Source organism: Rhizobium sp. 11_C7_N12_5 (assembly GCF_051811145.1).
Lineage (GTDB): Bacteria > Pseudomonadota > Alphaproteobacteria > Rhizobiales > Rhizobiaceae > Rhizobium > Rhizobium lusitanum.
In genome coordinates, this window is the sequence record NZ_JBPWPY010000001.1 from 1,743,038 (window position 1) to 1,800,708 (window position 57,671).

General features: G+C 59.6%; 51 protein-coding genes and 1 tRNA gene (2 of these 52 running past the window's edge). 24 read left to right on the plus strand and 28 right to left on the minus strand.

Going from position 1 to position 57,671, the window contains the following annotated elements; all coding sequences use genetic code 11:
* From cobD to AB8B29_RS08695, 5 genes are all read right to left on the minus strand, one after another.
* Positions 1–161: the start of a threonine-phosphate decarboxylase CobD gene (gene cobD / locus AB8B29_RS08675; RefSeq protein ID WP_439006407.1), read on the minus strand. The gene continues 838 nt to the left of window position 1, outside the view; the window shows 161 of its 999 coding nt (coding positions 1–161); it begins with the start codon at positions 159–161; the stop codon falls past the left edge of the window.
* Positions 158–1,465, minus strand: a complete 1,308-nt coding sequence (locus AB8B29_RS08680) for a cobyrinate a,c-diamide synthase (RefSeq protein WP_113119310.1) — start codon at positions 1,463–1,465, stop codon at positions 158–160. Before AB8B29_RS08680 ends, cobD begins: the two co-directional genes overlap by 4 nt.
* Positions 1,462–2,310: a uroporphyrinogen-III C-methyltransferase gene (cobA, locus tag AB8B29_RS08685; RefSeq protein WP_113119311.1), complete on the minus strand. Its 849-nt coding sequence runs from the start codon at positions 2,308–2,310 to the stop codon at positions 1,462–1,464. Before cobA ends, AB8B29_RS08680 begins: the two co-directional genes overlap by 4 nt.
* A gap of 299 nt (positions 2,311–2,609) precedes the next feature.
* Complete coding sequence (locus AB8B29_RS08690; protein ID WP_047556462.1) at positions 2,610–3,569, minus strand: nucleoside hydrolase; 960 nt, start codon at positions 3,567–3,569, stop codon at positions 2,610–2,612.
* Positions 3,570–3,729: 160 nt separating this feature from the next.
* Positions 3,730–4,134: a cobalamin biosynthesis protein gene (locus AB8B29_RS08695; protein WP_051964415.1), complete on the minus strand. Its 405-nt coding sequence runs from the start codon at positions 4,132–4,134 to the stop codon at positions 3,730–3,732.
* A 159-nt stretch (positions 4,135–4,293) separates the two neighbouring features.
* On the opposite strand from AB8B29_RS08695, the gene AB8B29_RS08700 reads away from it, so the two are divergent.
* The 3 genes from AB8B29_RS08700 to AB8B29_RS08710 all read left to right on the plus strand — a co-directional run bounded on the left by AB8B29_RS08700 (position 4,294) and on the right by AB8B29_RS08710 (position 6,338).
* Positions 4,294–5,070 carry a TSUP family transporter gene (locus AB8B29_RS08700; protein WP_112441306.1) on the plus strand — a complete coding sequence of 259 codons (777 nt, stop codon included), beginning with the start codon at positions 4,294–4,296 and terminating at the stop codon, positions 5,068–5,070.
* Positions 5,071–5,172: 102 nt separating this feature from the next.
* Positions 5,173–5,538, plus strand: coding sequence for a nuclear transport factor 2 family protein (locus tag AB8B29_RS08705; RefSeq protein ID WP_113119312.1), 366 nt, complete (start codon positions 5,173–5,175; stop codon positions 5,536–5,538).
* The gene (locus AB8B29_RS08710) at positions 5,535–6,338 is read left to right on the plus strand and encodes a helix-turn-helix domain-containing protein (RefSeq protein ID WP_092573900.1); all 804 of its coding nucleotides are present in this window, start codon (positions 5,535–5,537) and stop codon (positions 6,336–6,338) included. Before AB8B29_RS08705 ends, AB8B29_RS08710 begins: the two co-directional genes overlap by 4 nt.
* Positions 6,339–6,356: 18 nt before the next feature.
* On the opposite strand, the gene cobO is transcribed toward AB8B29_RS08710, so the two are convergent.
* Genes cobO through cobU form a run of 5 tightly spaced genes read right to left on the minus strand, consistent with a single transcriptional unit; the run spans position 6,357 to position 13,139 of the window.
* Positions 6,357–7,001, minus strand: a complete 645-nt coding sequence (gene cobO / locus AB8B29_RS08715) for a cob(I)yrinic acid a,c-diamide adenosyltransferase (protein ID WP_113119313.1) — start codon at positions 6,999–7,001, stop codon at positions 6,357–6,359.
* Entirely contained in the window at positions 6,998–7,597 is a 600-nt protein-coding gene (locus AB8B29_RS08720) for a dimethylsulfonioproprionate lyase family protein (RefSeq protein ID WP_113119314.1), read from the minus strand. The genes cobO and AB8B29_RS08720 overlap by 4 nt, the downstream gene beginning before the upstream one ends.
* Positions 7,594–11,550 carry a cobaltochelatase subunit CobN gene (cobN, locus tag AB8B29_RS08725; RefSeq protein WP_439006412.1) on the minus strand — a complete coding sequence of 1,319 codons (3,957 nt, stop codon included), beginning with the start codon at positions 11,548–11,550 and terminating at the stop codon, positions 7,594–7,596. The genes AB8B29_RS08720 and cobN overlap by 4 nt, the downstream gene beginning before the upstream one ends.
* A gap of 9 nt (positions 11,551–11,559) precedes the next feature.
* Positions 11,560–12,609, minus strand: a complete 1,050-nt coding sequence (gene cobW / locus AB8B29_RS08730) for a cobalamin biosynthesis protein CobW (protein ID WP_092573906.1) — start codon at positions 12,607–12,609, stop codon at positions 11,560–11,562.
* 5 nt (positions 12,610–12,614) lie between these two features.
* Positions 12,615–13,139, minus strand: a complete 525-nt coding sequence (gene cobU / locus AB8B29_RS08735) for a bifunctional adenosylcobinamide kinase/adenosylcobinamide-phosphate guanylyltransferase (protein ID WP_047639827.1) — start codon at positions 13,137–13,139, stop codon at positions 12,615–12,617.
* Between the two features lie 719 nt (positions 13,140–13,858).
* Here cobU and AB8B29_RS08740 point away from each other — a divergent pair.
* Entirely contained in the window at positions 13,859–15,655 is a 1,797-nt protein-coding gene (locus tag AB8B29_RS08740) for a chloride channel protein (RefSeq protein WP_037202573.1), read from the plus strand.
* A gap of 98 nt (positions 15,656–15,753) precedes the next feature.
* Here the strand turns inward: AB8B29_RS08740 and AB8B29_RS08745 are convergent, their stop codons facing one another.
* Positions 15,754–17,208 carry a cobyric acid synthase gene (locus AB8B29_RS08745; protein ID WP_113119316.1) on the minus strand — a complete coding sequence of 485 codons (1,455 nt, stop codon included), beginning with the start codon at positions 17,206–17,208 and terminating at the stop codon, positions 15,754–15,756.
* A 236-nt stretch (positions 17,209–17,444) separates the two neighbouring features.
* Here AB8B29_RS08745 and AB8B29_RS08750 point away from each other — a divergent pair, with 236 nt between their 5' ends.
* The 5 genes from AB8B29_RS08750 (at position 17,445) to bmt (ending at position 22,791) form a co-directional block, all read left to right on the plus strand.
* Positions 17,445–17,588, plus strand: coding sequence for a hypothetical protein (locus tag AB8B29_RS08750; protein WP_092573908.1), 144 nt, complete (start codon positions 17,445–17,447; stop codon positions 17,586–17,588).
* Between the two features lie 830 nt (positions 17,589–18,418).
* Entirely contained in the window at positions 18,419–19,417 is a 999-nt protein-coding gene (locus AB8B29_RS08755; RefSeq protein ID WP_037202576.1) for an ABC transporter substrate-binding protein, read from the plus strand.
* A 243-nt stretch (positions 19,418–19,660) separates the two neighbouring features.
* Positions 19,661–20,572, plus strand: a complete 912-nt coding sequence (locus tag AB8B29_RS08760; protein ID WP_037202577.1) for an ABC transporter permease — start codon at positions 19,661–19,663, stop codon at positions 20,570–20,572.
* Positions 20,565–21,617: a quaternary amine ABC transporter ATP-binding protein gene (locus AB8B29_RS08765; protein ID WP_037202578.1), complete on the plus strand. Its 1,053-nt coding sequence runs from the start codon at positions 20,565–20,567 to the stop codon at positions 21,615–21,617. The genes AB8B29_RS08760 and AB8B29_RS08765 overlap by 8 nt, the downstream gene beginning before the upstream one ends.
* Positions 21,618–21,777: 160 nt before the next feature.
* A complete protein-coding gene (gene bmt / locus AB8B29_RS08770; RefSeq protein ID WP_047639828.1) occupies positions 21,778–22,791 on the plus strand; it encodes a betaine--homocysteine S-methyltransferase in 1,014 nt (337 codons plus the stop codon).
* An 85-nt stretch (positions 22,792–22,876) separates the two neighbouring features.
* Here bmt and glf read toward each other — a convergent pair whose 3' ends face one another.
* Complete coding sequence (gene glf / locus AB8B29_RS08775; protein ID WP_173410917.1) at positions 22,877–24,052, minus strand: UDP-galactopyranose mutase; 1,176 nt, start codon at positions 24,050–24,052, stop codon at positions 22,877–22,879.
* A gap of 146 nt (positions 24,053–24,198) precedes the next feature.
* A complete protein-coding gene (locus tag AB8B29_RS08780; RefSeq protein WP_052212357.1) occupies positions 24,199–25,338 on the minus strand; it encodes a DUF707 domain-containing protein in 1,140 nt (379 codons plus the stop codon).
* 352 nt (positions 25,339–25,690) lie between these two features.
* On the opposite strand from AB8B29_RS08780, the gene AB8B29_RS08785 reads away from it, so the two are divergent.
* A complete protein-coding gene (locus tag AB8B29_RS08785; RefSeq protein WP_052224315.1) occupies positions 25,691–27,574 on the plus strand; it encodes a glycosyltransferase in 1,884 nt (627 codons plus the stop codon).
* Positions 27,575–27,667: 93 nt separating this feature from the next.
* On the opposite strand, the gene AB8B29_RS08790 is transcribed toward AB8B29_RS08785, so the two are convergent.
* The gene (locus tag AB8B29_RS08790) at positions 27,668–28,657 is read right to left on the minus strand and encodes a glycosyltransferase family 2 protein (RefSeq protein ID WP_047639829.1); all 990 of its coding nucleotides are present in this window, start codon (positions 28,655–28,657) and stop codon (positions 27,668–27,670) included.
* 293 nt (positions 28,658–28,950) lie between these two features.
* On the opposite strand from AB8B29_RS08790, the gene AB8B29_RS08795 reads away from it, so the two are divergent.
* On the plus strand, positions 28,951–30,165 hold the full coding sequence (locus tag AB8B29_RS08795) for a glycosyltransferase family 2 protein (RefSeq protein ID WP_113119317.1): 1,215 nt from the start codon (positions 28,951–28,953) through the stop codon (positions 30,163–30,165).
* Between the two features lie 91 nt (positions 30,166–30,256).
* On the opposite strand, the gene AB8B29_RS08800 is transcribed toward AB8B29_RS08795, so the two are convergent.
* From AB8B29_RS08800 to AB8B29_RS08810, 3 genes are all read right to left on the minus strand, one after another.
* The gene (locus tag AB8B29_RS08800) at positions 30,257–30,985 is read right to left on the minus strand and encodes a phosphodiester glycosidase family protein (RefSeq protein WP_186453443.1); all 729 of its coding nucleotides are present in this window, start codon (positions 30,983–30,985) and stop codon (positions 30,257–30,259) included.
* Between the two features lie 40 nt (positions 30,986–31,025).
* Complete coding sequence (locus AB8B29_RS08805; RefSeq protein ID WP_047639832.1) at positions 31,026–31,718, minus strand: 4Fe-4S dicluster domain-containing protein; 693 nt, start codon at positions 31,716–31,718, stop codon at positions 31,026–31,028.
* 101 nt (positions 31,719–31,819) lie between these two features.
* The gene (locus AB8B29_RS08810; protein ID WP_037202588.1) at positions 31,820–33,400 is read right to left on the minus strand and encodes a trimethylamine methyltransferase family protein; all 1,581 of its coding nucleotides are present in this window, start codon (positions 33,398–33,400) and stop codon (positions 31,820–31,822) included.
* A 262-nt stretch (positions 33,401–33,662) separates the two neighbouring features.
* Between AB8B29_RS08810 and AB8B29_RS08815 the strand changes: the two genes are divergently transcribed.
* Positions 33,663–34,364 (plus strand): corrinoid protein, encoded by a 702-nt coding sequence (locus tag AB8B29_RS08815; protein ID WP_037202864.1) that lies wholly within the window; start codon positions 33,663–33,665, stop codon positions 34,362–34,364.
* 66 nt (positions 34,365–34,430) lie between these two features.
* On the opposite strand, the gene AB8B29_RS08820 is transcribed toward AB8B29_RS08815, so the two are convergent.
* A complete protein-coding gene (locus tag AB8B29_RS08820; protein WP_037202590.1) occupies positions 34,431–34,589 on the minus strand; it encodes an entericidin A/B family lipoprotein in 159 nt (52 codons plus the stop codon).
* 70 nt (positions 34,590–34,659) lie between these two features.
* Between AB8B29_RS08820 and AB8B29_RS08825 the strand changes: the two genes are divergently transcribed.
* From AB8B29_RS08825 to AB8B29_RS08855, 7 genes are all read left to right on the plus strand, one after another.
* Entirely contained in the window at positions 34,660–35,247 is a 588-nt protein-coding gene (locus AB8B29_RS08825) for a DUF1638 domain-containing protein (protein WP_047557953.1), read from the plus strand.
* A gap of 239 nt (positions 35,248–35,486) precedes the next feature.
* Positions 35,487–35,789, plus strand: coding sequence for a virulence factor (locus AB8B29_RS08830; protein ID WP_047639833.1), 303 nt, complete (start codon positions 35,487–35,489; stop codon positions 35,787–35,789).
* Positions 35,782–36,360: a methylenetetrahydrofolate reductase C-terminal domain-containing protein gene (locus tag AB8B29_RS08835; RefSeq protein WP_034504422.1), complete on the plus strand. Its 579-nt coding sequence runs from the start codon at positions 35,782–35,784 to the stop codon at positions 36,358–36,360. Before AB8B29_RS08830 ends, AB8B29_RS08835 begins: the two co-directional genes overlap by 8 nt.
* A 3-nt stretch (positions 36,361–36,363) precedes the next feature.
* The gene (locus AB8B29_RS08840) at positions 36,364–37,470 is read left to right on the plus strand and encodes a methylenetetrahydrofolate reductase (RefSeq protein WP_037202596.1); all 1,107 of its coding nucleotides are present in this window, start codon (positions 36,364–36,366) and stop codon (positions 37,468–37,470) included.
* Between the two features lie 95 nt (positions 37,471–37,565).
* Positions 37,566–38,534, plus strand: coding sequence for a methyltetrahydrofolate cobalamin methyltransferase (locus AB8B29_RS08845; RefSeq protein ID WP_037202598.1), 969 nt, complete (start codon positions 37,566–37,568; stop codon positions 38,532–38,534).
* Positions 38,535–38,536: 2 nt separating this feature from the next.
* Complete coding sequence (locus AB8B29_RS08850; protein WP_047639835.1) at positions 38,537–38,881, plus strand: hypothetical protein; 345 nt, start codon at positions 38,537–38,539, stop codon at positions 38,879–38,881.
* Between the two features lie 45 nt (positions 38,882–38,926).
* The gene (locus AB8B29_RS08855) at positions 38,927–40,930 is read left to right on the plus strand and encodes an ASKHA domain-containing protein (protein WP_162740653.1); all 2,004 of its coding nucleotides are present in this window, start codon (positions 38,927–38,929) and stop codon (positions 40,928–40,930) included.
* 18 nt (positions 40,931–40,948) lie between these two features.
* Here the strand turns inward: AB8B29_RS08855 and AB8B29_RS08860 are convergent, their stop codons facing one another.
* Together AB8B29_RS08860 and AB8B29_RS08865 are read right to left on the minus strand one after the other, a co-directional pair.
* Complete coding sequence (locus AB8B29_RS08860) at positions 40,949–41,890, minus strand: LysR family transcriptional regulator (RefSeq protein WP_173410923.1); 942 nt, start codon at positions 41,888–41,890, stop codon at positions 40,949–40,951.
* A gap of 16 nt (positions 41,891–41,906) precedes the next feature.
* Entirely contained in the window at positions 41,907–42,233 is a 327-nt protein-coding gene (locus AB8B29_RS08865) for a hypothetical protein (RefSeq protein WP_156151540.1), read from the minus strand.
* A 56-nt stretch (positions 42,234–42,289) separates the two neighbouring features.
* On the opposite strand from AB8B29_RS08865, the gene AB8B29_RS08870 reads away from it, so the two are divergent.
* Entirely contained in the window at positions 42,290–42,496 is a 207-nt protein-coding gene (locus AB8B29_RS08870) for a hypothetical protein (RefSeq protein ID WP_037202606.1), read from the plus strand.
* A gap of 302 nt (positions 42,497–42,798) precedes the next feature.
* Positions 42,799–43,818 (plus strand): GlxA family transcriptional regulator, encoded by a 1,020-nt coding sequence (locus AB8B29_RS08875; protein ID WP_348644881.1) that lies wholly within the window; start codon positions 42,799–42,801, stop codon positions 43,816–43,818.
* Positions 43,819–43,857: 39 nt separating this feature from the next.
* Here the strand turns inward: AB8B29_RS08875 and AB8B29_RS08880 are convergent, their stop codons facing one another.
* The 5 genes from AB8B29_RS08880 to AB8B29_RS08900 all read right to left on the minus strand — a co-directional run bounded on the left by AB8B29_RS08880 (position 43,858) and on the right by AB8B29_RS08900 (position 51,909).
* Entirely contained in the window at positions 43,858–45,189 is a 1,332-nt protein-coding gene (locus AB8B29_RS08880; protein WP_037202608.1) for a diguanylate cyclase, read from the minus strand.
* Positions 45,190–45,377: 188 nt separating this feature from the next.
* Entirely contained in the window at positions 45,378–46,208 is an 831-nt protein-coding gene (locus AB8B29_RS08885; protein ID WP_037202609.1) for a response regulator, read from the minus strand.
* A gap of 292 nt (positions 46,209–46,500) precedes the next feature.
* Positions 46,501–49,095, minus strand: a complete 2,595-nt coding sequence (locus tag AB8B29_RS08890) for a mechanosensitive ion channel family protein (protein WP_113119319.1) — start codon at positions 49,093–49,095, stop codon at positions 46,501–46,503.
* Between the two features lie 417 nt (positions 49,096–49,512).
* Positions 49,513–50,928 (minus strand): FAD/NAD(P)-binding protein, encoded by a 1,416-nt coding sequence (locus tag AB8B29_RS08895; RefSeq protein WP_047639838.1) that lies wholly within the window; start codon positions 50,926–50,928, stop codon positions 49,513–49,515.
* Positions 50,929–51,309: 381 nt separating this feature from the next.
* The gene (locus AB8B29_RS08900) at positions 51,310–51,909 is read right to left on the minus strand and encodes an RBBP9/YdeN family alpha/beta hydrolase (protein WP_113119320.1); all 600 of its coding nucleotides are present in this window, start codon (positions 51,907–51,909) and stop codon (positions 51,310–51,312) included.
* Positions 51,910–52,103: 194 nt separating this feature from the next.
* Here AB8B29_RS08900 and AB8B29_RS08905 point away from each other — a divergent pair, with 194 nt between their 5' ends.
* Positions 52,104–53,300, plus strand: a complete 1,197-nt coding sequence (locus tag AB8B29_RS08905; protein WP_047639839.1) for an SfnB family sulfur acquisition oxidoreductase — start codon at positions 52,104–52,106, stop codon at positions 53,298–53,300.
* Between the two features lie 45 nt (positions 53,301–53,345).
* Here the strand turns inward: AB8B29_RS08905 and AB8B29_RS08910 are convergent, their stop codons facing one another.
* Both AB8B29_RS08910 and AB8B29_RS08915 read right to left on the minus strand, forming a co-directional pair.
* Positions 53,346–53,813 (minus strand): RrF2 family transcriptional regulator, encoded by a 468-nt coding sequence (locus AB8B29_RS08910; protein WP_047639840.1) that lies wholly within the window; start codon positions 53,811–53,813, stop codon positions 53,346–53,348.
* Positions 53,814–54,018: 205 nt separating this feature from the next.
* Positions 54,019–55,479, minus strand: coding sequence for an FAD/NAD(P)-binding protein (locus AB8B29_RS08915; RefSeq protein ID WP_113119321.1), 1,461 nt, complete (start codon positions 55,477–55,479; stop codon positions 54,019–54,021).
* A gap of 1,136 nt (positions 55,480–56,615) precedes the next feature.
* Between AB8B29_RS08915 and AB8B29_RS08920 the strand changes: the two genes are divergently transcribed.
* Both AB8B29_RS08920 and AB8B29_RS08925 read left to right on the plus strand, forming a co-directional pair.
* A complete protein-coding gene (locus AB8B29_RS08920) occupies positions 56,616–56,879 on the plus strand; it encodes a PilZ domain-containing protein (RefSeq protein WP_037202620.1) in 264 nt (87 codons plus the stop codon).
* A gap of 338 nt (positions 56,880–57,217) precedes the next feature.
* Positions 57,218–57,547, plus strand: coding sequence for a DUF982 domain-containing protein (locus tag AB8B29_RS08925; RefSeq protein ID WP_081938899.1), 330 nt, complete (start codon positions 57,218–57,220; stop codon positions 57,545–57,547).
* 83 nt (positions 57,548–57,630) lie between these two features.
* Here the strand turns inward: AB8B29_RS08925 and AB8B29_RS08930 are convergent.
* Positions 57,631–57,671 (minus strand) — tRNA-Lys (locus AB8B29_RS08930) (it continues 35 nt past the right edge of the window).

Below are 57,671 nucleotides of genomic sequence, written 5' to 3' on the forward strand. Positions count from 1 at the left end.
TGCTGGTCCGGCAGCCGGTGCCAGGCCGAAACGGGCACCTCCGGCAGGGCGACAGGGTTGGGGTTGATGCCGGTCGAGAGGTCAAGCCAGTCTTCTGGGCGTCCGCCATACTGGCGAGCCGCCGCGGTGATGCCGCCGCCGTGGACGATCCTGCTTGTCATGCCGCGTCCCCGGCAAGATCGATCAGGTGCATATAGGAACCCGCGACATTGGCGCGCTGAAGACCGGCCGCGCCTAGATCGGCGCCAAGCGCATCCCTGACCGCAAACAAACGATCCGCCTCGCCTTCCGAAACGATGGTCGAATAATGAAACTCATGCGCCGTCATCGGCATTTCGAAGAAGGAGCCGGCAAGCGGCGTTACGCGCCGGTAGCCCAGATGGCGCTGTCGCTTTTCGTAGCTGGTCACCACGGGCAGGAGACCGAGCATCTCGTGGCGAGCCCCGGCCGCATCCACCAATCCGTCGCCAAGCACCATGTAGCCGCCGCACTCGCCGTAGATTCGCGCCCCGCGCGCCGCTGCATCCCTCACGCCGGACTGGAAATGATAGGCGTTCGCAAGCTTTTCCGCATGCAGTTCGGGATAGCCGCCGGGCAGATAGACGGCGTCAGCGTCAGCCGCCGGCCCCTCGTCCGCCAAGGGAGAGAAGAAGGAGATCTCCGCGCCGCGCCGCCGCCAACCGAGCAGCATATGCTCGTAGCAGAAGGCGAATGCGATATCGCGTGCCACCGCGATGCGCTGCCCGAACGGCATCAGTCGCGCGATGTTGGCTGTCGATGGACGCACGACATTCTGTTGCGCGGCGCGCAGCAACAGCTCGAAATCGCACGCCTTGGACACGATGCCGGCCGCAGCCTCGATAAAATGCTCCAATGCGGCATGCTCCCCGGCCTGCACCAGCCCGAGATGCCTTTCCGGCAGAGCGAGGCTCGCCTCGTTGCCGATGACGGCGAGAACCGGCATCCGCACCGCGTCCAGCGCCCGGCGCAGCATCGACTCATGCCTTTCGCTGGCAACACGATTGAGCACGACGCCGGCGATGCGGATATCGGCACGGAAATTGGCAAAGCCGCTGACAAGAGCCGCGACCGATTGCGACATGCGCGAGGCATCGACAACAAGCACTACGGAAAGACCGAGGAAGGCCGCAAGATCGGCTGGCGTGCCGGAGCCGTCAGCGGCACCATCGAACAGACCCATCATGCCTTCGATCACGAGCATCCGCGCACCGGCCCTGTGAAGTGCCGAATTGGCGGATATGAGTTCGGCGCGCATGGCCCAGGGGTCAAAATTGAGACAATGCGAACCCGCTGCCGCAGCATGAAAGGCAGGATCGATGTAGTCGGGGCCGGCCTTGCCCGATGCGACTGCGATACCCCTCTGCCGCAACGCTCTCAATAGGCCAAGCGTGAATGTGGTCTTGCCGGAGCCGGATGCCGGTGCGGCAATCAGGAGGCCGCTCATGCCGACACCTTATGTCCGTTTCCAGCCCGCACCTCCGCGACAGGCACGAGCTTGCGTCCTGAGAGAGCGCCGAGCCAATCGAGCGAGGGCCGCAATCTCACCACGTCGCCGACGACGACGATCGCAGGAGGTTCCAGACCGGAGGCTTCGATATCGGCAGGCGCGCGTCCGAGCGTCGTTTCCAACACCTGCTGGGAGGAGGTGGCGGCATTGCAGACGAAAGCAACCGGCTCATCCACCGAACGGCCGGCCGCGATGAGATTCGCGCTGATCTGGGCAATATGTTTCATCGCCATATACATGACGATAACAGGCGATCCCTTGCCGATCGCCTCCCAGTTGATGGCGTCAGGCACGACTCCGGAAGAATCATGGCCGGTCAGGAAGGTAACGGCGTGGTTGATGTCGCGATGGGTGACGGGAATTCCCGCATAGGCAAGCCCACCGATGCCGGCCGTGATGCCGGGCACGATACGGAAGGGAATACCATGTTCCACAAGCACCAGCGCTTCCTCGCCGCCACGCCCGAAAACGAATGGATCGCCGCCCTTCAGGCGCAAAACGCGCTTGCCCGCGCGCGCCAGCTCCACGAGACGCAGCGAAATGTCTCGCTGCTTGGCCGACGGTTTGCCGCCGCGCTTGCCTGCATATTCCAACACCGCCCCCGGGCGGGCGAGCTTCAGGCAGTCTTCATTCACGAGCGCGTCATGCACGACGATATCCGCCTCGGCTAGCCCCTTGGCCGCCAGCAGGGTCAACAGCCCTGCATCTCCCGGCCCAGCGCCGACAAGCCAGACGGAGCCCGGCTCAAGCGCCGGCAGATTCGAAAATGCGGTATCGTTCATCCCATTTGTCCTATGCCCGGATCGCCGAAATTGCAATGTTGAGAACGGGATAAGACGGCGGCCGCCGACGTCGTTTCCATCGCTAATACTAGGGGACCGAAACCCTCCGCATGGGTGACGGCGCGCTATGGGCTTTTCTAGCGGCGACAGGAAACGGAAAAAACACCTCGATCGAAGGCATGGTTTCCGGACTCAATCTGTCCGGAAACTCAAATAACCATATGATAAGCTGATGGAACGGCTGTTCCGCAGAAAAAGGGATAGCGAAGGGGGCTCGCGATCGCCCCTTCGCGTAAGGCTCAGTGTTTCCCCTCGTCCAGGATCACGTCACGGATCAGATCGACAACCTGCTGCGACCGAATGCCCGTGCAGACGATCTGACTCGGCAGACTGTCCCAATCGCCCGGCGGGAAGTGACGGCCGTTCGGCTTGATAATCGTTTGGCCATCGGCAATGCCGCCGCAGACGACGCGCACCGACCCCTCGATCGTGTCGAACAATTCGGGAGCCACGACATAGACGCAGGCGCAGCTGTCGTGGACCATCATGCCGTCTTCGACCAAATGGCTGTAGAAATCGATATAGGATTGCGACAGGTCAGAGAGCAGCTGCACGGACGGCCCGCCCGCCTTTGCCATGTCGGCCAGATAGCTGCGGCCCATGGTCGTCGCACCAGTCACATCGAGACCTACAACGACTACCTTCCAGGATGCCGTCATGATCAGATCGGCAGCTTCCGGATCGCCATGGATATTGGCCTCAGCCACGGGTGACACATTGCCGGGCACATAGAAATTGCCGCCCATGATCACGACGCCCTTTACGAGCGAGGCGATTTCCGGATCGTGTTTCAGGGCCAAAGCAAGATTGGTCATGCGGCCGACAGCAACCAGCGTCACCTCGCCCGGATTGGCGCGAACGGTATCGATGATGAACTGATAAGCCGGCCGCGGATCGGTCGGCAGATCGATGGTCTCGGGTACGGCGATATTACCGAGACCATTGTGGCCATGAACGATGGTCGGCCACGGCCGCTCCTGCCGCGAGGGATCGAAGGTGATGCTGGCGCCGCGGGCGACCGGGCATGGAATATTCCACTCGCGCTTGAGGAACAGCGCGTTGCGGGTCGTCGTATCAACCGAGGCGTTGCCGAAGACCGTCGTGACGCCGAGAAGGTCGATACCCGGGTGACGGTGCAGGAAGAGAAGCGCCATGGCGTCGTCGACGCCCGGATCCGTATCGTATATGACCTTATGCATGAGTTTTCCTTGATAACATACTGATGAAACCTGATCTTTAAGCAATACCGCTACATCCGAGATCATGCTTGTGTTACCGGCATACACGAGAACCGAAGTGGGTGAAATACGGCCACGATATCGCACATACCGTTTGCACGCTGTGAGCAGCGGCTAGCCTTCAGCCGATCCTAGCGATCGCAGCCGTGGCAAACGCTGACTTGATCTTGGGAAGCACGAGCTCGGCATCGGCGCCGGCAGCCGCCAACGCCGCCGCCTCGGCAACGCCATGACAACCGACATGAGCAAAAACCAGCTCGGACGGGTTCTTCAGGCGGGGCGTCTCCCGCTCCAGCGCGGCCACATTGAAAAAACGCACCGGCAGACGAAAATGCGTGGCGACCTCGAGGATGGCAGGCTCATCGATGCGCGTATCGATCGAGACGACCGCCAGCAACTGCTCGCTTCCGATTCCAACCTCGTGCAACGCTCGTTCAGCAAGCATGCGCACGTCATTCCAGTCCGTGCCGCGCTCGCAGCCCAGACCAAGAACATAGCGGCGGGGGGAACCGGCATATGTCGTCATACTCAATCCTCAAGCGGCTGCAATCGACATCACACATCTACCCACCCGTCCCCGACCCGTCAATTTCGCCTGGTGTGTCTCGCAGGCAATTGCCTTGGCGCGACCGGAGTGCAAGAAGGCGCCTTGATTTCATGCCCTAGAGTCCCTGCCTTGCAAGACATGACATTTCAACTGCTGCTCCTGCTCTTTGCCGCCGCCTTCTTCGCCGGTTTCGTCGATTCCATCGCCGGCGGCGGTGGGCTGGTCACCGTGCCCGCCATGTTGCTGGCCGGCATTCCACCGCTGCAGACGCTCGGCACCAACAAGGTGCAGTCGATCTGCGGCGCGGCCTCGGCGACCATCGCCTATGCCCGGCAGGGACATGTGCAGCTTCGCGAACAGCTGCCGATGGCGCTGATGGCCGTGATCGGCGGCATGCTCGGCGCGATGCTGGCGACCATCATGCCAAGCGACGTGCTGCGCATCACCCTGCCCTTCCTTTTGATCGCCATCGCACTTTACTTCGCCGTCAAGCCCAACCTCGGCGATGTCGAGAAGCATCGCCGCATGAGCGCGGGGCTATTCGGCGTAACCCTCGTGCCGCTGATCGGCTTCTATGACGGCGCATTCGGGCCCGGCACCGGTTCATTCCTGATGCTGGCCTTCGTGACCCTCGCGGGTTTTGGCCTGCTGAAGGCAACGGCGCATACGAAGCTGCTCAATTTCGGCTCGAATCTCGGCAGCATGATCGTCTTCATCTTTTCCGGCGTCATTCTGTGGAAGGTGGGCCTCATCATGGGGCTTGGCCAATTTCTCGGCGCGCAAGCGGGTTCGCGGCTGGCCATGCGCATCGGCGCCAGGCTGATCAAGCCATTGCTCGTCGTCGTCTGCATCGCCTTCGCGGTCAAGCTTCTTGCAGACCCGACCCATCCCGTGCGGATCTGGCTCGGGCTGTAACAATCGGCATCTTTGATTACCTCCGACGTAATTGATAGTGGTTTGGAGCTCGCCCATGATCGCCCTGCCTGAACGGTTCAGGCGATCCAAAGGAGTTGACCGATGACCGATGCAACCACCATTGCCGAACGTTATATTGCCATCTGGAATGAGACGGATTCCGAACGCCGGCGTGCCCTTATCGCCGAAGCATGGACCGAAAGCTGCAGCTATATCGATCCACTGATGCGCGCCGGCGATCGCGAGCAGATCCACGCGCTGGTCACGGCAGCGCACGAGCGCTTCCCGGGCTTCCGCTTCACATTGATCACGGACGGCGACCGCCATGGTGACAATCTCCGCTTCTCCTGGGGCTTCGGCCCGGCTGACGCAGAGCCGCTGATCAAGGGCACGGATTTCGCCATTCTCGAGGGCGACCGCCTGAAGTCCGTTCACGGCTTCATCGATCAGCTGCCGGTGGCCGCATGATGACGACGGCCCGCTCTATCGGCGACCATCTGCGCGAATGGCGGCAACGCCGCCGTTTGAGCCAGCTGGAATTCGCCATCGAAGCCGACATCTCACAACGACATCTCAGCTTCATCGAGAGCGGGCGCTCGCTTCCCAGCCGCGAGATGCTGATGCATCTCGCCGAACGGCTCGGCGTGCCGCTGCGCGAACGCAATCCGATGCTTCTGGCGGCAGGATTTGCGCCCGTGTTTCCCGAGCGCAAGCTGGACGACCCCGCACTTGCACCGGCATGGCGCGCGATCGATATGCTATTGAAAGGCCACGAGCCCTTTCCGGCGCTGGCGGTCGACCGTCACTGGACGCTGGTCGCCGCCAACGCCGCAGTCGCGCCACTTCTTGCCGGCATCGCCGATATCTCGCTCGCCAATCCACCTGTCAATGTGCTGAGGCTCAGCCTGCATCCGGATGGACTGGCGCCCCGGATCGTCAATCTGCCCGAATGGCGTAACCATCTGTTGGAGCGCTTGCGTCAACAGACCACCGCGACAGGCGATCCTGTGCTCATAAAATTGCTGCAGGAGCTTTCCGCCTATCCCGCGCCGCCGGCACAGAAATCAGGCTCCTCCGACCGAGATTTTGCAGGCATCGCGGTGCCGCTCGAACTCCTCACCGAAGCGGGCCGCCTCGCCTTCATCTCGACAACGACTATCTTCGGAACGCCAGTCGACGTGACTCTATCGGAGCTGGCAATCGAATCTTTCTTCCCCGCGGACCCTGAGACCGCCGAATTGCTGAAGACGATGATCCCCAGCAGCTAGCAGCGGCCTCGCCGCCGGTCAGAATTCGACGCCCGGCTGTCCCTTGATGCCGGAGCGGAACGGATGCTTGATCAGCTCCATCTCGGTGACGAGATCGGCGATCTCGATCAGCTCTTCCTTGGCATTGCGGCCCGTCAGGACCACATGCGTCATGTAGGGCTTTTCCGTCTTCAGGAATTCCAGCACTTCGTTGATATCGAGATAGTCGTAGCGCAGCGCGATATTGATCTCGTCCAGCAACACCATCGAGTTACGCTCGTCGCGGATCAGATCCTTGGCCTTTTCCCAGGCCACTCGCGCCGCCGCCACGTCGCGGGCGCGATCCTGCGTCTCCCAAGTGAAGCCTTCGCCCATGGTATGAAACTGGCAGACATCGAAAAAATGCTTTTCGATCAGATCGCGCTCGCCGGTCCACATCGCGCCCTTGATGAACTGGACGACGGCGCAGGGCTTTCCATGCGCGATATGGCGGAAGATCATGCCGAAAGCGGCTGACGATTTTCCCTTGCCCTTGCCGGTATGGACGATGATCAAGCCCTTCTCGTCGGTCTTGGTCGCCATGATCTTGTCGCGCGCCGCCTTCTTCTTGGCCATCTTGTCGGCATGGCGAGCATCGTCGTTCTTCGGTGCGTCGGGGCCTGTTTCGGCCAATTCGTCGCTCATGGCATTCTCCCTGATATGATCGATTTCTGTGCCAGCGGCCCGCCTCGCCAGAGGTAGAGCGCCACCAGCGGCAGGCTTTCGGTTCGCATGGCATGGCGGATATTCGAGGGATGGTGGATGACCTCGCCCGACCGGCGCGGCAGGAAAGACTGCGCATCCTTGCTCCACAGCGAGCCGTCCGTCAGCGGGATATAGATTTCCTCGGCCTGATGATGATGATCGGGGTAATGCACCCGAGGCCCGAGCAGCAGGAAGCCGCCGGCCATGTCGTCGCTTGAGAAATGACCGCGCGTGCCGAAGAGTTCGACCCAGCCATATCTCTGGAGGAAATCCGCCCCGAAATCGGTGATGCTGTAGGTCTGAGCCCAATGCAGCATACCGGCGGCGTTGAGAAGACTGTCAAACAAGGCCGCCTCCGCTTCACCGCCCGACCTGCGCAGCCCGCGAAGATAGGCAACCACAGGCAGATCGCGCGGCGCAAGCGACCGCTCTTTCATCGACCACTGGAAACCCTCGATGAAATGCCTCAGCATCGGATCGCTACGCGACAAGAGATAGTCGCGGAAGGCCGCCAGAAGGTCCTCGACCGCACTCACGCCGCAGCCTCCTTGCCCGGTTTCAGGCTTTCCAGATCGAAGCGCGCCGAATTGCTCCTCGGCGTCCAAAGATTGCGGTCGATCGCCTCCAGCAGGCGTTCCTTCAACTCGCGCAGTGCAGCCGGGTTCTTCTCCGCCATGAAATCGCGCACGCGCTGATCGACGACGAAGGCCTGGTGGACCGCTTCGAAATGATGGTTGCGGACGGCTCCGGTCGTTGCCGCAAACGCGAAGAGATAATCGACGGTCGCGGCGATCTCGAAGGCGCCCTTGTAGCCATGGCGCATGACGCCATCGATCCATTTCGGATTGACGACACGCCCGCGCACCACCCGGCCGATCTCCTCTTCCAGCGAACGGATGATCGGCTTTTCCGGCCGCGAATGGTCGTTATGATAGATCGACGGACGAGCACCGGCCAACTGTTCGGCGGCGGCGGCCATGCCGCCCTCGAATTGATAGTAGTCGTCGCTGTCGAGCAGGTCGTGCTCGCGGTTGTCCTGGTTCTGCACGACCGCCTGGATCGAGCGCAATCGTTCCTCGAACACCCCCCGCTCAGCCCGTCCTTCCTCGCCGGCGCCATAGGCATAGCTGCCCCAGACAAGATAGGCTTCGGCCAGGTCCGCACGTCGCTCCCAGCCCTTCTCGTCGATGAGCGCCTGCAGGCCAGCACCGTAAGCGCCGGGTTTCGAACCGAAGATGCGGTAGCCGGCGCGCCGGCTGGCCGAGGCTGTGTCCAGGCCGGCCGCTTCGAGCCGCGCGATCTCGCCCCGCATGCGCGCTGCGATCGGATTATCCGTCGCATCCTCATCAAGCGCCCCGACAGCCCGGATCGCCTTGTCGAACAAAGCGATCTGCTCGGGAAAGGCATCGCGGAAAAAGCCGGAGATGCGAAGGGTGACGTCGACACGCGGCCGGCGGAGCATTGCAGGCGGGATGATCTCGTAGCCGGTAACCCGCCGCGAAGTCATATCCCAGACCGGCTTGACGCCGATCAGCGCCAACGCCTGCGCGATATCGTCGCCGCCCGTGCGCATGTTCGATGTGCCCCAGGCGGTGAGGCCGAAAGAAACGGGCCATTCGCCATGGTCCTGAACATAGCGGCGGATCAAGAGTTCGGCGGATTTCTTGCCAAGTTCATAGGCGGCCGGCGTCGGCACCGCGCGACTATCGATCGAATAGAAATTCCGCCCGGTCGGCAACACATCCGGCCTGCCGCGCGTCGGTGCGCCTGAGGGGCCGGGTGGAACGAAACGCCCGTCGAGACCCTTCATCAAGGCAGCGATCTCCGCATCGCCGCAGGCAAGGATCGATGGCTTAAGCCGGGTTTCGATTTCAGCGAGAACGACGCTTGTGTAGGGCCAACTCTCGGGACATGCAATCTCGCCAGCAACGAATTTCGCTGCCAGAAGTTCGATGCGCTCGACTGTATCACCTTGAGTGCGCCAAGGAGCGTCGGAAATGTCAGCAAGAATATTGGGACGCTTGCCAGTCCATTCGGCGGCCATATCGCAATCCAACGGATCGAATGGCTTTTGCGGAGAGATACCCGCCCTATCCGCAAATTCCACTCCCTCCAACGCGTCTAGCGCAATCGCCCGCTGCAGGCTCTGATCACCGCCCTTACCCAAACCTCTGGGAACCCGCGCCAGTGCCACAGTCAAATCCGTCAGCAGCCGTCCAGACGGCGAAACGCCGAAAATATGCAAACCATCACGGATCTGCATTTCCTTGAGGTCGCAGAGATAGGCGTCGAGCTTGCGCAACGCCTCATCCTCGCCCTCACCCTTGGCGATGCCGGCGTCCTGATCGAGACCGATATCGGCGACAAGATCGAGAATCTGCTTGCGCAGCAGACGGACACGACGCGGGTCGCCGCCCGATGCCTCGTAATATTCATCGACAAGTGCTTCCAGATCCTTCAACGGACCGTAGCTCTCGGCGCGCGTCAGCGGCGGCGTCAGGTGGTCGATGATCACAGCGCTGGTGCGGCGCTTGGCCTGCGTGCCCTCGCCGGGATCGTTGACGATGAACGGATAGAGGTTGGGCGTAGGCCCGAGGATCGCCTCGGGATAGCAGTTTTCCGACAATGCCAGCGCCTTACCCGGCAGCCATTCGAGATTGCCATGCTTGCCCATGTGGATGACGGCATGCGCATCGAAGGATCGGCGCAGAAAGGCATAGAAGGCGAGATAGCCGTGCGGCGGAACGAGATCTGGAGAATGATAGCTCTCCTTCGGATCGATATTGTAGCCGCGCGCCGGCTGGATGCCGACAAGCACATTACCAAAACGGGTGAACGGCAGGGCAAAGGCGCCCTCGCGCGCATAGGGATCCGCCTCGGGATCACCCCAGCGTGTCGTGATCTCATCCTGAAGCCGTTCAGGAAGAGACGAGAAGAAATTCCTGTATTCGCTAAAGGAAAGCCTCTCGCGAACCAGCCTGCCATCATGGCCGGAATTTGTGGGACCATCCGCCAAGTGTCGCATCAGCGCGTCGCCATCGGCTGGCACCCCGGCGACAGGATAGCCTGCCGCCTGCATCGCTCTCAAAACCTCGATCGTACCGGCGGGGGTGTCCAATCCGACGCCATTGCCCAGACGGCCATCCCGGTTCGGGTAATTCGCCATGACAAGCCCGACGCGACGATCCCTCGGCTGTGTATTGCGTAACCGCGCCCAGTTTGCAGCCAGCCGCGCCGTATAGCGCATACGATCGCCAAGCGGTTCGCTGGCGACGATATTGGCCTCGACACGCTCGTCGTAACGCGCCGCCGCCTTGAACGACACGGCGCGGGCAAGCACACGCCCGTCGACTTCCGGCAGCGCGACATTCATGCCGAGATCGCGCGCCGAAAGCCCCTGCGACGATGCCTCCCAGGCTTCCTTGGACGAAGCCGAAAGGATTGCCTGCAGGACGATCGCCTCGCCTGTTTCGAGAACCGTCGGTTGACGATCCGCGCCCGGTGCAGACACCGCAAAGCCTGTCGTGTTGACGACGACATCCGGCTTCAGCTCGGCAAAAACGCTCTCCAGAATGCCGACGGATACCGCATCCTTCAAACTATAGGCGAACACCGGCAACGGCCGCATACCCTCTGCGATGAGCGCTTGCATCATGGCTTCGACAGGCCTGGTTTCGCCGCTCTGGACGAGCGCGCGATAGAAGGAGATGGCAACAGTCGGAACTTTGAGGTCCGCCAACTGCTCCGCTCCCTGTAACGCCCCCTCACCCGGCGCTCCTTCGATAAACTCAGGGGCGCCACCCTCTCCCCGCTGGGGCGAGGGTAATACTGCAGCCTTGACTTCCGCCTTCTCCCCTCGGGGAGAAGGTGCCCGAAGGGCGGATGAGGGGGTGCTTCCACACGACGCAGAAACACTCCTCCACTCCTCGATCCCGATCGCACCCCTGCCCGGCCACCAGATCCCGGCCTTCATCAAGGGTGCGGCCGGCATCGGCTTTTCCGCCCCTGACAGCATCGCCTCGGCATAGGCGAGAAACGCCCTGGAGTTCGCCTCCCCGCCCTCGATCAAATAGGACCAGAGCGCATTGAGATCATCGAGCGCGACATTGGAAAAGGGCGTCAGCCCGGGATCGGGTTTCGAATCTCCCGGCAGCACGGCGATCGCCGCACCCTGACGCGCAGCACAAGCATGCAGCGCCTCCAGTGCATAATGGAAATAGCTCGCACCTCCGAGCGCTCGCACGACGATCAGCTTCGCATGCCGCGCGGTGCGCTCGATATAGGTATCGACCGACATCGGATGCTTGAGGCTCATCAGGCTCGCAAGCCGCAGAGAACAGCTGCCCTCGCCTTGCCCGCGAGCCGCGGCTATCGCCGCAAGCTCGGTATCGGCCGCCGACAGGAAGAGGATATCGCCCGGCGACTGGCCGAGATCGATCGCCTCGTCGCCGTCACTGATCGTTCCCTTCTGGGCTAGGAGGAGATGCATGACTTTGCCTTAGACCAGCGCTTCGATCGCCTTGCGCACGATCCCTTCGTCCATCTCGTGCAGACCGATGACAACCAGCCGCGTCGCGCGCTCCTCGCCGGGCGCCCAGGTACGGTCGAAATAGTTGTCGATGCGGCTGCCGACGGCCTGTACCTGCAAGCGCATCGGCTTGCCGGGCACATCGACAAAACCCTTGAGACGCAGGATATCATGTTCGGAAATGACGCTCTTCAGCGCTTCGATGAAGGCGTTCGGGTCGGCAATGGGGCCAAGCTCGACGACGAAGCTGTCGAATTCGTCGTGATCATGTGGTGTGCCGTCTTCGTGTTCCAACTCATGGTGCGATTTGCGGTTGACGATATCACCTTCGGTACCGATGCCGAGGCCGAGCAGAATGGCTGCCGGCACGTCGCCGTTCTTCGCCTCGATGATCGTCGGCTTGCGGACGGTGCGTGACGCGACTTCCGCACGCACGCGGCCAAGGCCGGCGACGTCGATCAGGTCGGTCTTGTTGAGAACGATCAGATCGGCGCAGGTCAGCTGGTCCTCGAACAGTTCCTCGATCGGGCTTTCGTGATCGAGCGAATCGTCCTCGACACGACGGGCTTCGACGGCATCATGATCGTCGGCAAAGCGGCCTGCGGCGACGGCGGCGCTGTCGACCACGGTGATGACGCCATCGACGGTGACATGCGTGCGGATGTCAGGCCAGTTGAAGGCAGCGACCAGCGGCTGCGGCAGCGCCAGACCGGAGGTTTCGATGATGATATGGTCGGGACGCGCGTCACGCTCCAAAAGCTTGGTCATGGTCGGGATGAAATCGTCGGCGACGGTGCAGCAGATGCAGCCATTGGTCAGCTCGATGATGTCGTCCTCGGTGCAGTTCTCCGCGCCGCAGCCCTTGAGCACGTCGCCGTCGACACCCAGATCACCGAACTCGTTGATGATGAGGGCGATCTTCCTGCCGCCGGCATTCTGCAACAGGTTGCGAATCATCGTTGTCTTGCCGGCTCCCAGAAAGCCGGTGATGACGGTGGCGGGAATCTTTGCCTGGTTCATGTGGATCAACCCTTCATTTTCAGCGGCAATCCCGCCGCGATAAAATAGACTTCGGCGCTTGTCGCCGCGATCATCTGGTGCAGCCGGCCGGCATGATCGCGAAATTCGCGCGCCATGCGGTTTTCCGGCACGATGCCGAGCCCGACCTCGTTGGAGACGAGCACGAGCCGCGCCTTGGCCTTCGGCAAAAATTCGGTAAGAACAGCAAATTCAGCTGCGACGTTTCGTTCGGCCATCATCAGATTGGTGACCCACAGCGTCAGGCAATCGACGAGAACAGCGCGGCCATCGCCGTCGATCGCCGCCAGCCGGGCGGTCAGGTCGAGCGGCTCCTCGTGCGTCGTCCAGAGATCGCCGCGTTCGTTTCGATGCTGCGCGATACGTTCGCGCATTTCGTCGTCCCAGGCTCGTCCGGTCGCCACATAGTGACGGTCAAGGCCGGTATCCGAGATCAGCGATTCGGCGAATCGGGATTTGCCGGAGCGCGCGCCGCCGAGAACGAAAACAGCGCGGGATTGTGAGGATGGCATGAGCTATTGTCGCCCCCACACGAGGGCACGGAGCCGCGCAACGCGGCTAAGACCGAAAGGGGCGCGCTTACGCGCGAGAAATTCGTTTGGCGCCATGACAACCTCCGTGCTGGCAGCGAGACATGCGTCCCAAGATGGGCGCTGTGCCCGGCACGTATGGCAGGTCTCCTGGCTCGCGGTTAAGGCGCAACGAGGGGGCAGACCGAAACCGGTCGCCCCCGATCGTGCACCAGCGGATCTTTCTCGCCTTCCCGGCAATGCATCATGAAAAGACGGACGATTCGTAGATATCGGAGGCGTCCAGCCCTGGTAGATCATGATGCCACACCAGTGGCTTTTCCGGCTTGAAGTTTCTCCGCCTGTTCGCCCCATGCGAACCATCGGCGGGATAGCTGTCAAACCGGACGAAAGACCCTGACCGCTCTACAGTCGCGGGGTCGGCTGTGATGAGAACGCCCGGATTGGGTCCGCCCCTTCACATTCCCTTTTCATCCCATGCGGCACATCGCCGCTCGGAAACCATTCGTTATGCCGGCAATGATTAGGCTTTCACTTAGTTCAAGTCAATCAAGGACATGGGTGCGACATCGGCTGTCCCAGCCGCGAAATCGCCGCATAATCCCGAGAACACATCACTTTTTTTGCCGTATTTCTTTGATGTTAGGAGTTTATAGAGGCTAAGCCCTCATATTCGAGTAGAAACGTATCGTCCGTCCCCAATGTTGCAGAAATTCCAACCCCGTCGCCTGGGCGTCTTCTCAGCCCTATTCGATCTTGGTCGATTTAGAGCGCTGCTCCGCCGCGGCGAACTAGGACTCGTTTTCGCCGGCGCGCTCGTGGGCATCGCGTCCGGCTGCGCCGTTACGGCCATGAGTTTCGTTTCGCGCAAGCTGCACAGCCTCATCTACGGGATCACGGATTACGAGCGCCTGAGCTCGGCGGCAGTGGCGATCCCGGACAAATCGGTGGTGCTGATAGCCCCGATAGCCGGCGGCATCATTCTTGGTATTCTGCTCTATATTCTTTCACGCACCCGCAAGAAGCCGATGGTCGACCCGATCGAGGCGAATGCGCTGCATGGCGGACGCATGTCCTTGACCGACAGCATCATCGTCGCCGTGCAGAACCTGATCTCGAATGGGTTCGGCGCCTCCGTCGGGCTTGAGGCGGGCTACACGCAGCTTGCCGCCGGCATCGCTTCGAAGTTCGGTTACAAGATGCAGATGCGCCGCGCGGATCTGCGCATGCTCGTGGGCTGCGGTGCTGCCGGCGCCATTGCCGCAGCGTTTAACGCACCGCTGACCGGCGCCTTTTACGCCTTCGAGCTGATCATCGGCACCTATTCCATCCTGACCCTGACGCCCGTCGTCGTCTCGGCCCTGATATCGACGATGATCGCAAGGCTGCTCGCCGGCGACGACTTCGCCATCGATATCGGCCATTTCGGCACAATAGTGCCGGCGGATTACCTTCCGGCTGTTTTGCTCGGCGCTTTTTGCGCCGGCATCGGCATCCTGATCATGCAGGGCGTCGCCTGGGTCGAGGAACTGGCGCGCAAGAGCTCGATTGCGCCGCCTTTCCGCCCGGCGCTCGGCGGCCTGTTCGTCGGCTTGCTGGCTTTGATATCACCCCAGGTTCTATCGGCCGGCCACGGAGCCCTCCATCTCAATCTCTCCACCGATGTAACCTTGTGGGCGCTGGTCAGCCTTTTCGTTTTGAAATCCCTCGCCTCGGCTGTGTCGATCGGCTCCGGCTTCAGGGGCGGCTTGTTCTTCGCATCGCTGTTCATGGGCGCGCTGCTCGGCAAGATTTTCGCCTATTGCGCCCCCTATTTCGATCACGCCACGCTGACGCCAGCCGTCTATGCGGTGGTCGGCATGAGTGCGCTTGCCGTTTCGATCATCGGCGGCCCGCTGACGATGACGTTCCTGGCGCTGGAGATCACCGGCGACTTTCCGATTACCGCGCTGGTCTTGGCTGCTGTCATCACCTCGTCTCTCGTCGTGCGCACGACCTTCGGCTATTCCTTCGCCACATGGCGCTTCCATCTGCGTGGAGAAAGCATCCGCAGCGCACACGACGTCGGGTGGATCCGCAACCTCACTGTGGCACGCATGATGCGCCCGGATGTGCATACGGCAAGCGTCGGCATGAGCATCGAGGAATTCCGCAAAGCCTTTCCGATCGGCTCGGCGCAGCGCGTCATTCTGATCGACGACAAAGAGAAATATTCCGGCATGGTGCTGGTGCCGGATATTTATGCGAGCCCGGTCGAGAAAGATGACGAGGAACATGGCCTTGCCGATTTCATCCGCCATCGCAACGAATTCCTGCAGCCGCAGATGAACGCCAAGCAGGCCGCAGCCATGTTCGACCAGACGAAGAGCGAAGCGCTCGTGGTCATAAACGACCTCATTGAACGCAAGGTCGTGGGGCTGCTGACCGAGAGTTACACATTGCGTCGCTACAGCGAAGAGCTCGACCGCCGCCGTCGCGAGGTTTCCGGCGAGCTCTAGAGCCGTTAAGCGGCTCATGGAATCGCTAAACAGCTTTAGATTATTGTTTTTACGCACTTCCGGACGGAAAACCGTTGCGCACTTTTCCTGGAATTGCCCTAGCTGACAAGGCTGTCGAGCCAGGCAGGATCGAGGACGCCTTCCAGTTCGGTCGCGATCTCGTCCAGCGCCGCGTCGACGCCCGCGCGGTAGCCCGTCCGCTCGCCGTTAAGGCCGAAGCTTTCGAGCAGTCTTGCCCGGTACGCATCGCTGCCGAAAAGCCCGTGCAGGTATGTCCCCATGACGCGGCCGTCGGGCGACAGCGCTCCGTCCGGCCGGCCATCGATGACGGTCGAGGGGCGATCACAATCCGGGCCGCTGGTCACGCCGAGATGGATTTCGTAGCCGGACAGCGGCACGTCGTATTCCCTGGAGAAAGCCTGGCTGTTGCGGACGGTCTTTTCAGGCGCCATTTCCGTCTCGATATCCAGCAGGCCAAGTCCGGGCGTCTCCGTCACCGATCCTTCGATGCCGAGCGGATCAAAGACCATGCGGCCGAGCATCTGATAACCGCCGCAAATCCCGATGACGCGGCCGCCGCGGCGCATATGGGCGGCAATATCAACATCCCATCCCTGTTCCCGCAGATCGAGCAGGTCACCGATTGTCGACTTCGACCCCGGCAAAACCACAAGGCCCGCATCATCAGGCAGCCGTTCACCGGCCCGGACGAAGACGAGATCGACGTCGGGTTCGGCTCGCAGCGGATCGAGGTCGTCGAAATTCGCAATGCGTGACAGCACCGGCACGGCAATTTTCAAGGCGCCGGAGGAGCCCCGTGTGAGCCGTTCCAGCACAACGGAATCCTCGGCAGGAAGGCGGCCGGCCGCCTTCAGCCACGGCACGATGCCATGACACGGCCAGCCGGTGAACGTGCCGATCGCGTCTATGCCCTCTCCAAACAGCGAGACATCGCCGCGAAACTTGTTGATGAGGTAGCCGCGGATCATGCGCCGATCCTTTTCCGGCAAGATATGATAGGTACCCACCAGCGACGCGATGACGCCGCCGCGGTCGATATCGCCGACCAGCACCACAGGCACGTTGGCGCGGGTGGCAAAGCCCATATTGGCGATATCGCCCCGCCTGAGATTGATTTCGGCAGGCGAACCGGCGCCCTCGACGATGACAAGGTCGGTTCCAGCGCGCATGGCCGCGAAGCTTTCCAAGACGGCGCCGAGCAGCTGCGGCTTGAGCGCCTGATAGTCCCTGCCCTTCGCATGCCCCCAGACCTTGCCCTGCACGATGATCTGGCTGCCCGTCTCCGATTGCGGCTTCAGCAGCACCGGGTTCATATGCACGGATGACGGAACGCGCGCCGCCAGCGATTGCAGCCACTGGGCGCGGCCGATCTCACCGCCATCTTCGGCAACGGCGGCATTGTTGGACATGTTCTGCGGCTTGAAGGGACGGACCCTGACACCTCTGTTGGCGAACAGGCGGCACAGCCCGGCGACCAATACCGTTTTTCCGACATCGGAGCCGGTTCCCTGCAGCATGATCGCCTTCGTCATTCTTCATCGCTCCGAGATGCTACAGCCCCTGAAAACACGGAATTTTGCCTTGATTTCGCCGCGATCCCCAACGGCCTGAAGCCACCGGCACGATACAAAAATACATCACGTCGCACCATGCTCTATTTGCGACATCGGATGACGATTTCATCCATTGTTAGTTATACTGAAGAGGATTATCTCCACCGCGAAAACAAACACCGAAAACCGGCCGTTTCGGCCTGGAGGATACCCCGATGCTCTTCATCTTCAACAGACAGAATTCCATCCAGATCGCCTGGAATGGCAAACTGCCGGCAAACCGCCCTGATACCCGCCTGCAGCAGCTTGATACGCGTTTCGGCACAGTCGGCTTCATCCGGACCTATAACGTCGGTTGATAGCCGGTCAAGCCTCAGGTCCTGCGCACGACAAGCCGCCAAGCGACCGCATCGGCGGCTTTATTTTTTCATTCCATATGGGGAAATAAAATCCGGCATTGGCCGGAAGCCGGCTATCCACCCCACGGTCGCCTCCCCGGAACGCGGCGGCCATAAAACGCGAAAACCGCGCGATCCGAGGATCAACGCGGTTTGCCAAAAACGCCGGCTCCCTTGCACAAACGCCGCAAGGTTCGCTTTCTCCGGTACGCACTACCTAAGCCGAAGAAGCAGCGGTGTCCCCCGCCACGCATCGATTGATAAACCGACATCGTTACCGGAGCGTTATTAATTGCTTAAATAAGAATGAATCCGAAAATTTTTTGAAAATTTTCTCATTCTCGTTGCGAAATCGCAAACGACGCAAATGGAATAGAAAACGTCTTTCAAGGACGCGATATTTTAGCGGTATTTAACTTCGCCTATGCTTTAAAGCTTCGTTGAAGCCTCGCAATGCCCATTTTGCAGCCGCGAATAGTAGAAAATAGGCTAATTCAGGCGCTTATATAAGCTTCTCCAACAGGCGCGATAAGTTCAATCAGCCGACAGACTGTTGATTTCTTCATTCAAATCCTTACGCTGCTCGCTGTCGATGTAGAAAATGCTCGGCCGCGACAGGGTTCCGCGGTCGCAAAAAGACCAGATGCACGACAGCAGCAAAGGGGACCGTGCGGGCGTCGTCAGCGGCGTATGAACGGTTGTGGTTGAACCGCGCTGACGGGGATCGACAGACACCATATCCGCTTGGAGTCGATTTCCGTAACGTAACGAGAAATTGGGAGACATTATCAATGAAGAAGCTTCTCGCTTCCGCCATCTTCGCATTCGGCGCCTACGCTTTGGCTGGCTCGGCGCACGCCGCGGAATGCGGCGATGTATCGATCGCCGAAATGAATTGGGCCTCTGCCGGCGTTGCCGCTCAGGTCGACAAGATCATCCTTCAGAATGGCTATGGCTGTAACGTCACACTGGTAACCGGCGACACGCAGCCGACCTTCACCTCCATGAACGAAAAGGGCCAACCCGACGTCGCGCCCGAGCTTTGGGTCAACGCAGTACGCACCGCGCTCGACAAGGCCGTGTCCGAAGGTCGTCTGATCGAGGCAGCGCCGCTCCTGAGCGATGGCGGCGTCGAGGGCTGGTGGATTCCGAAATTCCTCGCCGACGCGCATCCCGACATCAAGACCGTTCAGGACGCGCTGAAGCATCCGGAACTCTTCCCCGCCCCCGAGGATTCTTCCAAGGGCGCGGTATACAATTGCCCGGCAGGCTGGAACTGCCAGATCTCGACCGCCAATCTCTACAAGGCGCTCGGTGCAGAGAAGCTCGGCTTTACGTTGGTCGATACCGGCTCTGCCGCGGGTCTTGACGGCTCGATCGCCAACGCTTTCGAAAAGAAGATCGGCTGGTTCGGCTACTATTGGGCACCGACAGCCATCCTCGGCAAGTACGAAATGGTGCGTCTGAGCTTCGGCGTCCCGCACGACAAGAAGGAATGGGATGCCTGCACGGCGATCCAGGATTGCGCCAATCCGAAGGTGAATTCCTATCCGGTTTCGGACGTCTACACGGTCGTAACGAAGGCTTTCGCATCCAAGGCTGGCATTGCCATGGATTACGTCAAGACCCGCAAATGGGACAATGGCACGGTTGGCAAGGTTCTGGCCTGGATGACGGACAATCAGGGCACGAACGAAGACGGTGCGAAGTACTTCCTGAAGACCTACCCCGATATGTGGACCAAGTGGGTTTCTCCAGACGTCGCCACCAAGGTCAAGGCTTCGCTCTAATCCGCACGAATGAATCGGCGGCAGGCCTGCGTCTGTCGCCGATTTTATATTCGCCGGATGCGACTGACACTCATACCGACAGACCGACGCGGCCACAGGTCGCAACGAGTGCAGATTGGCGGCGGCAAATGTAGTAAGAATTAAAAAGCAGCCTGAAGAACCGGTCGCAGCGCTGCAACACCGTCCGTACATGAAGGCCACATGCACTGACAGGGACAGAGCCGGACAAAGAAGGGGAAATACATGGCTATTCAGTGTACGATCCTGCCAGATGTGCTTTGCAATTTTCCGGCAATAGACGAATCGCTCATACGCCTCGCACGCAAGAATATCGACGATGGGTTCAGGGCATCCGTGCGCGCCTACGGCAATATCATCGACGCCATAGTTCAGCCGCTGCAATGGTTTCTGAACTATCTGGAATGGCTCTTCACCAACACGCCGTGGTTCATCGTGCTTCTCGTCATGATGCTCGTTGTCTACGCCGCCAGCCGCAACCTCAAGATCGTCATAGGCACTGCGATATCGATGACCCTCATCGGCGTCTGCGGCCTCTGGGGCGACACCATGATAACGCTTGCGATGGTGACCGTCTGTACGCTCATCGCCATCGTCATCGGCCTGCCGATCGGCATACTGATGGCCCGCTCCGACCGGATGCAGTCGATCGTCAATCCGATCCTCGACGTGATGCAGACGATGCCGAGCTTCGTCTATCTTATTCCCGTTGTGGTGATTTTCGGCATTGGAAAGGTTCCTGGCCTTATCGCTGTCGTCATCTATGCCGTCCCGCCGATGATCCGGTTGACCAATCTCGGCATTCGCCTGGTGGACAAGGAGGTGCTGGAAGCCGCCGATGCTTTTGGCTCGTCGCATCGCCAGAAGCTTTTCAACGTGCAGATCCCGCTCGCGTTGCCCACCATCATGGCAGGCATCAACCAGACCATCATGATGTCGCTTGCCATGGTCGTGGTCGCATCGATGGTCGGCGTCGGCGGTCTCGGCAAGAACACGCTGCAGGCGATCAACAACCAGTTCTTCACGGTCGGCTTCCTCAACGGTTTCGCGCTGGTCGCAATCGCCATCATTTTCGACCGCACGAGCCAGGCCTACGGCAGAAGGCTCCAGAAGCACTCGGAGGTCATTCATGGCTAGTCACGCGATCCAGATCAAAAGCCTCTACAAAATCTTCGGTCCGCGCGGGCGCGACTTTGTCGACATGGTCAAGAACGGCATCAGCAAGACCGAACTCAACGAGACTCATGGTCACGTGCTCGGCCTGCAGGACATCAACATTGACATGCCGGCCGGCGCCATCACCGTCGTCATGGGCCTTTCCGGCTCCGGCAAATCGACGCTGATCCGTCATATCAACAGGCTGATCGAGCCGACCGCCGGCGAAGTGCTCTATGACGGCATCGACGTCTGCAAAATGAACGAAAACGCCCTGCGTGAATTCCGCCGTCACAAGACGGCGATGGTGTTTCAGAAATTCGCTTTGCTGCCGCATCGCACGGTCATCGAAAACACCATTTACGGCCTGGACATTCAGGGCGTGCCCCGTGCTGAAGGCGAGAAGAAGGGACAATACTGGATCGAACGCGTCGGCCTCAAAGGTTTCGAAAGGCACTATCCGAACCAGCTCTCCGGCGGCATGCAGCAGCGCGTGGGGCTCGCCCGCGCCCTGACCAATGACGCCGATATCCTGCTGATGGACGAAGCTTATTCGGCGCTCGATCCGCTCATCCGCGTGGACATGCAGAGCGTGCTGCTCGACCTGCAAAAAGAGCTGAAGAAGACCGTCGTCTTCATCACCCACGATCTCGACGAGGCACTCCGCCTCGGCGACAAGATCGCGATTCTGCGCGACGGCAAGGTCGTGCAGCAGGGAAGCGGCCAAGAGATCGTGCTGAAACCCGCGGACGACTACATCACCGCCTTCGTCAAGGAAGTGAACCGCGGTCGTATCATCCAGGCTCAGACCATCATGAAGCCGCTCGCCGGTGACCCCGGCGGCAGCCGCGTACCCGGCGATATGACGCTGGAAATCGCCGCCAAACGGATAACCGACGCCGGACACACCGGAGCCGTCGTCACCGATGCCGGTGGCAAGCCCATCGGTGCGATAGACCTGCAAAGCATCATCTCCGCCATGGTGACGCCGACAACCCATGACGCGGCGCAGATGGCGGCGGCTTAAAGACCTCCTTGTCTAACAAAGGAGAGCGCCTGCGCAGGGCGCTCTCTTCCTCTTTATGCAAGATGAATATGCTTATCGCTGTTCGCTCGTTGCACTCATATAAAGAAATGTTTATATCTGCATTTCATAACCGAACATCCGCATATCCGGAGAAGACGCCATGACCGTCGCAACCAATCCCTTGACCGATCTTCTTGCTGAAAAAGGCGTGCTGCTCGCCGACGGCGCGACGGGCACCAATCTCTTTGCCATGGGCCTGGAAGCGGGTGAAGCCCCGGAACTGTGGAACGAGCAGCACCCCGAGCGGATTGCAAAACTGCATCAGGATTTCGTTGACGCCGGCGCCGACATCATCCTGACCAATACCTTTGGCGGAACGCGTCATCGCTTGAAGCTGCACCACGCGCAGGATCGCGTGCACAGCCTGAACAAGGTGGCCGCCGAGATTGCCCGTGCCGTCGCCGACAAGACTGACCGCAAGATCATCGTCGCCGGTTCCGTTGGGCCGACGGGCGAGCTGCTGGTGCCGCTCGGCGCATTGACCTATGAAGACGCAGTTTCCGCCTTCGTCGAACAGATCGAAGGCCTGCAGGCCGGTGGTGCCGACGTCGCCTGGATCGAGACCATGTCCTCGCCCGAGGAAATACGCGCAGCAGCAGAAGCTGCCGTCAAGGTCGGCCTGCCCTATACCTATACGGGTTCGTTCGATACCGCCGGAAAGACCATGATGGGCCTGCATCCGAAGGATATTCATGGCATTGCCAAGGACGTCGGCGATGGTCCGCTCGCCGTCGGCGCCAATTGCGGCGTCGGCGCATCGGATATCCTGTCGAGCCTGCTCGACATGACCGATTCCGATCCGGCCGCGGTCGTGATCGTCAAGGGTAACTGCGGCATCCCCGAATATCGCGGCGCCGAGATCCATTATTCCGGCACGCCACCGCTGATGGCCGACTACGCGCGCCTTGCGCGCGACGCGGGCGCCAAGATCATCGGCGGCTGCTGCGGCACGTCCTGCGGCCATCTCGCTGCCATGCGCGAGGCTCTCGACAACTATACGCCCGGCCCGCGCCCGACTCTGGAAGTGATCGTCGAGCGGATCGGCCCGATGCGCAACAAGACGGCCAACGAAGGCGGAACGGCGCCTGTGCGTGAGCGCAGACGCCGCAGCTAAACGGCGACTTGCCGCGTCAGGCCTTGAAACCTGACGCAAGCGGCCATCATGACAATCGAACAACCAAGACGGCGGTGGCGTTGCACTACTTCTCGCCACCGAGAGGGCGCCCCTCGGTAAAATGCGGCACGACCCGGCTGTCGAATGCCTTCAGGGCCGCGCCGATCGCCTGATGCATATCAAGGTAGCGATAGGTGCCAAGCCGTCCGCCGAAATGGACGTTGGCTTCCGCCTCGGCACGCTCACGATACCGCAGGAAGACCGCCTTGTCCTGCCGCGTGTCGATCGGATAATAGGGCTCGTCCGCGCGTTGGGCCGAACGTGAATACTCCCGCACCACAACAGTCTTTTCAGTCTGATAGCTGCGCTCGGGATTGAAGTGGCGGAACTCAAGAATGCGGGTATAAGGGACCGCTTCGTCGGCATAGTTCATGACGGCCGTACCCTGGAAATCGCCCGTGTTCAGGGTCTCTTTCTCGAAATCGATCGTACGCCAACCCAATTCGCCTTCGGAATAATCAAAATAGCGATCGATGGGTCCTGTGTAGACGATGGGGAGACCGGGCGGCAAAGCGGATTTCAGCGAAAAGAAATCGACACCAAGAGCAATATCGATCCTCGGATGCTTCAGCATCCTCTCGAAGATGGCCGTGTAGCCGTCGACCGGCAGACCTTCAAACTTATCGTTGAAATACCGATTGTCGAACGTGTAGCGGACCGGCAGCCGCGTGATGATATGCTCCGGCAGGTCACGCGGGTCCGTTTGCCATTGCTTGGCAGTGTAGCCGCGGATGAAGGCTTCATACAGCGGACGGCCGATCAGGGAAATTGCCTTCTCTTCCAGGTTCGCCGGGTGGCGCCCTGCCATTTCGGCCGCCTGCTCCGCGATCAGAGCTCGCGCTTCATCCGGCGAAAGGCGCCGATTGAAAAACTGCGAGATGGTGCCGAGGTTGATCGGCATCGAGTAGACCTGATTGCGATAGCTCGAATAGACACGATGCTTGTAATCGGTAAATTCGGTGAACCTGTTGAGATAGGTCCAGACCACCTCGTTCGGCGTGTGGAAGAGATGGGCGCCGTAACGATGAACCTCGATGCCGGTCTGGCCGTCGAACTCGCTATAGGCATTGCCGCCGATATGGCTGCGGCGATCGATCAGAAGCACGTTCTTCTGAAGCTCGTTCGCCACCCGCTCCGCAAGCGTCGCGCCATAAAAGCCCGCGCCGACGATCAATAGGTCTACCTTCGAAAAATCAATCATGCTTTCAAACTTTCGGCGCCCGCAATATCGGCGATGGGTTTAGTGGAGTGCGAAAATGATCATTGGGGAAACTGACAAGGCATCGGCGCACGGGATTGCGCCGACGACATCAGGAAACTGCGGCAGTGCCGTCCGGACCAGGTGGCTCACCGCACGCCGGCATATTTCAGAGGCGTGTACTGGTATGCCTTGAACAGCGCCGCCTGCTCGTCGATCGCCGCCTTGACATTGTATGTCGCGCCGAGCGGGCGCGTATGGGCAACGGCGACAGCATCGATGATCGCCATTCGGGCCGTGGGGCGCCCGAGGAACGATGGCCAGAGGTGATCGAGGCCATAGCCTGATTCGACATCCCTCATGGAGCCGATGCAGATCTGCAGCGCACGCTGCGAGAAGAGCGGACACATGATTTCGACGAAACCCTCATAGCGCACCAGGCTATCGGGTCTCTGAATCGTCAAAGGATGGTTGGGGTAGGAGCCCTGGTCTTGCTTGAGCGATGGCTGTGCGAGATCGAGGCCGTGTTTGTGCGACAGGTGGAACATTCTGTTGAGGTCTTCGCCGTTGCACAGCAGGTCGTCGTCCGGCAACCATATGCGCTCATAGTTCCAAAGCGGGCTGCCCTCGTAAAAGAGGTCGTAGAGAAGCTTGAACTTCTTGCGCTTTGGCAAATGCGCCAGATATTCGTAAGGACTACCGGAAACCTCCGGTTCCTCGGCACCGTAATAACCGATGCAAAGATCCCAGTTGCGGGTCGCTTCGTCTATCTTTTCGAACCAGCGCGGGTGCAGAGACTTCGAATTGGCGGGCACGACGACAAGATTGGGGCGCCGTATCCCCTGCTGCGGCTGGGCGCGGAACGTCGCGCGGCGTTCGACATCCGCCGGTGTCGGAAATAGCGGATGGGGAGGATGGTCAACCGGCACCAGCAGGTAGGTGGCGTCGACACCTCCGATCACGCCACGCCCCGCAAGCGCCATGAGATTGTCGCCTTCGATATGCGCGGAATCGAAAATGACCGACGGCAGTCCATCTCGGTCGATCAGGCAAAGCCGGCCGCCCATGACATGCCAGAAATCCACGTCAGGTTCAAAATAGTTACCGATCAGCCCATCCGGCGCCAGCACCAGGAAGGATGAGAACATCCCGCGGTTCACGTCGCCGAAGCTCCAGAATGTGCCGCTCAGCATGTCCTGAGTCAGAGGCGGCGCGTCGGACCACCGCATCTGGTTTGCCGGGCGCGCGGCATATTCGGACGTGTGCAGGCTGTTCGCTGCCGATGACATGTTGGACTGTCCCCTATTCCTGGACCGAAGCAACGGCGCGATCTGAGGAAGGCGGCTGCATGAACAGCTCCGGAATGTCCGCCCCCAATCGAACTCGTTTGATCGACACCTTGGCGTTCATTCCTTTTGCGAAGCTTACGGCCGGAATCGACCGCCGCCTCATCGCCAGGCGCAATCAATCCAGCCTCGCGAAAGTTGGTCGGCATAGTGTCGAAAGCGGAATTTCTACGCGGGGCAATCGCGCGTTCGGAATATTGCCAAGAATGTCGGCGCTCGGCGGACACGAAGGTCGGTCATGTCGTCCGTCAAGTCGGGACAAAGAACCACTCGTCTCTTTTTACGGTAGAAGAAGATGCATCAGAAGAAGAAGCTGGCCATACTCATCGAAGTCGATAGTTTCATCGGCGACATCTATCATCATCTTTCAAAAACTTACGAAGTCCTGGCGATTCAGCCGAAGACTTACAAAGAGATCGAAACGGCCGTGGAATGGGCCGACATCGTCTGGTTCGAATTCTGTAACGAGCTCTTCGCGCATGCGATCAATCAGAACATCCGCCGGCTCGGCAAACGCGTCATAGCGCGCTGGCATCGTTTCGAAATCGTGGAATCGAGTTTTCCCACACGCATCAACTTCGGCTTCATCGACGACCTGATCCTCGTATCTCACGACATGCTTCGGGTCCTGAGGCACAGGGTGCCGCAGCTCTCGCAAAAGACACGCACACACGTCGTCTGGAACGGCCTCAATCTCGAAAAATTCAAGCCGATCCCGTCGCTAGACAAGAAGAAGATCGTTTGGGCAGCCAAGCCGTTCATGCGCAAGAACCAGCCAATGTTCCTGCAGATCATGCATGCCCTGGTGAAGAGGGACCCGTCCTACACCCTGCATGTCGCCGGCGAGCAGGAAGAGTTCGTCATGGCGCCTTACCTGCAGCGTACGACGGAGAAGCTCGGCCTCGCTCGCCACGTCTTCTTCCACGGCTGGCAGCGGGACATGCCTGCTTTTTTAGCCGACAAGGGCGTCATTCTGTCGACCTCCATCCATGAAAGCTTTGGATACAACATCGCCGAAGCGATGGCCGTCGGCGCCCTGCCCGTGATTCACGATTATCCCGGCGCCGAGGAATTCTGGCCCGACGAAATCCGTTTCTCATCGGTGGACGAGGCTGTCGAGAAGATCATCGCCGGACAGATGCATCAGTGGTCGCAATATGTGCGGGAAAAGTTTCCTCTCGCCAAACAATTGCATGAGGTAGACATGGTCATGAACGGCCGGGTGGCCGAGGTCGCGCCGCCGCCAGCAGCTCCGATCGAGCAATATGCCGGTTCGCACCTCAAGCGGCCTGTTCCGCTTTGGCTGGTACAACAGCCGGCTCCCTCGCTGCAGGCGCAGCAGCCCGCGACCGTACCGCAGGCCATATCGGTGCAGCAGGTTCGGGAGGCTCTTCCGCTCGGCGAGGTTTTTGCGCCGCCGTTGCAGCAGCCGATTCCGACCCAGCCGCAGCCTATCGCCATGCCGCCGGCGCAGCGGCTCGCTCCCGTGCCGCCTCCGCAGCAACAGCCAAAGACGCCAGACGCCCCGCTTGGCTTTGATTCCAGCGGCTATTGGGAGACCCGCTACCGCACCGGCGGCAATTCGGGAGCCGGCTCCTACGATGTCCTCGCCAACTACAAAGGGCTGTTTCTCAACGCCTTCGCCCGAAAGAAAGAGCTTTCCTCCTTTGCCGAAATGGGGTCGGGCGACGGCAATCAGCTGAAATATTTCGCATTCGATCGCTATACCGGCTTCGACGTCTCGAAGACCGTGATCGAGCGCACGCAGGCGATGTATAGGGATAAGCCGAATTATCAGTTCATCTGGCTAGGCGACCAGTCCCTTGATTGGGAAACCCAAGAGGACGCTTATGACTGCGCCTTGTCTCTCGATGTGCTTTACCACCTCATCGATGACGCGATCTATGTCAACTATCTCGACCAGCTGTTCTCCCTCTCCAGGCGCTACGTCGTCATATATGCCTCCAACTTCGACGGCCCCGACATCCGTGGCGCCGCCCATGTCCGGCATCGCAAGTTCACGAGCGACATCGCCCGCAGGTTCCCCCAATGGACATTGCTGAAGCTCGTCGAGAATCCCTACAAGTTCAAGGAATCGACCGAGGCGGATTTTGCGATCTACAGCCGCGAGGAGTTCGAAGATCCGGCGGCGCTCAACGAACTCGATAACATCCGATAGAATTGAGCATGCAAAAAGAGAGGCGCAACGGCTCTGCCTGTTGCGCCTCTCTTTTTTACACCGTCTTTCGCCGACGGCGACTAGAATCGCCGGCTAACTCGCCAATCTGCCAAGCACGAGATGCGGCGCCCGCTTCAGCCTCAGCGATACTTCGGCCATTTGGGGCGACTGCGCACGGACGTAGTTGTATTCAGGCTCATCATATCCCGCATAGGACTGTGTGATCAGCGTAAGAAACCGCTCCCGGAGATTGACCGGCAGACGCGGATAGATCCATTGCAGCAGATCCAGCTTGCTGCAAAGGAACCACTGATAATAGGCCTGTTTCATGAGAGGCAGGCGCGCGAACAACGCCTCCACCTCCTCGAATGCCGTGAAGATTTCGAAACGTTTTTCGGTGAACACGTTGGTAAGCTGCGCCCGCTCCTCATAGACTCGGTGACCGATGAGATAACGATTCATCATGCCGATCCTCTGTGCATGCATATAGATATGCCAGTGGGCGTAGATGTCATTATGGACGCGCGTCTCTGAGAAACGCAGGCCCGTTTCCCGGCAAAGCTTGGCGCTGACGATCTTGTTCCAGGGGAAATTGACGGTAAAGAGCAGCCGTGCGCACTGTTGAAGCGTGAATATGCGGATGTCCGCATCACCGACCAGCTGGCGCCAGGCCTCGTCATCGATCTGCAACATCGGACCCAGGCGGTCGTTCTTGTCGGTGACATAGCGATAACGAAACACCATCACGTCGCAGCCATTGGCTTCCATATGATAGATGACCTCGTCGATCGAGCGATGGGCGATCATGTCATCGGCGTCGAGAAAATAGTAGTAGTCGCCGCGTGCCGCCGCCATGCCGGCATTGCGGCTGTATCCGGCACCGCGATTTTCCGGATTGCGCAGCAACCGTACACGCTCGTCGCGTCGGGCATATTGTTCGACGATCAGCGCGGTGGCATCGCGCGACGTGTCGTCAACGATGATCACTTCCAAAACCTCGCGATTTTCAAGAACAGCCGTAATTATGTCGCCGAGGGAGTCCTGCGCGTTGTAGGCGGGGATGATGACACTGACTTTGCTCACAAGGCCTCCTGATACTAGATGGGCGCCGGACCTGGGGTATCGGCCAAGCTATTCGCCTCAAGCTGCGTAGCCGTCCTTCCGGCAACACGACCTCGGCAAATTGCGATCGCCACCTAGCAAAACTCGCGGGACCGCTCCTCAAAGCATAGGGGTCGGAACTTGCACTGAACTGGTGCGTGGATGCCCTGCCCGATCGGCGGAGGACCGAACTATCCAGCCCCGCGAAAGCAAACCGGCTTATCCAAAAAGACAAAGTCCGCGCCCAGAATCGCGCCGATGCCGTGGAGAAATCGATGTCTTCTGCTGAAATCCCCGTCCTTTCGATTTGCGTTCCAACCTTTAATCGTCAGTTCCTGCTTGAACGGAACATAAATTTCCACCTGGACGCTTTTCGTAAGCTCGATATTCCTTTTGAAATCGTCATTGTCGACGATTGCTCGACCGACGACACCGCTGCCTATATCCAGTCGATCTCACACCATCCGGAAATCAGCGCCTATCGCCGGGCACGCAATTCCGGCTTCATCAGCAACTACGCCTTTGCCATGCAGCGGGCTCGCGGCCACTTCGCGGTCTTCCTCGGCGATGACGATCTGCTGATCCCGGAAAAGGTCGTCGAATATCTCCACATCATGGTGGACGACAGGCGGATCGGCATGATCCAGGCGCCTTGGCTTCTGGTTGACGGGCGGCCGGGCGGCGGAGACATGCAGCCTTTCTATCACCTGTCCTACCCCTCGCGGCATACCAAGGGCGATTTCCATTCGATGCTGGAATTCATCCTGGAGCGGCATGTCTTCCCAGAATTCATGATCATCCGGCGCGACATCCTGGCGAGATCCATATCCAGCCCGACACCCTTTATTTTCTGGGCCTTTCTTTACACCACCCGCGCGCTGGACAAGGCCGATGTGCTGTTCATGCCGGAACCCTTCGCTCGGGTGACTGCGGTTTCCGACGACCCCCGTCTGCAACAGGGCAACAAGGAATGCATGTTCCAGTGGGACAGCTACCGAGGCGGCCTCGAATATCTTGCATCGCAGGCGCTTCGCGACAACCGGCTGCCGCCGGAGTATCGCGGCTCGCTGATGCCGCGCATCACCGACTTCATGCTGCAGCGCCAGGCCGTGGCGATGCGCTTGCACGTCAATGCACAGAACTGGGTCGAAGCCTACATCATGTACCACCGCATGGCGGCCTATCATCCGACACCGCTGCCGGCGGAGTCCTACGACCAGATCCGCAAGCTGGCAGGCATCGCAACAGCGGCAACGGAGGCGATCGCATTCAATGGCGAGCCCGTCATCCTTGAGCCGATCATAGACGACGCTACAATCAATCTTCTCTCGCCCTCGATCCGAGAGCATCTCATCAGGGAAGAACCGCAGGCCGGCGGCTATGACAGGAAGCCAAGGGCATATTTGCGCTTTACGGAAAACTTTCCTGCCAATCCGGGGCCCAAGGACGGCATGTTCGACATTCTGACCTACATCGAACAGTTTGCCTGACGATCACTGCCGGGGACCGAAACTGAATCCGCTGCCGGTGTCGCATTGCGAACGTCCGGTCCGAATCCTGGCTCGGTCGCCAGGCGTGCATTCAGCCGGGCAATAACTCGGTCACCGCGATGATGGGGCCGAGTGGAAACAGGCCGTCCCGCCTTTGCCATTCAGGAATGTCGAGGCTGGAAATGCTGCCGTCCAGAAACAGCGCGTTCGCGCAGCCGAGGTCGTCGCGGAAAAGCGTCGCAAAGTCATGAAAGCGGACGGGACCATCCGAAATCGCGAAAACGACCTTGCCATCCCCGGTGACACCAACGCCGTTTCGCGTCTTGAAGCTGGTGCTGTCCGCAAGAAACGACGGATGGAGCTTGCCGTCGATGACGAGCATCGGGCCGGACTGGGTCGCGTAGAACGGCTTGATGCCCGAGGTGGCAAAAGCCTTGCTTTCCATCACGCCGGCACGGCCCGGCAAGAGATAAAAGACGCCGTTCGGCAGCAGGTGGAAATTGCCCCACCCCTTGTTGGTATTTATCCTCTTCAGCTCACGACCGTTTTCGACGAAGAGCCCGACGGGAGACTGATCGTCGAGATACATGCCGCCGTTCATGGCAAAGCGGACATAGACGCGGTCCTGACGCAGATCGTTTTCCAAAGCCCGGAACGAACCATAGGGCTTGCCGCTGCGATCATTCTGGAAAAGTTGGATATCGTCGGTCGCCGGATCGAAGGTGCAAACCGTGTAGCCATCACCGAGATGCTCGACCTTGCGGCAGGCCTCGCCGGCCGATGCCGCGGTGGCGCAGACAAGAACCGCGAGGATGATCATCAATCGAATCAAGCTGACAACTCCGGATGGATATCCGCACTTACAACTGGAGGGCCGCCATGTGAAAGGCAAGCTGCGCGGCAGGATAACGATAGCTGGCACCAACCGGACAGGCATTGCGCGCGCGACAGCCCGCCGCCATGCAGCCCCATTGCCCTTCATCAGCCCGCAGATACGTTCGACAGCGCTGAACGTCGAACCCGGCGGGCGCCACTGCATCTACGGGACAAGCATCGAGACAAGGCTTATCCAGGCAATGATCGCAAGGATGCGCGCCGCGCGCCGGCGCGCCGTCATCCACTAGAATATCGGCAAAACCCAGGGCGCCGCGATAGCCGTGCCAGAGGCCGTATTCCGGATGGATCAGGATGCCGAGCGGCGAGGCCTTCAGGCCCTCCGCTCGCATGGCCCACTGCTGGAAAGGCTGCCATGGAGGATCCGAGGGAAAATATGCCGTCGCTGCGAACTCGTCAGCGATCGGCCGGATGATCGCCTTCGACCAGTCGTCGAGCGGATCGCGGCGCAGCATATTCTCAGGCAATTGCCGCCAACGCGAGAAGGGCCGCCAGATGGAGCCGCCGACATTGCCGAGCAGGACGACGCTGCGCGCTACCCTTCCGTCGGCCAGCACCGGCCCCTCGCCTGCGTCGAAAGACAGGCTGCCGCGAACGAAAACTCCGTGGACGCCGAGCGCCGCACGGAGCTGTTCGAATGTGGCGGGACCGCGGTTCACCGTGGCCCCTTATATGGATAGTGCGGCCGCCAGACTTCCTTCTGGATCAGATCGGCAACGCGTATCGCACCGCCTTGCTCCCTGGCGGCCTCGGGCTCTCTTCAAGTGAAGGCGTCCGGCATCGAATCCTTGCGCTTCTGGATATAGGCCAGCAGTGCCTCGTCGATCGCCGGATCGAGCGGCGGCGCTTCATATTGGTCGAGCCAGGAGCGGCAAAGCGCATTGGCGCGCTCCTCAACGCGCTTCTGCCCCTCGATTTCCCATTGCTCGAAGGAATTATTGTCGGCCAGAGCCGAACGATAAAAAGCGCTCTGGAAGTTCGCCTGCGTATGGGCGCAGCCGAGATAATGGCTGCCGGGACCGACTTCGCGGATGGCATCCAGCGCCTGACCGTTTTCGGAGAGATCGATACCCTCGGCCATCTTCTGCATCATGCCGAGCTGGTCCTGGTCGATCATGAACTTCTCGTAGGAAGACACGAGACCGCCTTCCAGCCAGCCGGCCGCATGCAGCACGAAATTCGTGCCGGCCAGCAGCGTCATGTTCAAGGTATTGGCCGATTCATGCGCGGCCTGCGCATCCGGCACCTTGGAAGCGCAGAGCGAGCCGCCGGTACGGAACGGCAGACCGAGACGGCGCGCGAGCTGGGCGGAGCCATAGGACACCAGCGACGGCTCCGGCGTGCCGAACGTCGGCGCACCCGACTGCATCGAGATCGAGGCGGCGAAGGTGCCGTAGAGCACCGGCGAACCCTTGCGGATCAGCTGCGTGAACGAGGCGCCGGCAAGCACTTCGGCGAGAATCTGCGTCAGCGTGCCCGCCACCGTCACCGGGCTCATGGCGCCCGAAAGGATGAAGGGGGAAACGACTGAAGCCTGGTTGTGCCGCGCATAGACCTTCAGCGCGCCGAGCATGGTCTCGTCGAAGACCATCGGCGAATTGGCGTTGATGAGGTTGAGCGTAACGCAATTGTTCTCGACGAAATCGTCGCCGAAGACGATCTTCGCCATCGCGACAGTATCCTCGGCGCGCTCCGGCGCCGTCACCGAGCCCATGAATGGCTTGTCGGAATATTTGATATGGCTGTAGACCATATCGAGATGGCGCTTGTTGACCGGAATGTCGACCGGCTCGCAGACCGTGCCGCCGGACGAGTGCATCGAGGGCGCCATGTAGGCGAGCTTCACGAAATTACGGAAATCCTCGATCGTCGCATAACGGCGGTTGCCTTCGAGGTCACGGACAAAGGGCGGCCCGTAGACCGGCGCGAAGATCGTCGCCTTGCCGCCGACATGGGCGTTGCGGGCGCTGTTGCGCGCATGCCAGGTGAATTCCTTCGGTGCCGTTTTCAGGAGTTCGCGGCAAAGACCCTTCGGAAAATGCACGCGCTGCCCGCGCACGTCGGCGCCGGCCTCTTTCCAGAGCGCCAGGGCCTCCGCATCGTCGCGAAACTCGATGCCGATTTCCTCCAGAACCTTATCGGCATTGCGCTCGATGAGCTGCAGGCCCTCTTCGTCAAGCACCTCGTAAACGCCGATCTTCCGGACGATATAAGGAAGCGAAGGGCCCGGCCCGCCGCCGCTGCGCGACGCGCGCCTTGCCGCTGCACCTCTGCCCTCACCGCGCGAACGTCGTCCGCCGCCATCGCCGCCCGCAGCCGGTTGCTCGTTCATATCGTCCATGATGTTTCCTCGCTCCTGCGCATGAATGCGTCTATCCTCACTCTATGCTAGCCGATTCCGTCGGCCGGACGTTCCTTAATGCGCCAGCAATTAGCATAGGACAGACATGGCCGCGACGATATCGCCTCATTTCCGTCCGTCGCGATTAATCCGCGCGACGTCGCTTTCAAAAAGAATTTTGTCATCGTTGAGGTTTATCGCTTATTGAGGCAGTATTTTATACAAGCCTCTGATGCATTTGCACGAAAACGGGATGGAGCGCATGTCTGACGACGAAATCATTCTCTCGGAACTTTCGGACGAGGAACTCGTGCAGCAGATGCATGACGACCTGTATGACGGGTTGAAGGAGGAAATCGAGGAAGCGACCAATATCCTCCTCGAACGCGGCTGGACGCCTTATGACATTCTCACGCAAGCGCTGGTCGAGGGCATGCGCATCGTCGGCATCGATTTCCGCGACGGCATTCTCTTCGTGCCCGAAGTGTTGCTGTCAGCCAATGCGATGAAGGCCGGCATGTTTATCCTGCGGCCGCTCCTGGTCGAGACCGGCGCGCCGAAGCTCGGCAAGATGGTGATCGGCACCGTCAAGGGCGACATTCACGACATCGGCAAGAACCTCGTCGGCATGATGATGGAGGGCGCGGGCTTCGACGTCATCGACCTTGGCATCAACAACCCCGTCGAGAACTATCTCGATGCCATCGAGCGCGAACAGCCTGATATTCTCGGCATGTCGGCACTGCTAACGACCACCATGCCCTACATGAAGGTCGTCATCGATACGCTTAAGGAAAAGGGCATGCGCGACGACTACGTCGTTCTCGTCGGTGGCGCGCCGCTGAACGAGGAGTTCGGCAAGGCCGTCGGCGCCGATGCCTATTGCCGCGACGCGGCCGTGGCGGTTGAGACCGCCAAGGACTTCATGAAGCGCAAGCACAACAGCCTGGCTGCACAAGCCTGATTGCAGCGGATTCCAAACTGGCGACAACCGAAAGGTTGTCGCCGACCCGTTGGCATCCCAAATTGGTTATTGGGCAGCCTTCTTGACGGTATGACCGGCGTCTTCCGTCGCGTTGACGGCATTGGCCGTATCCCTGCCGACGCCGCGAATTGTATTGGCGCATGAAGCAAGTACCATAAGGACGGCAAGCGCGGCGGCGATTTTGCTGAATGTCGGTGCAGTCATGATTTGGAACCCTCTCTGAGTGGATATCGATCAACAAAAAGCGGAGACAAATCCTCCGCGTGATAAACGCATGACAACGCGAAAAGTTCATGTGATCGCGTGCGGCGCAATCGCGCGCGAGATACTGGCGGTCACCAGAATAAATCAGCTCGACCACATCGATCTGCACTGTCTTCCCGCGATCTATCACTCCTACCCTCAGAAGATCGCGCCCGCATTGGAGGAAGCCATTGCGAATGCGCGCGCGCGGGGTTTCGAGAGGATCTTCATCGGCTATGCCGATTGCGGAACCGGCGGCATGATCGACAAGATCTGTGAGCGTGAGGGCATCGAGCGCCTTTCGGGGCCGCACTGCTATTCCTTCTTCAGCGGCAACGAAGCCTTTGCAGCGCGCGAGGATGACATCACCTCGTTTTTCCTCACCGACTTTCTCGCCCGGCAGTTCGAGTCCTTCGTCGTCGTGCCGCTCGGCCTCGACCGGCATCCGGAACTGCGGGACATGTATTTCGGCAATTACCGCAAGGTCGTCTATCTCTCGCAAGAGGAGGATCCGGCTCTGCAGGAAAAGGCAAAGGCAGCGGCCGCCTATCTCGGTTTGGATTACGAATACCGCTTCACCGCGTATGGCGATCTTGCCCATGAATTGCTGACCGTCTGATTACGACATTCCACCCTATATCCTTGCTTGCTGCCCGCGTCGGACTCCGCCATGTTGCAACGCGTTGAAAGCGTTGAATCGCGGTGGAAAACTCGAGCGTTCGGCATGACGGTGAAGTTTGCCGCTGGTTGCGGGATGTGCTTTCCGCGCCGCGTCGTTTTTTGGCATGGGCCGCGTCGTGGCGAGCGCAGTCTCCGGGTCGATGGACGTGCATTCTTGATTAAAGAGGAGAATTTTGCATGGCGGATCGCATTGTCGTCTATTGGCGGGACATTCCGGCCCAAGTAATCATCAAGAAGGGGCGGCAGACGGCAAAGCGCGAGCTCTCGCTGCGCTTCACCGAGGCGATCGACATGTGCGCGATGCGCACCGGCGCGGCCGAGACCGACGACTACTTGGCCGAATGGCGCAAGGCCGATCCCGTGCCTGTCTCCGACGATCTGGAAGCCGAGGCGGACAAGGCCGCAAGCGAACTCGAAGCAGCCTTTGACCGGGAGCGTCTAGTTGCTCTGGTAAAGGCCGGAGGCCGCGACAATGGCTGACGCCATCCAGAAGCCGGGCAACGCGGCGCCCGGAGCGAAGGCCGCAAGCGGCGCCTATACGCCCGCCGGCGTCTCGCCCAACCGCCGCGCCCGCCGCAAATACACCGTCCGTCTCTGGGCCGTGCGCCATTCGCGCTTCCTCGAATGGTTCTATCATCGCTTCGCCGATGCTTTCCTCCTCCTTCATCCGCTCTGGAAGAAAATCGGCTACGAGCGCGTCGAACGGCCGATCACTTTCGTCGAGCGCAATGTGAAGGGCTTTCTGTTCGACTGTCGCATGTGCGGCCAGTGCGCGCTCTCGTCGACCGGCATGTCCTGCCCGATGAACTGTCCGAAGCAGCTGCGCAACGGCCCTTGCGGCGGGGTACGCGCCAATGGCAATTGCGAGGTCGAACCGGACATGCCCTGTGTCTGGGTGCAGGCCTGGAACGGTTCGCGAAACATGATCCAAGGCGATGCGATCCTGAAGGTGCAGAAACCGGTGAACCAATCGCTGCGTGAAACTTCCTCCTGGCTGCGCGTCACTGCGGAAGCGGCCGCTGCCCGTGAAGCAGCGAAAAAGGAAGCGTGATCGATGGCGCATATCGACGAAAATCCGCTCGGCGTCCACCTGCCGCTCGATCCTCTACCCGGCCATTCATCACTCGGGCGGCTGGAGCGCGTGCTGCGCCGCGGCGAATTCGCGGTCACCGCCGAATTGAACCCACCCGATAGCGCCAACCCCGAAGAAGTCTATGAGCGCGCCGCGATCTTCTCCGGCTGGGTTGACGGCATCAACGCGGTCGATGCCTCGGGTGCCAATTGCCACATGTCCTCGGTCGGCATCTGCGCGCTACTGACGCGCATGGGCTATGCGCCCATCATGCAGATCGCCTGCCGCGACAAGAACCGCATCGCCATTCAGGGCGACGTGCTGGGTGCTGCTGCCATGGGCGTGTGCAACATCATGTGCCTGACCGGCGACGGCGTGCAGGCCGGCGACCAGCCGGGCGCCAAGCCGGTCTTCGATCTCGATTGCATGTCGCTGCTCGAAACCGTGCGCATCATGCGCGACAACGCGAAATTCCTGTCGGGGCGCAAGCTGACATCGCCACCGAAGGTCTTTCTCGGCGCGGCCATCAATCCCTTCGCGCCGCCCCACGACTTCAGGCCCTATCGGCTGGCGAAGAAGATCGAGGCCGGTGCGCAATTCGTGCAGAGCCAATATTGCTACGACGTGCCCATGTTCCGGGAATACATGAAGAAGGTGCGCGACCTCGGCCTGAACGAGAAATGCTTCATTCTCGTCGGCGTCGGCCCCCTCGCCTCAGCGAAAACCGCTCGCTGGATGCGCTCCAACGTGCCGGGCGTGCACATTCCCGATGCCGTTATCAAACGCATCGAAGGCGCACAGGACCAGAAGAAGGAAGGCAAGCAGCTCTGCATCGACATCATCAACGAGGTGAAGGAGATCGAGGGCGTTTCCGGTGTTCATGTCATGGCCTACCGCCAGGAAGAATATGTCGCCGAGATGGTGCATGAATCCGGCGTGCTGAAGGGCCGCCAGCCATGGAAGCACGAGGCCAACCAAACCGACGCGCTCATCGCAGAGCGCCTGGAACACATCCGTGGGGGCAAGGAAGAGAACCAGCAGGAAATGGCCGAAGCCGCCGCTCATCATCCGCCACACAAGACGCACTGAAATCGAGCAGCGGGCGGAGGAGCCCGGACGGCTTGTAACCCCCATCCCGGCACGATAGACCAGATCTATCGGGCCAACTGACCAGAGGATCAGACATGACGCGCACCATCGTTGCATCCGCCACTCGCGAAATCATCATCGGTTTCGACCAGCCCTTTTGCGTGATCGGCGAACGCATCAACCCAACGGGGCGCAAGAAGCTGGCCGCTGAGATGATCGAGGGCAATTTCGATACGGTTATCAAGGACGCGCTGGAACAGGTGGCCGCGGGCGCGACCATGCTCGACGTCAACGCCGGCGTCACCTCGGTCAACCCGAACGAGACGGAACCTGGCCTGCTGGTGCAGACGCTGGAAATCGTCCAGGGCCTGGTCGACGTGCCGCTCTCGATCGACAGCTCGGTTACGGCCGCCATCGAAGCTGCGCTGAAGGTTGCCAAGGGCCGGCCGCTGGTCAATTCCGTGACCGGTGAAGAGGAAAAGCTCGAAGCCATCCTGCCGCTCATCAAGAAATACGACGTGCCGGTCGTTGCCATCTCCAACGACGAAACCGGCATTTCCATGGATCCGGACGTGCGTTTCGCCGTCGCAAAGAAGATCGTAGAGCGCGCCATGGACTACGGCATCAAGCCCCATGACATCGTGGTCGATCCGCTCGTCATGCCGATCGGCGCGCTCGGCGATGCCGGCCGCCAGGTCTTCGCGCTGCTGCACCGCCTGCGCAACGAGCTGAAGGTGAATACCACCTGCGGCCTTTCCAACATATCCTTCGGCCTGCCGCACCGCCACGGCATCAATGCCGGCTTCATCCCGATGGTGATCGGCGCCGGCATGACCTCGGCCATCATGAACCCTTGCCGCCCGCAGGAAATGGAAGCCGTGCGCGCCGCCAACGTCCTGAACGGCACCGACGCCAATTGCACCAACTGGATCATGACCTACCGCGACTACAAGCCGGCCGAAGGCGGAGCGAGCGCTCCGGCTTCTGCGGCCCCCTCGGCTGGCAGCGGCGGCCGGCGTGGTGGGCGCGCGGCACGAGCCGGTGCCGGCGCGGCGAGGGAATAGAGATGAAGTATCCGAGCCGGAAGCTTTCCGATGATCTCGCCACATTGTGGATCCAGGCGCCCATGGTGATTGGAATGCGCCTGTCGCAAATGTGGATGACAGCGATGACCGGCGGCGGCGTCAACATAACGGAATTCAACCAGATGGTCTCGGAAAAGATGATGGCCGCGGCAGAAAGTGCCGTTGCCACCAATATCGCCATGACCCAGCAGAATATTGCGGCAATGACAAAGGGGGGTAACGCCTTATCGCATCGCGCCGTCGATGCCGTCGCCCAGGCCATGGTCAAGCCGTATAGCAAGCGCGTTCGCTCGAACGTACGCCGCCTTAGCAAACAGAAAGACTGATCCGTGGCCCAAGCCAGCGACAGCGCGAATCCCCTCGTCCTCTTCATGCCCTCCGGTAAGCGCGGCCATTTTCCGGTGGGAACGCCGGTGCTGGAGGCTGCGCGGCAGCTCGGCGTCTATGTGGAGAGCGTCTGCGGCGGCCGTGCCACCTGTGGGCGCTGCCAGGTCTCGGTGCAGGAGGGCAATTTCGCCAAGCACAAGATCGTCTCGGCCAACGACCATCTTTCGCCCATCGGCCCCAAGGAAAGACGCTACGCCGAGGTGCGCGATCTGCCTGATGGACGCCGCCTCTCCTGTTCTGCCCTGATCCAGGGCGATCTCGTCATCGACGTGCCGCAGGACACGGTGATCAATGCGCAGGTAGTGCGCAAAGCCGTCGACGAGCGCGTCATCATCCGCGATACGGCCGTGCATATGTGCTACGTCGAGGTCGAGGAGCCGGACATGCACAAGCCTTCGGGCGATCTCGACCGGTTGAAAGCCGCGTTGGCTGCAGATTGGAAATACGACAATCTCGACGTGGATTTTCACATCATCCCGCAAGTGCAGTCGATCCTGCGCAAGGGAGAATGGAAAGTCACCGCCGCGATCCATCAGGATCACGCCGACGACCACCCCCGCCTGATCGCGCTTTACCCCGGCCTCAAGAATGAGGCCTATGGCATCGCCTGCGATATCGGCTCGACCACCATCGCCATGCATCTCTCCTCGCTGCTGTCGGGCCGGACGGTGGCATCTGCCGGCACCTCCAACCCGCAGATCCGCTTCGGCGAGGATCTGATGAGCCGCGTCTCCTACGTCATGATGAACCCGGACGGCCGGGTCGCGATGACCAATGCCGTGCGCGAAGCGCTGAACGGGCTGATCGACAAGGTCTGCGCCGACGGCGGCGTGTCGCGCCAGGACATCCTCGATGCGGTCTTCGTCGGCAACCCCATCATGCATCATCTCTTCCTCGGCATCGACCCCACCGAGCTTGGCGGCGCACCCTTCGCGCTCGCCGTCTCAGGCGCGGTACACCTGAGGTCGGCCGAGATCGGCCTGCCGATGAATGCCGGCACGCGCGTCTATATGCTGCCCTGCATCGCCGGCCATGTCGGAGCCGACGCCGCCGCCGCCACCCTCGCTGAAGGGCCGCACCGCCAGGATGAGATGATGCTGCTGGTTGATATCGGCACCAACGCCGAAATCGTGCTGGGCAATCGTCAGCGCGTCGTCGCCGCCTCCTCGCCGACGGGCCCTGCCTTCGAAGGCGCCGAGATTTCCAGCGGCCAGCGCGCAGCACCAGGCGCCATCGAACGTGTCCGCATCGACCCCGTCACACTGGAACCGCGCTATCGCGTCATTGGCATCGAGCCCTGGTCGGACGAGCCCGGCTTTGACGAAGCCGCCGCCGCCGTTGGCGTCACAGGCATCTGTGGCTCGGCAATCATCGAGGTGGTCGCCGAGATGTTCCTGACTGGTATCATTTCCGAGGACGGCGTGGTTGACGGCGGCATGATGGCGCGTTCTCCGCGTATCCTGCAGAACGGCCGCACCTATTCCTACCTGCTGCGCGACGGCGAACAACGCATTACCGTGACACAGAACGACGTCCGCGCCATCCAGCTTGCCAAGGCCGCCCTTTATGCCGGCGTCAAGCTGTTGATGGACAAGCAAGGTGTCGAGCATGTCGATCGCATCGGCCTTGCAGGCGCCTTCGGCACCTTCATCGATCCCAAATACGCGATGGTGCTCGGTCTCATCCCGGATTGCACCCTCGACAAGGTGAAGGCAGTCGGCAACGCGGCCGGCACCGGCGCGCGCATGGCATTGCTCAATCGCGGCCATCGCCGCGAGATCGAGGAAACTGTCAGCAAAATCGAGAAGATAGAGACGGCGCTTGAATCAAAGTTTCAGGAGCATTTCGTCTACGCCATGGCGCTGCCGAACAAGGTCGATGCCTTTCCGGAACTGGCGAAGGTGGTGACACTGCCGGAGCGCAAACAGCTTGGCGACGATGCCGGCGGCGAAGGCGGCGGCCGCAGACGGCGGCGCAGCCGCGAGTAACGCTTAACCGGCGGCGGCTCACGCGGCCATTTTTCGCCCGATCTCTATGAATGCCTGCCGGATGCTATCGGCAACGGCCTTCATCGGCCCCGTCATCTGCGATGCCGTCAGCAGGCGAATGTCGAAGGAGGTGAGTTCCGGCAGCCCCTCGTTCGGCCCGAGGATCTCCATATCCTCACCAATGTAGGACCGTGGGAACGGCGCGACCGCAAGGTCGGAGACAATAGCGGCGCGCTGCGCCATCGTGTGGGCGCTGAGATAGGAAACGCGGTAAGGCCGCTTCTGCCGTTCCAGTTGCGCCAACGCTTCCGACCGCCAGATGCAACCGTCTTCCCAGATGGAGATCGGCAGCGGGTCGCGCCGATAGGCCGTGCCGCACTTGGCACCCGCCCAGACGAGACGCTCCGTATAGATCACTTCGCCTTCCGTCGGGAAAGGCCGCGTCGCGCAATTGATCAGCGCCAGATCCAGTCGCTGCTCCTCGATGCGCTTCTTCAGCTGGAGGCTCATATCCACGACGACATCCACCATGATGCCGGGATAGCTCTCCGAAAAGCTCTTCAGAATGGTCGGCAGCAGGCGCTCGCCGATATCATCGGGTGCGCCAAGCCGCACCACGCCGCTGAGCTCGGGCATGATGAAACGCGATACGGCTTCGTTCGACAAGGCCAGGATATTGCGCGCGTAGGAGAGCAGCATCTCGCCATGCTGCGTCAGGCTGACCGAGCGCGCGTCGCGCAGGAACAGCGTCACGCCGAGCTGCTCTTCCAGCTTCTTGATTTGCATCGAAACAGCGGACGGCGTGCGGAAGACCGCATCGGCGGCGGTGGAGAAATTGCCGGTCTCGGCAATGGCTACAAAGGTGCGCAGAACTTCATTGTCAAGCAACGGTATGGGCCGGCGGAACGGTACGGTCATATCGGCAACCTTCAATTTTTCTGATCCTAAGCACCATATCATTTCATTTGTCTGATTGTCAACGAAGCAGCATATTAGCCCTAATGAAACTGATACAGACAGCTGCAAAGGAACAAACACCATGGCTGGCACGGCACTCGGCGAAGCCTCTCGCATCTTCACCCTTTTGCATATCCGAAAAATTCAACGGATGGCGCAGCATACGCTCGACGAGATTGCAGCGCGCTTCCCCGCTCACCTGATCGACGACGTCAATGCGCGCGGCCTCCCCCCGGATCGGACGCTGTCCGCCTTCGAACGAAAGCCCGGCAAGACGCAATCGTTCAAGAATACTAATGACAGATATAAGATCTATTCGTTTGATTGATGAATAGGTCGGATCCATATTGTTGCTTGAGGATTGCGATCTTTTGAGCATCTAAAGCCGAAAGGAACCTGGAAATGACAACGATCACCTATAGACATACAGACAGGGTGCAGAGCCCGTTTCCATCGGGTGGCAGCCACATGCCTTTTTTCTCCAAGATCGCGGATCGCTGGCAGCAATGGCGTTCGCTACGCGAGCTTGAGTCCCTGTCCGATGATGTACGCAAGGACATGGGCTGGCCCGCCGCGAACGAAACCAACACTCCCAAGGCTATGCGATGATTGCGAATGATCGTAAAATCTGAAGGCGACACTCAACCCCAACGAGTGTCGCCTTTCGAACATTTGTGCATCTGGACGCGCATTCCAACTTAATCTTGATAATCAGCCCCATATATATTTGGTTGTTTCAGTAGATTGCTTGCACTCCCTCATCTGCTTTCTTCACAGCGGCATTTTTTGTAGCAAACGCAAATATTCCTTTGCGGCCGCGATTATCCATGCCAATGTCGCTAATAGACCATCGAGCCGACGTATTTGACGCAAGGAATACGCAATGGTCCTGGAGCATGGATTTTCACGATATGAGCAAGACTCCGATTAAGACGCGTTCCCTGGTTTTCTTCCTCGTTCCGCATTTCACCATGCTGCCGTTTTCCGCCGCGGTAGAGACATTGCGAATCGCCAACCGCATGCTGGGCTACCCCGCCTATACATGGCGTCTCGCCTCCACCGACGGCCAGAAGGTCTATTCCTCCAGCGGCATCGGCCTAGAGGTCAACTCAGCGCTCGCCGACGAACGCCGCTATCTCGGCGGCGAAAACCGCCCGAATATGGTGCTGGTCTGTTCCGGCATTTATGTCGAGGAATTCAACAACAAGTCGGTCAACGCCTGGCTGCGCGAGACCTATAATCGCGGCGTGGCTGTCGGCAGTCTCTGTACGGGTGCACATGTGCTTGCCCAGGCGGGCCTGCTGAATGGCAAGCGCTGCGCCATCCACTGGGAAAACCTCCCCGGCTTCTCCGAGACCTTCCCCCAGGCCGAAGTCTATGCCGATCTCTACGAGGTCGACAGCAACATCTATACCTGTGCCGGCGGCACAGCTTCGCTCGACATGATGCTGAACCTGATCGGCCAGGACTTCGGCGAGAACCTCGTCAATCGCGTCTGCGAGCAGCAATTGACCGATCGCGTCCGCAGCCCGCATGATCGCCAGCGCCTGCCGTTGCGTGCGCGCCTGGGCGTGCAGAATGCCAAGGTACTGTCGATCATCGAGCTGATGGAAAGCAACCTCGCCGAGCCGTTGTCGCTGCTGGAAATTGCCGATGATGCCGGCCTGTCGCGCCGCCAGATCGAACGCCTGTTCCGGCAGGAGATGGGTCGCTCGCCGGCCCGCTACTATCTCGAAATCCGGCTGGATCGCGCCCGGCACCTGCTCGTGCAATCCTCCATGCCGGTTGTCGAAGTGGCCGTCGCCTGCGGCTTCGTGTCCGCCTCGCATTTTTCCAAGTGTTATCGCGAACTCTACAACCGCTCGCCGCAGCAGGAGCGCGCCGAGCGCAAGCTGACCATGTCGACGAACCGCACCGGCATCGTCGTCTGAAAACAGCATCAATCAGCAGCGATTATCGATGCAAGCGGCCTATTCGGCCGCTTCTTCGGTCATCCTGAAGTCGGAATAGACCTGATTGCGGCCGTTATGCTTGGCCATGTAGAGAAACTGGTCGGCCGCGTTGAGATAGTTGTCGAAGGATTCGTAGCCGGCGATCTCGGCGACGCCGATCGATACGGTAACGGATAATTCCTCATCATCCGCGCTGACCTTCAAACCGGCGAGATCGATACGCACCTCGTCGCAAAGCATGGTTGCCGCGCGCGAATCCATTTCATTGAACAGAATGGCGAATTCTTCGCCGCCAAGGCGGGACAAAAGGCTCGTGGTGCCTTCGAACAGCGCATGGAGCCGACGAGCGACAGCCTTCAGCACGAGATCGCCAATTTCGTGACCGTAAGTGTCGTTTAGCTTCTTGAAATGGTCGATATCGAGAATGGCAACGGAACTGGGGCACTGTCGGCGCAGGCATTCATTCACCAGCCGCGGGGCGTGATCGTAAAAATACCGCCTGTTGTAAAGACCCGTCAGATAGTCGCTCGCCGCCGCCGCCCGCAATTGCTTGAGCTGCGTCAGCGTCTCGACATTCAAAGCAATGCGACATTGCAGCTCTTCCGGAACGAAAGGGCGGTAGATGAAGTCGCTGGCGCCGGCCTTGAGGAAGCTTGCCGACAACAAACGGTCGTTTGAAGAAGAGATGCCGATGATCCGCATCCTATCCGATCCATAGCGATGGCGGATGCGGCGCGTCAGTTCATGGCCGTTCATGTCGGGCATGTTGTAATCGGTGATGACAATTTCGATATCGTCAAACTCTTCAAACGCCGCCAGAGCCTCGACGCCTGTGCTGGCCTCGGTAACCCTGAATTGTTGTGCCTGCAGGAGGTCTATGAGCATCTGCCTGGCCGATGGCAAATCATCGACAACCAGTACGCGTGTCGTCCGATTGGTGATGGCGCGCCGAACGGCCGCGACGAGATTGTCGAGAGCGAACTCGCTGTCCTTCAAGACATAGTCAACGACACTGCGCTCCATGATGCGATTGCGCGTCGCCGTATCGAAAGACGCCGTAAAGACGATGCTTGGTATCTGATGCTTGACGGCGACGTCCAGCGCCTCGCCATAGGCAGCATCGGGCAGGTTTAGATCGATCACCGCCATGGTAAAGCCGCGACCACCGTCCGCCAGCGCTTCGTTCAACATTTTCAACGAGGCACAATGCGTGACGGCAAGACCGAGTTCGGTTTCAAATCGATGCGACAATACGGCGGAAAACATGCGCGAATCCTCGACCAGAAGTATCTTCTGGCTGCCAGTGCGATAGCTGCTGCCATCGCTGAGGGCTCCCACATGCAGTACCATTTCCCTTCAATTCCTCCCGTGCCATCCGGCACACGAAATACTCAGTCAGTCTCGCATCTGCTAAAACCGCCGATACACCTATCCTGAACAGGATTCGTGAAAAATTGGAACCGCAGATTGCAGACATTTGCATAAAAATGAATTTTCCTCACATTAAGTCGACGCCGCTACGCCGGCCCTGTGGCATTTCACGCTATTTCGCTGACACGCCGCGCTGATTGAATCTGAAGTAACGTGTCGAGATTCTGGTTTACGCGGCAGTAAAACTCCTCGTCGATGAACGGCCGCAGAATGAAATCATTGCCGCCAGCCTTGAGGAAGCGTGCCGAAAGAAGCCGATTGGTTGATGATGAGACGCCGATGATGCGCAACTGATGCGAACCGGTCGCTGCGCGAATACGCCGCGTCAGCTCGAAGCCATCCATGTCGGGCATGTTGTAATCCGTGACCATCAGGCCGATGTCGCGATTGGCCTTCAGGATCTCCAACGCCTTGACGCCGCCTTCCGCGATACTGACGCGAAAATTGTAGCGTTTCAGCCGGCTGGACAACAGGGCCCGCGCCGTTGGACTGTCATCGACGATCAGAACATGATGGCGCTGGTTGGTGAGAAAGCGGCAGATCGATTCAGCCAGCAAATCGACGGCAAAAATATTATCCTTGAGGATGTAGTCGACGACATTCTTGGCGATCAGCTCGTCGCGCGTGCCTTCCAGAAAGGTGCCCGTAAAAGCGATCGTCGGAATGGAGAGATCAAGCAGATAAGCCAGCGCTTCGCCCTTCTCGGCTCCCGGCAGGTTCATGTTTGAAATCGCCAGCTGGATCGGCTCCGACGACTTGTCATAAGCAAGCTGCAACTCCTCGAAATTGCGGCAGATTTCGACATCGATGTCCAGAAGCTCTCTCAGCCTGGCCCGGATCATCGAAGTAAAGAGATTGGAATCCTCAACAAGAAGAATACGCGATCCAGCAAGCGACGCGCCGGAATATTGCATCCCCGAAACACCCAGAAATGGCATAATAAAAACCTGCTTTTGAAATTGGCCCCTCTGTTATTGTTTCTAGAACAAAGCTTTTGAATATTTGTTAAGTCGACTGGTTTCCCAGAAATGAAGGAAACGGCCAGATATCGACGAGCATTTCGCCGGTCGGATAGGCGATACCCCAGTTTTCAAAAACTGGAATTGCAGAATAATACGCTTTGAAGCCTTCGACCGGGGCAGGTCCCTACTGCGCTGAACGAGGCGCAAGCGAGCTGGGCCGCTTCGCATGGCCTCCGGCAAGGCGAACCCGCCGGCCCGGCCCGTCCCCCTACTCGGCCGCCGTCCGGCCGCGACGGCGGGCGGCGCTCTTTGCCTCCTGTACCTGCTCCTCGCGCTGAGAAACGACAGGCTCTGCAATATCCTCGCGTTCCTCTTCAGGCCCGTCCGCGGAATCCGTCAATTTACTGCCGGCGGCATCCATCTGCCGGCTTCGCTTGCCATCGCGAACGATGTGTAATTCCTGATGCGGATAGGGAATGGAGATTCCCTCCTCGCGAAAACGCTTCAGGATCTGGATGCGTAGACCGTTGCGGATATCCATGCCGTCGGAAAGATCCGAAAGATAGAACCGCATCTCGAAATCAAGCGAGGACGGGCCGAAGCGCAGGAACTCCACATGCGGCTCCGGATTTCTCAACACCTTCGGGACGCCGCGCACCAAATCCAGCAGGATTTCCATCACCTTCTGCGGATCGGACTCGAAGCTGACGGATACTGGAATTTCCGAGCGCGCCAACCGGTTGCGGTGCGTCCAGTTGCCGACCGAGGCATTGATGAGCTCCGAATTCGGCACGATGATCGACTGTTTGCGGAAGGTTTCGATCTCGGTCGCACGCACCGAGATGCGCTTGACGATGCCTTCGGATGTGCCCGACACGATCCAGTCGCCGACCTTGAAGGGCCGCTCGACCAGGAGGATCAGGCCGGAGACGAAATTCGACACGATGTTCTGCAGGCCGAAACCGATGCCGACCGAGAGCGCGCTGGCAACGAGCGCCAGGCTGGACAGGTCGATGCCCGCGGCAGAAATGGCGATGATCGCAGCCACGGCGACGCCAAGATAGCCAATACCGGTCCTCACGGAGTTGCGGACACCCAGATCCACCTGACCGCGCGCCATGACATTGCTGTCGAGCCACCGCTGGAACCAGCGCGTAATCAGATAGCCGCCGGCAAACAAGAGGATGCCGGCGCAAATGCCAAGCAGCGATATCGATATGTTGCCGATGCGTATCTCGGTGAACAGCCGGTAGGCAATCAGTTCAAGATCCTGGATATGGAAACCCCAGGAGAGCAGGATCAAAGGGATACCGGTCAAGAGTGCCACGGCATAGGTCGCAAGCCCGGCGATGAGGCCGCCTTGATCGAGCGCGACATCGCCAAGCTTGAGACGGTTTTCCAGAAGGCGCCCGATGATCGTCTCGGCAAAGACACCCTGCTTTGATACCGCCTTGCCGAGCTGGAAGCCGAGATACATGGTCGCGATGACGGCGCTTGTCACGATCATCTGCGTTGCCATGAAGCGAGCGAGACCGACATAGCCGATGAACGATATGAAGATCACCAATGCGCCGAGAACGCGAAGGATGATTGCCATGCCGTGCGGCCAGCGTCGGCCCGGCGCATCGGGATCGCCGTTCTTGGCCAGCATCGGCGAGCCGAAGGACGCTGCAATCAGGATGAGGCCGATCAACAGCGCGGCAAAGAAACTTTTCACCACAGTTACGACGACGGGCGATCCCATGGACTCGCTGATGCGGTCGAAGACATAATCCAGACCGTTGACCACGGCCATGGCCTGCAGGCACCAGCTCAAGGAGCGCGCGCCCTTGTTCGACAATTTGACGAGACGCCAATGCGGCCTGAACGGCGCAAAAACGGCATTGGTCAGCCGCCCGACGAAATAGACGAGGCCGATAAAGCCGAAGAATGCACCCAGTATCGGAGCGATATCCGGCCGCAGCACATTGAAGTTCGAGAGAAAGAAGAAGGACGTGACCAGAAACGCAACCAATGACAGCGTTCGGATCAAAGTCGACCAGAAGGCAACCGACAGGCGGCTGATATAGGGCGGGTTCTCGATAGCCTCGTCCTGCACATAATAGCGGCGGAACAGCCGGTAGCCGCCGAAGAGGAAGATCAAGGCCGCGCCGATCGACAGGCAGACGGCGGCCAGGAATGAGGCAAACTTGGCCTTCAGGACGAAGCCGATCCAGCTCGTCACCGCGTCACGGAATTCGACGCCCTCGTCGACGAGCGCCGACGCGGCATCCTGGAATGTCCCTGCGGAAACCTCCGTGCGCTTTAGCAATGTCTCGGTAAACAGCCTGCGCCGCGTCTCCATGAGCTGCATCGAAAGTCGATTGGTCTCCGCGGTCAGATTGTCGGCGTCGAGACTTACGGCGCTGATCTGCTTGCGCTCGGCATTGAGGCGGTCTCGCTCCTGCGTGACGATGACAGCCTCCGGCGGCTGCCCCTCCTTAGGCGCGGCGCCGAGCTGGGTCAGGCGCGCATCGATCTCGGCGGAACGGGGTTTCAACCTTGTCGAAATTGCCGCAACAGAGCGGTTGAGAACGTCTACCTGGCCGGAAAGCGCCACCAGTGCTTCGTCGTCCGCTCCGGCCTGCTTGGCACTGTCTTGGATGGAGCCGTATTCCTTCTTCGCCTTGTTAAGATCGGCAACGGCGGCATCCAATAAGCCGTTGGCAAGCTGGGGCGGCTGCTCGGCTTGCTGGGGCGGTTGCGACGGCTGCTGATCCTGCGCAAAGGCATCCCTGCCCACTAGTGGCACGGCGGCCGTGGCAAGGCCCAATCCCAGCAGCAAAAGCGGCAGAAGACGCAGACGGAATTTCAGCGGGCGCAAGCAAAGCTCCTCGTCGCAAATAAAGTCATGGGAAACTGAACCAGAATCGCCATGGACATGAAGGACAGATTCGTCCTCTACTGTGATTGCAGATTTCATAGTCTCTACGCGTACGCCTTGTAAGACAAAGAAAGGCGACACAAAGGCGTTCCACACCTTATCGGGCCGGACATACCCAAGGCCGAAGATCGCCGTTCTGACTTTCCGAAGGCTACACCCAAAGACAGGCCCGGAGATAGGCTGAAGAATGCAGCCGGCAATGGGGACGGCCCTGCTCGTACCATTTCGCAGGAATAAGGATGAAGGCTGCGTCCCGACTACAGCGGCAACCGTGCCGATCGGCGTGTCCTGCGACAGCGACGTCTATTCCGGAAGGACGAAGCGGCCGATCTGTTCGTGAAAAATCTGAAAAGTCGGCTAGACCGCCTTGCACTGCGGATGGAAGCGCTCCGCCATAGTCTCCGCGGCCGCATAAGCCTGTGTGACGATTTCAGGCACGAGGTCGATGTCAGGAAGACTGCCGAGCCCTAGCGGACCTATCGCAAAAATTCCGTCGGTCGTTCGTCCATCGACAGCAAGCGCTCCCGTTGCTTCGACGGCAAGGCCGAGGCCGAGTTCGTCCGGCACGGCAAGGCCGGCATCGATCAGTTTGCGCAGCAGCGGCGCATCGAGATCGGGCGCCTGGCACCGACAGTCGATCACCTCATCCGCATAGAGCTGTTCGATTTCCTGCTGTCCGGCGGGCCTAAGTGTCAATCCGGTCGGCGTCCGCCGGATAAAGTGACCTCGCCGCAGCAACGTATTGCCCTCAGCCAGTTCCTGTTTCAGGCGAACATGCAACGCCTCGGGCAGTCGGTTGCGGTGGCTGTCATAGAGTGCCCGCAGATGGCGGTTGAACCGCTGCTTCTGACCGGCAGGCAACGCTCGCCAGAGCGAGCGCGCGTGCTTGCGCAGGCCGTTCATGACGGATTGCCAGCTCTGGCCGTTCGCTTCTGCATCTTCGCAGGCCCTGCGGATGAAGCGGATGATTTCGCTCAGCTGATTGGGCATCCTGTCGGCGGGAAAGACGGGCTCGGCATTGTTGCGCGTATGGCTCTGCGGCAGGAATCCACGTCTGGAAACAATGGTGATCTGACCCGCATAGCCGCCGTCGCGCATCTGCAGCAACCTGTCGACGACGCGCAAGCCGCTGCCGAGCAGCACCGTATGCGGCCGCGATACCAGGCGGCGAGCACGGACTGCCGTTAGGATATTCACCGATTCACCGCTTTGCGATTCCTGGTCGGCAATGCCATAGCCGGTCGCCAGCACGACCATATCGAACGGTGCGTTGGCGGCACCCTCGCTTTCCACCAGAAAGCAGCTGCCGCGCAGGCGACGAAGGCCTGTGACCATCTCGCCGCTGACCTGAACCGTCACGTCTCGCCGCGATGCAAAGGCTTCGGAAAAGCGCTGATAGACATAATCGCTGAAAATGCTCTTCGGAACGAAGATCTGCTGAAAGCCCGGTATGGCCGCCGGGACGGCGCTGCGGAAGGGAGCATTGCCGCACAGCCATTCATTGAAGTCGTCAGGATCTCCGGCGGAAACGGAAAGGTCGCGAACGCGGCTGTTGAGGATTTCGCTGCTGTGGCCGGACGCCAGGGCCTGCCCCCCGCTGACGCTGGAATTCGGATCGAAAAGCTGCAGGTGGAACGGGTTGCGCACCGTCTTCATCAGGGCGATCGCGATCATCATGCCCGAGAAGCCGCGGCCGATAACGGCGATACGGGGCATCGCGTAAGCCTGGGCCGCCGCATTTGCCTTGGCGGAAAAAAATCCCTGAACCGTCATATCAACTCCTGGGGCGAGAGGTGGTCGATCATGCCTTTCTCGGGCTTGCTCACTTTACGGCCTGCGAAACACAAACTCTGATTATGATGTTTGGCGGCCAGAGCGCTGCGGCTCATAAAACGCATGAAAGCCGCGTCGGTTCTCAAAATTCAGCGCATCGCCTTCGGCCGGGAATACCGTCCCCTCACGAAGCAAGATGCGACACGCAGGCTCAAACCCGGGTTCAAGAACCGGACACCTGCAACTGGCTACGCACACGGCTGCCCGTCAAAATAGTCAGGCAACGGAATTGTTCCCATTGTCTACTCATTTAGTCGTATATGAAAGCGTGAAAATGCGCCGTTAGCAAGCGCTTTCTTGCCTACCGAGCCCGGGAACGGATCAGAGCGATGATACCATGACGCGGGTGGCGGCCTGCGATCGCAGGCCTTTTTGCGATCTACCTTCTACGGTTTCGGCAAAGGAAGAGAATAGCTTGTAGCCTTCCCGCCAACGGCCGAAGCCGCTTTCGAAATTGATATGACCGGCGTCTCCGAGATCGTGAAGCTCGCTTCCCCAGCAGGCAGCATACCGCCGGAGCGTTGCGAAATCCATGTAACGATCGTCACGGCTGCCGACAACGAGACTTCTGAACGGCAAGGGCCTGGTCGGCATCGCACCGAATTCGATAGCGCCGGGATGAAGCCTCTCGGTCCTCTCAAGATCACAGGGCGCCACCAGAAAGGCGCCCTTCACTCGCCTGGCAGCCGGCCGATCGGCCAGATGGGCGGCAAGCAGGCAGCCGAGACTGTGTGTGACGAGCCATGCCTGCCCGGCTCGCTCCAGCTCGTTTTCGAGTGCCTGCAGCCACTGAGACAATACCGGCCTCGACCACGAAGCCTGTCGCACGATGGTCGCGGAGGCATGATCACGCGTCCAATGACGTTGCCAATGGCCCTCGGCGGAACCGTTCAGGCCGGGAAGGATCAAGATGGCGCTCATGGGGATCTCCTGGATGCAGGCGGCCACGTCTTCCGGCCGCGTGCTTACAATTTCTCCATTTGCCGCCTATTATGCCGAAAGGCAGGATCCGAATAAGCAAAGAAAATCCATTGTATACTAGATCCATAGAAATTAAGATCTTACGGATTTGCCATGCCTGAAGAACCGATCTGCGCTGGCTGATGGAGTGATGGATGGGGACTGTTTCGCAGTTGCACGAACGCGTCAGGCCACCCGCGCATCGTATTCAAAGTGAAGAGGAAGCGCTCGAAATCGCGCGGTCGCTGGCCGTCGGCTTCGCGCTGCAGGCCAGCGATCGCGATATCAACCGTGTCCTGCCCTATGACGAAATCGAGACCCTCTCCCAGTCAGGTCTGTTCGGGATCTCCGTGCCGTCGGAACATGGTGGCATCGATATTTCCAACTCCGTCCTTGCCGAAATCATCGCCATCCTGGCAGGAGCCGATCCCTCCATCGCGCAGATTTTGCAAACCCATTTCCACGTGCTGGAAGCGGTGCGTACCGGCGGCAGTGAGGAGCAGAAGTCGTCCCTTTTTGCCAGGGTCATGGCCGGTGACCGTTTCGGCAGTGTTTCTTCCGATGCCGGCACAGGCGGAGCCGGTCAAAGTGATCTGCAACTGACACATGACGGGCTAGGCTACCGCCTGAACGGCCGGAGCTTCCATTCCGCCAGCGTTCTCTTCTCCGACTGGATCGTCATGTTCATCGCCGATGCCGTGGCCGTCGTGCCGAGGAATACCGAAGGCGTCCAGATCATCGACGACTGGGATGGTTTCGGCCAGCGCACCTCCGGAAACGGAACAACCATCCTGCACAACATCTATCTCAACGTTGACGCGGTACTTTCGCATCATGAAAAGCTTGAGCAGCCTTCCGTCATCGATTCCGTCGGCCAACTCACCCATGCCGGCATCAATCTCGGCATAGCCCGATCGGCGCTTGCGACGACCATCGAGCTCATGCGCGCCCATCCCTCGACGGACAATAGCCTGAAGCATGCTGCGGATGATCCGCTTATTATCACCAGAGTGGGAGAGATTGCCGTTCGCATTGAAGCAGCAACGGCGATGGTGGAGCGCGCCGGCAGCAAGATCGATGCCGCCCAGATCAATCTCACCGAGGATCATGTGATCGATGCCGCGCTTTCCGTGGCGGCGGCACAGACCGTGACTGCGGAGATCGCCATGGAGGCGTCCAACACGCTGTTTGATCTCGCGGGCGCGTCCTCGGCACGCATCGGCCTCAATCTTGACCGCCACTGGCGCAATGCCCGCATTCATACGCTCCATGATCCGGCACGACGGACATACAATGCCGTCGGCAACTATCATCTGAACGGCATAAAGCCGCCAAAGAGCTCATCGCCCTGAACGTCGGCTGCGCTGGGTCCAATAAAAAGGAAACGGCCGAAGGGTTCAGCCGATATTCGAAGCGCGGTAGTCTTCCCGTTCCGGGATCTCGATTTGCGAGCCGCCAGCGACGAACTGTTCCAACGTCATGCTATCGAGAATCTCAGCAATCGCGTCGCGGACCTCCGTCATCGAGCGACGCACCTGACAGCGCTCCGGATCCGAACAGTCGTCACAAGCCTCATAGGCCGTGCGGCTGGCGCAGCGGATCGGGGCAAGCGGACCGTCCAATGTGCGAATGACATGACCGATGCGGATTTCCGAAGCCGAGCGCGACAGCGAATAACCGCCGCCGGGGCCCTTCTTCGAGCGAAGCACACCGGCATTGCGCAATTCGAGCAGGATGGTATCGAGAAACTTCTTCGGAATGTTGTTGCGTAACGCGATATCGTTGATGAACGCTGTTTCGCCCGGCCCAAGACGAGCCAGATCCACCAGCGCCTTCAATCCATATTTTCCTTTTTTCGTAAGCATCGCTATTCGCTTTACTGCAAGTCGATTGTTGGGAACCCGGCTCGGTTCGATGGGGACTCAGCCGGCTGATCTTGTCATCAGAGATTGCGGAAGTAACCCCGACACCCCGGACAAACAAGACAATAACTCACAAATTGTATAGTTTATATGAGTAAATTTAGGCAAATGTATCGCCGAAGCAACGATTTTGCGGCTTTTCTTGGATTTAGGCGGCGCTACTATCCAAATGTGCTCCGCCATGCCCATGTTCGTGCTCGGCAATTGCCGAAGCCACCTGCTCGGCAACGAGGACAGCATGCTCCACCACTTCAGGCAAACCCATGAGCTCACCGAAGGTTCCGCGCGCCAATGGACCCGAGATGAACAACGCCGGCACGATCGCACCGTTAGCGTCGAGCGCCCGCGATTGGATGTCGCAAGCAAGTCCGAGCCCCGTGGGATCCATCGCTAGATATCCGGCCGTCGCAAGACCCTCGATCCAGCCTTGCGACTGCAGGATCCCGCGATGGCCGGGACCGGTGGTAACGACGACGGCATCGAATTGCCTTTCGACACTTCGGTCTGAGCGGCTGAGGCGGAGCCTGCAATCGATGCCGCCGTCTGCGACCTCGATGGAAGCAACCGAAGCCGCGAGCACTTCAAGCCGGCCGGCATCGATCGCCTGTTCGCTGACAGCCTCCACCTGCGGCGCGACGCGAAAACGATGCACGTCCCAGAAGGGCCGCAAATGCCTGACGACACGCCTTCGCTCCTCGACGGATAGCGCCCGCCACAAATGCCGCCCCTGCGCCCGCACCTGATCGATGACCGCATGCCAGCTGCGCCCCTCGCCTTCCGCTTCCCGGATGGCCGCGCGCACATGCCGTAGGAGATCCAGCGCCGTCCGCGACGGGTGACTGACGAAATCGCCGAACAGGTCCTGTTTCACCCGCGCATGGCCGCGTGAGCGCAATCCGCGACGGGATATGGCGGTAATGGGGCCCTTGTGACCGCGCAGCTGGAGAGAGGCGATGACATCGGCCGAGGTCAGGCCATTGCCAACCACCAGCACCCGATCATCAGCCCGGACGGCCGCGAGCGCATCCGGCCGCGTCGGATCGGGAACAAAGCGCGGATGATCGGCAAGCACATCCTGCAGCAATTGCGGCGGCAGGGGCGAGGGATGACTGGTGGCGATGACGAGAATATCCGCATCCACGCGCCGTCCTGCCTCGCCTGTAATCACCCAGCGGCGACCCGACCGTGAGATCCGTTCGACCCCTTGAGCGATATGGGTGAGACGCCCCTCCTCTACGAAGGGACGTATCATACTGGAAATATAGTTTCCGAAAACGGCACGACGAGGAAACAGGCAGCCATTCGCCGCGACGGCCGCCTCATCACCTGCCAGCGCGTCCTGCTCCTGCAGCCAGCGCTGAAAATGCTCGAGGTCGTCAGGCAGGAGGCTCATCTTGGCCGCCGGCACATTGATGCGGTGAGCGGGATCGCGCGTATCATAAGCAAGCCCTGCCCCCAGACGGTCACGTGGCTCGAAAATGAAAAGCTGGCCGGGCCGCAACAACCGGCGTTGCAGCAGATGGAAGGCAACTGCCGTTCCGGAAACCCCGCCGCCGATGATGGCGACGACTGGCAGATCACGCGCCTGATGATCAGAGCTAATGGTCATAGCCATCTCCTTCCGGATCGATCGCTGCGCGAACTCGCCGCCTGCCGATCAATCGCAATTACCGTTACGAGTGAAAATATACTCTATAAATTTTATTGACAATAGGATCCCGAGACGAGCGCACGCTCCCCCTTGCAACCCGGACAGTGGAATTGGTGCAGATAAGCCTTTGCAAACAAGCGCTTATTTGTGCCTCGCACAACATTGTTTTTGCACCGCAAGATGTAAAAAACTTGGCATGCACCAAATAAAAGAACATACTAATAGTTGTTCTGGTTCGTATTCTCTGTGGGAGGAGAAATATCATGGAACTACTTCGTCTGCTCACCCCCTTCGACTATACGTTGATGCTGCTCCTAGCCGTCATCTTTGTATTCAGCTTGATGGAAGGCGGACATAAAAAGCATTGAGCGCATGCCATTAAGGCGGCGAGATTTGCCCCGCGGCAAGCGCATCCGGGTGATCGTGTTCGATATGACCGAATGATGAAATTCATCGAGTGGAAGAACTCCAGTTCCGCTGTCAAATTCGGGTGCTGCCCGACACCGGTTTCCTGTTAGACGCAATTACTCCCCGATTTCCCGCCATTGAAACCGGCCAAGCGCCCGGTTTCATTTCAACACATCTCTCCAATGCAGCCTTGAATAGCAGCGCGTCGCTCTACTTACGCTTGAAATTATTACGCTGTAAAAAATAGAATTTCCCCCATCAAAGATCGGTTTCAGCGCCAGCCGACATGATGTTTTCGGCAAGCCTCACGCAAACGACTCCTGCGATACTCCACCTGCATCGGATTTTTTTAGATCAGCGGGGGATATACTTATGGGATACGATTGGGACGGCATAAAAACACGCAGGATGCGGAAGCTGAAATACGCGATTTCCTTTTTCCTCCTTACGATGTCTCTGAGCGCGCCAACCATATTCCTGCTACATTTCCGCTGACGCCTCCGCCTGCAGAAAGGCGGCCGCAACACCACAGAAATGCAGGCGGAGCTCAATCCCGCAGTATTGCTCTTGAGCTTTCCATGGAGAATTGAGATTCGCGTAAGCTGTTTGTTTCCAAGAATTTCGTTAACGCTTCCGACACTAGAATATGCCAAATTAGTGAAGCATGGTGCACGGGAGCCAATGCTATGACGACAGTCTCGCCTGATTCACCTGAAGGCAGAGCATCGACGCGAAAGCGGACGTTTTTTGGTGCCAAGATCATATTCAATGACGGACATTCGGTCTTCGATTGTACTGTCAGAAACCTGTCCGATACCGGTGCGATGATCCAAATCGAGAACCCGCTTTCCGCACCGAACTCCTTCCATTTGCAGCTCTCGGACAACAGGCTGTGGGCGTGCCAGGTGCGGTGGCGAAAAATCAACAGCATGGGCATTCAGTTCGTTTGAGGATAGGCACTGTTTTGCGCCATAACCGCCGCGCGGTGCCGCAGTCGAAGTCTCAACTCCGATCATATCCTGTGAGAGCATAGCCGGGTTCGACTTCAACTCGACCATCGGCATGAGGATCGATATCGGCGGACCCTCGCCGTTCTCACGCGTCATCGACTTGCAGCTCATCGGGCCACGAAGAGGCGCATCGAACCGTTCCACCCACCCGATCCCCGCGGCAAGGACGAAAATCGTTAATTACACGCCACAAATCGCCGCGACACTTGTCATTCTTTATTGCGGGCCTGTGGTCCCGGGATTCTAAAATGCCCATCGCATAACTCCGGACGATGACGATGAGTGATAGACCGTGGCTTTTCCCTGTGTGTGTAATTTGCACACGTACCAATCAAACTCTGAAGGTCGGCACGACCCGGGAGGCTTGGAAGATGCTTCTCGATATGTGGCCTGTTGCAGACGGCCACAAGTTTCTTTCTGCTCTCAAGATCTGCATGGATGTCGAACACGGCATAGGACAGCCGGCTGACGCACGCGATGCCTTCATCGCAGCAGCAGACGAGGCCGGCGTAGCCATCGACACGTGCAGCGCCTCATCGTCGATAGCAAGCACGCGACGAAGCCGCTGGAGGAACGCCAGGTTGAGATCGCGGCCGCCGCTTCTATGAAAAAGAAGGGAACCTGAATTCAAAGCATAGGAAACCGATGCCGGCTTCCGTCCGCGAATAAATCAGCGCTTTCAAGGAGATAATGGTGGGTGATGTAGGGCTCGAACCTACGACCCGCTGATTA

Coding starts and splice junctions, on each gene's coding strand:
- cobN (WP_439006412.1), bottom strand. CDS start 11,550: ATGCATCTCCTCCTAGCCCAGAAGGGAACGATCAGTGACGGCGACGAG.
- AB8B29_RS08920 (WP_037202620.1), top strand. CDS start 56,616: ATGACGACAGTCTCGCCTGATTCACCTGAAGGCAGAGCATCGACGCGA.
- AB8B29_RS08910 (WP_047639840.1), bottom strand. CDS start 53,813: ATGCTTACGAAAAAAGGAAAATATGGATTGAAGGCGCTGGTGGATCTG.
- AB8B29_RS08900 (WP_113119320.1), bottom strand. CDS start 51,909: ATGAGCGCCATCTTGATCCTTCCCGGCCTGAACGGTTCCGCCGAGGGC.
- cobO (WP_113119313.1), bottom strand. CDS start 7,001: ATGAGCGACGAATTGGCCGAAACAGGCCCCGACGCACCGAAGAACGAC.
- AB8B29_RS08875 (WP_348644881.1), top strand. CDS start 42,799: ATGAGCAAGACTCCGATTAAGACGCGTTCCCTGGTTTTCTTCCTCGTT.
- AB8B29_RS08705 (WP_113119312.1), top strand. CDS start 5,173: ATGACCGATGCAACCACCATTGCCGAACGTTATATTGCCATCTGGAAT.
- AB8B29_RS08710 (WP_092573900.1), top strand. CDS start 5,535: ATGATGACGACGGCCCGCTCTATCGGCGACCATCTGCGCGAATGGCGG.
- cobU (WP_047639827.1), bottom strand. CDS start 13,139: ATGCCATCCTCACAATCCCGCGCTGTTTTCGTTCTCGGCGGCGCGCGC.
- AB8B29_RS08830 (WP_047639833.1), top strand. CDS start 35,487: ATGGCGGATCGCATTGTCGTCTATTGGCGGGACATTCCGGCCCAAGTA.
- AB8B29_RS08700 (WP_112441306.1), top strand. CDS start 4,294: ATGACATTTCAACTGCTGCTCCTGCTCTTTGCCGCCGCCTTCTTCGCC.
- AB8B29_RS08905 (WP_047639839.1), top strand. CDS start 52,104: ATGGGGACTGTTTCGCAGTTGCACGAACGCGTCAGGCCACCCGCGCAT.
- AB8B29_RS08695 (WP_051964415.1), bottom strand. CDS start 4,134: ATGACGACATATGCCGGTTCCCCCCGCCGCTATGTTCTTGGTCTGGGC.
- AB8B29_RS08740 (WP_037202573.1), top strand. CDS start 13,859: ATGTTGCAGAAATTCCAACCCCGTCGCCTGGGCGTCTTCTCAGCCCTA.
- AB8B29_RS08885 (WP_037202609.1), bottom strand. CDS start 46,208: ATGCCATTTCTGGGTGTTTCGGGGATGCAATATTCCGGCGCGTCGCTT.
- AB8B29_RS08760 (WP_037202577.1), top strand. CDS start 19,661: ATGGCTATTCAGTGTACGATCCTGCCAGATGTGCTTTGCAATTTTCCG.
- AB8B29_RS08825 (WP_047557953.1), top strand. CDS start 34,660: ATGACAACGCGAAAAGTTCATGTGATCGCGTGCGGCGCAATCGCGCGC.
- glf (WP_173410917.1), bottom strand. CDS start 24,052: ATGATTGATTTTTCGAAGGTAGACCTATTGATCGTCGGCGCGGGCTTT.
- AB8B29_RS08690 (WP_047556462.1), bottom strand. CDS start 3,569: ATGCATAAGGTCATATACGATACGGATCCGGGCGTCGACGACGCCATG.
- cobW (WP_092573906.1), bottom strand. CDS start 12,609: ATGAACCAGGCAAAGATTCCCGCCACCGTCATCACCGGCTTTCTGGGA.
- AB8B29_RS08925 (WP_081938899.1), top strand. CDS start 57,218: ATGAGTGATAGACCGTGGCTTTTCCCTGTGTGTGTAATTTGCACACGT.
- AB8B29_RS08845 (WP_037202598.1), top strand. CDS start 37,566: ATGACGCGCACCATCGTTGCATCCGCCACTCGCGAAATCATCATCGGT.
- AB8B29_RS08840 (WP_037202596.1), top strand. CDS start 36,364: ATGGCGCATATCGACGAAAATCCGCTCGGCGTCCACCTGCCGCTCGAT.
- AB8B29_RS08780 (WP_052212357.1), bottom strand. CDS start 25,338: ATGTCATCGGCAGCGAACAGCCTGCACACGTCCGAATATGCCGCGCGC.
- bmt (WP_047639828.1), top strand. CDS start 21,778: ATGACCGTCGCAACCAATCCCTTGACCGATCTTCTTGCTGAAAAAGGC.
- AB8B29_RS08680 (WP_113119310.1), bottom strand. CDS start 1,465: ATGAGCGGCCTCCTGATTGCCGCACCGGCATCCGGCTCCGGCAAGACC.
- AB8B29_RS08745 (WP_113119316.1), bottom strand. CDS start 17,208: ATGACGAAGGCGATCATGCTGCAGGGAACCGGCTCCGATGTCGGAAAA.
- AB8B29_RS08835 (WP_034504422.1), top strand. CDS start 35,782: ATGGCTGACGCCATCCAGAAGCCGGGCAACGCGGCGCCCGGAGCGAAG.
- AB8B29_RS08850 (WP_047639835.1), top strand. CDS start 38,537: ATGAAGTATCCGAGCCGGAAGCTTTCCGATGATCTCGCCACATTGTGG.
- AB8B29_RS08860 (WP_173410923.1), bottom strand. CDS start 41,890: ATGATATGGTGCTTAGGATCAGAAAAATTGAAGGTTGCCGATATGACC.
- AB8B29_RS08865 (WP_156151540.1), bottom strand. CDS start 42,233: ATGGATCCGACCTATTCATCAATCAAACGAATAGATCTTATATCTGTC.
- AB8B29_RS08895 (WP_047639838.1), bottom strand. CDS start 50,928: ATGACGGTTCAGGGATTTTTTTCCGCCAAGGCAAATGCGGCGGCCCAG.
- AB8B29_RS08785 (WP_052224315.1), top strand. CDS start 25,691: ATGCATCAGAAGAAGAAGCTGGCCATACTCATCGAAGTCGATAGTTTC.
- AB8B29_RS08855 (WP_162740653.1), top strand. CDS start 38,927: ATGCCCTCCGGTAAGCGCGGCCATTTTCCGGTGGGAACGCCGGTGCTG.
- AB8B29_RS08765 (WP_037202578.1), top strand. CDS start 20,565: ATGGCTAGTCACGCGATCCAGATCAAAAGCCTCTACAAAATCTTCGGT.
- AB8B29_RS08820 (WP_037202590.1), bottom strand. CDS start 34,589: ATGACTGCACCGACATTCAGCAAAATCGCCGCCGCGCTTGCCGTCCTT.
- AB8B29_RS08870 (WP_037202606.1), top strand. CDS start 42,290: ATGACAACGATCACCTATAGACATACAGACAGGGTGCAGAGCCCGTTT.
- AB8B29_RS08795 (WP_113119317.1), top strand. CDS start 28,951: ATGTCTTCTGCTGAAATCCCCGTCCTTTCGATTTGCGTTCCAACCTTT.
- cobA (WP_113119311.1), bottom strand. CDS start 2,310: ATGAACGATACCGCATTTTCGAATCTGCCGGCGCTTGAGCCGGGCTCC.
- AB8B29_RS08815 (WP_037202864.1), top strand. CDS start 33,663: ATGTCTGACGACGAAATCATTCTCTCGGAACTTTCGGACGAGGAACTC.
- AB8B29_RS08750 (WP_092573908.1), top strand. CDS start 17,445: ATGCTCTTCATCTTCAACAGACAGAATTCCATCCAGATCGCCTGGAAT.
- AB8B29_RS08915 (WP_113119321.1), bottom strand. CDS start 55,479: ATGACCATTAGCTCTGATCATCAGGCGCGTGATCTGCCAGTCGTCGCC.
- AB8B29_RS08810 (WP_037202588.1), bottom strand. CDS start 33,400: ATGGACGATATGAACGAGCAACCGGCTGCGGGCGGCGATGGCGGCGGA.
- AB8B29_RS08755 (WP_037202576.1), top strand. CDS start 18,419: ATGAAGAAGCTTCTCGCTTCCGCCATCTTCGCATTCGGCGCCTACGCT.
- AB8B29_RS08880 (WP_037202608.1), bottom strand. CDS start 45,189: ATGGTACTGCATGTGGGAGCCCTCAGCGATGGCAGCAGCTATCGCACT.
- AB8B29_RS08800 (WP_186453443.1), bottom strand. CDS start 30,985: ATGATCATCCTCGCGGTTCTTGTCTGCGCCACCGCGGCATCGGCCGGC.